The sequence below is a fragment of the Streptomyces sp. NPDC045967 genome, from assembly GCF_056430495.1.
In genome coordinates this window covers 226,240-283,910 of sequence record NZ_JBWKLE010000002.1, presented here as the reverse complement: position 1 = coordinate 283,910, position 57,671 = coordinate 226,240, and the positions used below count along the sequence as shown (strand labels likewise).

The window sequence follows — 57,671 nt, the reverse complement described above, 5'->3', positions numbered from 1 at the left end:
TGCCGGCCGCCCCGGAGGAGGTACGGGAGATCGCCGCGCGGGCCGGCTGCGTGGTGGCCAACCACAACGCGCCCCGGCAGTGCGTGGTCTCGGGCCCGACGGCGGCCGTCTCGGCGGCGGTGACCGCGCTGCGGGAGGCGGGCCTGTCGGCGGAACCCCTGGCCGTCGCCTGCGCGTTCCACAGCGAGGTGGTCGCGGGCGCGTCGGCCGGCCTCGCCGCGGAGCTGGCGCGGACGGCCGTGTCCGCGCCCGGCATCCCCGTCTGGTCGAACGCGACGGCCGCCCCGTACCCGGCCTGCGCCGAGGAGGTACGCGGCCTTGCCGCACGCCAGGTCGCGGAGCCGGTGCGGTTCGTGGAGCAGGTGGAGGCCATGTACGCGGCCGGTGTCCGCACCTTCGTGGAGGCGGGGCCCGGCCGGGTCCTGTCCGGGCTGACGGCACGGATCCTCGGCGCGCGGCCGCACACGGCGGTCGCGCTGGACGTCCCGGGCGAACACGGCCTGGTCCGGCTGGTCACGGCGCTCGCCGAACTGGCAGCGGCCGGCGTGCCGGTGGAGCCGCAGGCGCTGTTCCGCGGCCGGACGGCCGCCCTGCCCGAGCGCGCTCCGCGCCGACCGGGCTGGCTGGTCGACGGCCACCTGGTGCGCACCGCCGACGGCGCGCCCGTGGCCGGGGGCCTGCGGCCCGCCACCCGGGTGAGCGCGCCTGCGGCGGCGGCTCCGGCCGCGGACCGCCGCGAGGAGGCGGTGCTGGAGTACCTGCGCGGTACCCGCGAGCTGGTCGAGGCGCAGCGGGAGGTGCTGCTGGGCTACCTGGGCGCGCCGGGGGGCGCCCCGCGCGCGGGCGGCCGGGAGGACGCGTCGGGGCCCCGGCCCGGGGACCGGGCGGTGCCGGCTCCGGCCGTCACCGGGCCGTGGGACGGGACCGGGGCGTGGGACGGGGCGGGGTCCTGGGCCGCGGCGTCCGGTGACCGGATCGCGGCGCCGGGCGTCGAGGCCCGGGCGGCCCGGTCGCCGGAAGAGGTGATGGAGGCGGTCCTGGAGATCGTCCACGCCCGGACCGGATACCCCAGGGACATGCTCGACCCCGGGCTCGACCTGGAGGCGGACCTGTCCATCGACTCCATCAAGCGGGTCGAGATCATCGGCGCCCTGGCCGACCGGATCGGGCTGCCCCAGGACCCGGGGGGATCCGCCGAGTCAGCGGTGGAGGAGCTGTCCCGGATCAAGACGCTGCGGGGGATCGTGGACTGGGTCACCGTCCACGCGGGCGAGCCGGAACCGGCGCCGGAACCGGCCGGGAAGGCGGAGGCAGGGGCAGGGGCACCCGCCGGAGCGGCAGCGGCTGCCGCAGTCAGCGCCCGGGCGACGGTGGAGGCCGGACCGGCCACCGGAGTGCCCCGCGCGCCTGCGCCGCACGTGCCCGTGCCCGTTCCGGAGCCGGATCCGACGCACGATCCGGCACCCGTTCCGGTGCCGGAGCCGGCGCCGCTCGTCCGGCTCAGGGTGGACACCGTCCCCGTGGCGGTGGCCGCCGGGGACCTGGGGGTCCTGCGCGACCTGCGCATCGGGGTCGTCCAGGACGGACAGGGGCTCGCCCCGGCGCTCTGCGCGGCCCTGCGCGCGTGCGGAGCCGAGGCGCACGCGCTGGACCGGGCCGGACCGGGGTTCGACGGGATCGTCGACCTGACCGCCCTGCGGACCGGCGCCGAGCCCGTCCTGCCGCAGCTCTTCCCCGGGCTGCGGCAGGCCCTGACCGGCGGGACGCCGCGGCTGCTGCTCGTCACCGGGGCCGGCACCCCGGGCGCCGGCCTGCACGGCTTCGCGCGCGGCGCCGCCCTGGAGTTCCCCGCCGCCCTGGTCCGCGCCGTCGACGTCCACCCCAAGGAGGCCGCCGAGCAGATCGCGGCCCAGCTGCTCGCCGAGCTGAGCTGCCCGCCGTCGGCCAAGGCCCCGGCCTCCGTCGGCTACACCGCGGACGGGGCGCGCGTCACGCGCCGCCCCGTGCCCGCACCGCTCGCCCGGGCCGCGAACGCGGCGGCGGGCGGACCGGGGAACGAACCGGCGGACGGCCCGCGGAACGAACCGGCGGACGGCCCGCTGCTCGGCCCCGACTCCGTCGTCCTGCTCACCGGCGGGGCGCGGGGGATCACCGCCCGGACCGCGCTCGCGCTGGCCCGCGCCACCGGCTGCCATGTGGAACTCCTGGGACGCAGCCCCCACCCCCCGGCGGAACCGGACCCGTTCGGGCAGGCCACCGACCGGGTGGCGCTGCGTGCCGCGCTGATCGCCACGGGCCTGCGAACGCCCGCCGAGATCGAAGCGGCGGCCTCGCGGATCCTCGCCGAGCGCGAGGTACGGGCCACGCTGACGGCCCTGGCCGCGGACGCCGCCTCCGTCCGCTACCACCCCGCCGACGTCACGGACGAGGCCGCCGTACGGGCCGTGGTCGCCGACGTACGGGCCCGCCACGGCAGGCTGGACGGCATCGTGCACGGCGCCGGGGTGCTGCGCGACGGGCTGCTGCGCGACAAGCAACCGGCGGACTTCACGGAGGTGTTCACCACCAAGGTGACCGGTGCCCGGCACCTGGCCGCCGCGGCCGCCGAGCACGGGCCGGGGCCCGCGCCCCGGTTCCTGGCGCTGTTCGGGAGCGTCGCCGGGGTGTACGGCAACCGCGGCCAGTGCGACTACGGGGCGGCCAACGACGCCCTCGACGGCCTGGCGCGCACGTGGGCGGAGTCCTTCCCGGGCCGGGTGCTGTCCGTGGACTGGGGCCCCTGGGCGGCGGACGCGGGCGGGATGGTCACCCCCGAGCTGGAGCGCGCGTACGCCCGCCGCGGCATCCCGCTCATCGCGCCCGGGGCGGGTACCGCCGCGTTCCTCGACGAACTGGCGCACGGGACCGACGTACAGGTGGTCCTGATGGCCGAAGGGGGCCACGGGGATGAGTGAGCGCGAGCGGCGCGGCCCGCGGCCCACCGACGCGGCGATCGTCGGAATGGGCGTGGTGTTCCCCGGGGCCGCCGACCTGGCCGCCTACCGGCGCAACCTGCTGGCGGGGACGGACTCCATCGGCGAGGTCCCGCCGGAGCGCTGGGACCCCGAGGTGTACTACGACCCGGCGGGCGCCGCCGGACCGGCGGCGGGAGACCGGTTCTACTGCCGGCGGGGCGGATTCGTCGACGGCCTCGCCGCCTTCGACCCGACCCGGTTCGGGATCATGCCCGGCGCGGTGGAAGGAGCCGAGCCCGACCAGATGCTGGCCCTGCACGCGACGGCCGAGGCCGTCTCGGACGCGGGGGGCGAGGACCGGTTGCCGGCCGACCGTTCGCGGATCGGGGTGGTGCTGGGGCGCGGCGGGTTCATGGGCGTGGCCACGGCCCGGCTGGACCAACGGGTTCGGACCGCTCACCAGGTGGCCCAGACCCTGCGGGAGCTGGCCCCGGAGCTCGGTGAGCGGCGGATCGCCGAGGTGCGCACCGCCTTCCAGGAGGCGCTCGGCCCGGAGCGCCCGGACGCCTCGATCGGCCTGGTCCCGAGCTTCACGGCCGCCCGCACCGCGAACCGCCTGGACTTCCGGGGCCCCGCCTACACCCTGGACGCGGCCTGCGCCTCCTCGCTGCTGGCGGTGGACCAGGCGGTCGGGCTGCTGGCCTCCGGGCGCTGCGACGCGGTGGTCGCGGGGGCCGTGCACCACTGCCACATCGCGACGCTGTGGAGCGTGTTCACGCAGCTGCGGGCGCTGAGCCCGAGCGAGCGGATCCGGCCCTTCGACCGGCGGGCCGACGGCACGCTGCTCTCGGAGGGCACCGGGGTGGTGCTGCTCAAGCGGCTCGCCGACGCGCAGCGGGACGGCGACCGCGTCTACGCGGTGGTCCGCGGGACGGGTGTGGCCGGTGACGGCCGGGCGGCCAGCCTCATGAGCCCCCTGGTCGCCGGTCAGGTACGGGCTCTGGAACGGGCCTGGCGGGAGGCCGGGCTGGATCCGCGGGAGCCGGGCGCGCTGGGCCTGCTGGAGGCGCACGGAACGGGGACGCCCGTCGGGGACGCGGCTGAACTCGACACCCTGGCGCAGGTGTTCGGGCCACCGGTGGCCGGGCACGCCGGAATCGGTTTCGGCTCGGTGAAGTCGATGCTGGGGCACGCCATGCAGGCGTCCGGCATGGCGGGACTCGTCAAGGCCGCCCTCGCCGTGCACGAGGCGGTGCTGCCGCCGACGCTGCACCTGGAGGAGCCGCACCCGGGCCTGGCCGCGACGCGGATGCGGCCGGTGACGGCGGCGGAGCCGTGGGAGCGCGGGCCGCTGCCGCGCCGGGCGGGGGTCAACGCGTTCGGCTTCGGCGGGATCAACGCGCACGTGGTGCTGGAGGAGGCGCCGGGAGCGGCCCGCCCGGCGGCGACGGGCCGGCCGGCCGGCCCTCGGGCGGGCCGCCGGTTCCTGCCCGTGGGGATCCCGGCCGCGCCGGTCGGGGCGCCCGCGCGAGGCGGCGTACTGCTGCTGGCGGGGGACGGTCCCGCCGAGCTGTCGGCCCTGCTGGCGGCGGGCACCCCGGCGTCCGGGGGCGAGGGGCCCTGCCGGCTGGCGGTGTTCGGGCCGACGCCTCAGCGGCTCGCCCTGGCCGCGAAGGTGGTGGGGCGCGGGCGGGCCTGGCGGGGGCGCGGCGACGTGTGGTTCGCGCCGGAGCAGTTGGGCGGCCGGACGGCCTTCCTGTTCCCCGGCCTGGAGCCGGAGTTCGCCCCCGTGGTCGACGATGTCGCCCAGCGGCTGGGATCTCCGCCGCCCCGGCTCGGCCGGGGTGCGTCCCTGGTGGAACGGGCCGTGGACGCGATCGCCGTCGGCCGGTTCTTCGCCCGGGTGCTGCCGGTGCTCGGCATCGAGGCCGAGGTGCTGGCGGGCCACAGCCTGGGCGAGTGGGCCGCGATGGTGGCCGCCGGCATGTACCCGCAGGAGGCGGCCGACACCTTCCTGGACTCCCTGCGCCCGGGTGACGTGCATGTGCCGGATCTCGTGTACGCGGCGCTGGGTTGCGGCGCCCCGCGGGCGGAGGCGGCCCTGCACGGGCTGGACGGCGTGGTGGTCAGCCACGACAACTGCCCCCACCAGTCGGTGGTCTGCGGTGACCCGGGCCGGGTGGCGGCGGTGCTGGACCGGTTGCGGGGCGAGGGGGTGCTCGGACAGGAGCTCCCGTTCCGGTCCGGCTTCCACACGCCGATGTGGGAGCCCTACCTCGGCCAGGTCCGCGCCGCCTTCGCGCGGCTGCCGCTGCGGGCGGGCGCCCTGCCGGTGTGGTCGGCCACCACGTGCGCGCCGTTCCCCACGGACCCCGCCGACGTGCGGGAACTGGTGGTCCGCCACCTGCTGGAGCCGGTTCGCTTCCGCGAGTTGACGCTGCGGTTGTACGAGGAGGAGGGCGTGCGCCGCTTCGTCACGCTGGGCCCGGGCAGTCTGCCCGGGTTCGTCGAGGACACCCTGCGCGGCCGGCCCCACCTGTCGGTGTCGACGTCCTCCCCCCGGCTCGCGGGGCTGGCGGCGCTGCGCCGGACCTGCGCCGCCCTCTGGGCGGAGGGGCACGCACCCCGCTGGGATCTGCTGACGGATGGGGAGGACGGGGCCGAGGCAGGGGCGGAGGCCGGTGCGGGCCCCGCCCACGCCCCGGCCCCCGGCCGCCGCTCCCCGCACGACACCGGGCCGAACACCGCGCCCGGCTCCGGCTCCAGCTCCAGCTCCGGCTCCGGCTCCGGCTCCGGCTCCGGCTCCGGCCGCAGCGTTCCGCTGGACCTCGGGTCTCCGCTCGTACGGCTGGATGAGGCGGCCCGCGCCTCGCTGAGCGGCCTCCTGGCAGCCCCGGTACCGGTGGTGATGGGCACGCCGGCGGACCGGCCCGGTCCCCGCCCCCTGCTGCTGTCCGCCCTGGACGCCGTGCTGGCCGACACCGGCGAGGCCGCCCGGAGCGTCACCGAGGCATGGTCGGCCACCCGGGCGGACCCGGGCGGCGGCGCTCCGGCGGGACCCGACGCCGCGGGGCGCACCGCGGGAACCGTCGAAACCACCGGCACCACCGGCACCACCGGCGCCGCCACGGAGCGCCTGCGGCTCTCCCTGGCCGCGCTGCCCTACGTACGGGACCACTGCGTGTACCTGCAGCCCGACGGCTGGCCCGAGGACTCCGACCGGTTCCCCGTCGTGCCCATGACCACCATGCTCGAGCTGGCCGCCGAGGCCGCCCGGCGCCACGCGCCGCCCGGTCTGCACGTCGTGGGCTACGAGGACGTACGGGCGCTGCGCTGGCTGGCCGTCGAACCGGCCGTCGACGTCGAGGTCACCGTCCGGGGCGACGGGCCCGGTCGGGCGCGCGTCACGCTCGAGGCGTACGCCTCGGTGGTCGTCCTGCTCGGCGACCGGTACGGGCAGCCGCCCCCGCCCGACACCACACCCCTGCGCGATCCGCGCCCCGCCCCGGTCAGCGCCGAGGCCCTCTACCGCGACCGGTGGATGTTCCACGGCCCGCGCTTCGCCGCCGTGCACGCGGTGCGGACCGTCGGCGCGGACGGCATCGAGGGGGTGCTGCGGGCCCTGCCCGACCCCGGGGCGCTCCTCGACGCCGCCGGTCAGCTCTTCGGGCACTGGATGCAACTGCGGCTGCCGGTGGACCGGTTGGTGTTCCCCGCCACCGTGGAGCGCATCCGCTTCTTCGGTCCCCCGCCCGCCCCGCTCGACCTCGTCGCGGCCACGGCCCGGATCCGCGAGGTGCGCGACACCACCGTGCGCGGCGACCTCGAACTGCGCCGCGCGGGCGGCGGGGTGTGGGCCCGGATCGAGGGGTGGACGTACCGCCGCTTCGGCGCCGACGAGCGGGTGTGGCCGATGAAGTTCACCCCGGAGGTCTGCGGCATCGGCGAGCCCCGGCCGGAGGGCTGGTGCCTGGCCCGGCGCCGCTGGACCGATCCCGCCTCCCAGGAGCTGGTGATGCGCCGCTACCTCGGCGCCGCCGAGCGGGCGGCGTACGAGCGGCTGTCGCCGCGTGCCCGGGCGCCCTGGCTGCTGGGCCGGATCGCTGCCAAGGACGCGGTGCGCCGGCTGCTGTGGGACGGCGGGGCGGGCCCGGTGTTCCCGGTGGAGGTGCCCATCGGCAACGACCCTGCGGGCCGGCCGCTCGCCGAGGGCCCGCTGGCGCGGGGTCTGGGGCTGTCGATCGCCCACAAGGACCGGCTCGCGGTGGCGCTCGCGCACCCCGGCCGCGCGGTCGGCATCGACCTGGAGCAGGTGACGGCCGACCCGGACGCGCTGGTCCGCATCGCCCTCGGACCGCAGGAGGTCCGGCTCGCCGAGCGGCTGGCCGCCTGCGAGGGCACCGGCCTGCCCGCCGCGGTGACCGCGGTGTGGTGCGCCAAGGAGGCCGCCGCCAAGGCCGGGGGCAGCGGGCTCGGCGGCCGCCCGCGCGACTGGCGGGTGGCCGAGGACCCGGACTCCGGCGCGCTGCTGGTGCGCTCCCCGGACGGGCAGCCGTACCCGGTCCGCACCACCCTGCTCGCCACCGACCCGCCCGACCACGTCGTCGCCTGGACCGCTCCCGCGGCGGCACCCTCCCCCGTCCCCTTCCACCTCACGGAGACCCGTCATGGCACCTGACATCCTCGCCGAGATCACCGGAATGCTCGTGGAGATCGTCGGCGACGAGTACCTGCTCGCGGAGGAGGTCACGATGGAGACGACGTTCAACGAGGACCTGGCGCTGGAGAGCGTCGAGTTCGTCGCCCTCGCGGAGCTGCTCCACCACCGCTACGGCGCCGAGGTGGACCTCATGGAGTTCCTCGCGGAGAAGGACATGGACGCGATCCTCGCCATGTCCGTCGGTGACCTCGTCACCCACATCGGCCGGATCACCCGGGCTTCCCTCGCCCGCTCGGCGGCCTTCCCGGCCGGCTCCGCGGGCTGAGCCGGCCATGGCCTTCGTCCTCGCCAACTCCTTGCGTTTCCACGTCCAGCGGCTTCCGGTGACCGCGGAAGCCGCCCGCCCCGACCGGCCCGTGGTGGTCTTCCTGCACGGCCTGGCCGTCGACAACCTGTCCTCCTTCTACTGCCCGCTGGCGGTGCCGGCGGCCCGGGCCGGGCACGAGGCCGTCCTGTACGACCTGCGCGGCCACGGCCGTTCGGAGCGGCCGCCCGACGGCTACGACAGCCGCACCGCCGTACGGGACCTGTTCGAGCTGCTCGGCGCGCTCGGCCTGGGCGGCCGGCCGGTGCACCTGGTCGGCAACAGCTACGGGGGCACCCTGGCGCTGCACGCGGCGCTGGCCCGGCCCGGTCCCGTCACGGGGCTGACCCTCTTGGAGCCACCGCTGAGCGGGGCCTGGGTGGAGAACATGGTGGATACGCTGTCGGCCGCCGCGCTCGGCCTGGAGGACAGTCCGGTCCCCGCCTCCTTACGCTCTCTGCGGCTGCGCAAGGCCGCGAACCTCACGGCCATCGCCGACGACCTGCTCAACCGCACGTCCCTGATCGACGACATGGCGGCGGGCCGCACCTTCACCCCGGCCGACTACGCCCGGCTGCGCTGCCCGGCCCTGATCGTGTGCGGTGAGCACTCCGAACTCCTGCCGGGCGCACGGGAACTGGCCCGGCACGCACCCCGCGGCGAGCTGCGCGTCCTGCCGGGGCTGGGGCACGACGTGCTCAAGGAGACCACCGGGGCACTGCGGGAGGCCGTCCTGGCCCATCTCGACGCCTCGGCGGCCGACCCGTCGGCACGCGGCGCACGGAGGTCGCGCGGAACACGGGCGGGAGCGCTGGTCCGATGAGGGTGCTGTTCACCGTTCCGCCGCTGGCGGGGCACGTCAATCCGACGGTGGCCGTGGGGGCCGAACTGGCCGCCCGGGGACACGAGATCGCCTGGGCCGGGCCTTCCGCGGCGCTGTCCCGGCTGCTGCCCGCCCGCGCCCGCGTCCTGCCGTCCGGCGAGGATGCGGACGGTTACACGGCGCTGCACGCACGCTGGCGCGATCTGCGCGGGGTCGCCGCGCTGCGGTTCCTGTGGGAGGAGGCCCTGGTGCCGCTCGCGCGGGCCATGGAGCCGGGCGTGGCCGACGCCGTCCGCTCCTTCGAGCCCGACGTGCTGGTCGCCGACCAGCAGGCCCTGGCCGGGCCGCTGGTCGCCGAACGGCTCGGGATCCCCTGGGCGACCTCCGCCAGCACTTCGGCGGAACTCACGCGGCCGTTCGCGGACTTCCCGAAGGTCGGGGAGTGGGTGGCCCAGCGGATCAGCGGGTTGGTCGCCGAGTACGGACCGGTGCCCGCCGACTGGGACCCGCGGTTCTCCGACCGGCTCGTGCTGGTCTTCTCCACCCCCGAACTCGTCGGCCCCGGTACGAGGTTCCCGGCGCACTTCGCCTTCGTCGGCCCGGCCTTCGGGGCGCGCCCGGCCGCTCCCGGTTTCCCCTGGCAGCGGCTCGATCCGGCGCGCCGGCGCGTGCTGGTGTCCCTGGGCACCCTGAACCAGGAGGCCGGCGGCCGGTTCTACCGGGCGGTGCTCGGGGCCGCCGAACACCTCGCCGAGGACGTCCAGTTGATGCTGGCGGCGCCCGCCGCGCTGGTCGGGCCGGCACCCGATCACCTGCTGGTGCAGGAACGCGTGCCGCAGCTGGAACTGCTGCCCCATCTGGACGCGGTGGTCTGCCACGGCGGCCACAACACCGTCTGCGAGGCCCTCGCGTTCGGGCTTCCGCTGGTGGTCGCGCCGATCCGCGACGACCAGCCGATCGTGGCCCGGCAGGTCGTGGACGCCGGGGCCGGGGTGCGGCTGCGCTTCGGCCGGACCCGGGCCGAGGAACTGCGCGACGCCCTCACTGCCGTGCTGGACGAGCCCGGCCACCGCCGGTCCGCCCGGCGCATCCAGTCCTCATTCGCCGCGGCGGGCGGAGCCGCCGCCGCGGCCGACCGGTTGGAGAAGCTGCGATGACGCCCCTCCCGATCCCCCGGGTCCCCTGGACCTCGGCGGCGCTGCTGGCCGCGCTCGGCGCCGGCACCTTCCGGGCCGGCCGCAGGCTGCGGGCGGTGCCGGTGCTGCCGGCCGCCCCGCTCACGACGACCGGTGTGCCGCGCGCCGCCGGGTGGCGGCTGCTCACCGCCCGGGGGGTCGAGGCGGACGCGGCGACCTTCCTTTCCGCCTGCGCGCACGCCGAGCGGGAGGGCCTGCGGGTCCTGGACCTGCTGCCGGCGGACCTGGCCGCCGAGCGGGCGCTGGGGCTGCTGCGCCTGGTCGATCCCGTCCGCTACCCCCGGGACCGGCTCGGTGAGGGACGCGGCGCCGGGTTCGCCGTATTGGCCGCCGAGGAGGTGCTCGCGCGGGCCGGGGTCGATCCGGACGGGTCGCTCCCCGGGCAGGCCGAACTCCTCGCGCTCACCCGCCGCCTGAAGGAGTACGCCGCCGGGGCCACGGGCCTGGCCGTCGCCCCCGCGCTGAGCTGCGGGCCGCGGGCCGGGGCGGCGGGACCCGAGCGCGCCGCCGAACTGCGGGCGCAGGGGCTGCCGCCCGGGGCACTGGCCGCGGCACAGGTCGCCGGGCTGGCCCTGCTGGCCGGCGCCGCCGTACGCCAGGGCCGGTGGGGGGCCGCCGCGGCCGGACTGTACTGGCTCCAGCCGTACCTGGTGCTCGGCGGTCCGCGCTCCCCGCTGCGCCCCGCCGATCTGGCCCGGGCCACCGCCGCCCGGCCGGTGCGGTCCTTCGGTGCGGCCCTGCGTACGGCCGCGGCGGCCCGCCGGGGCCGGGGCGGGGAGCCCGCCGGCGGCCGGGCCGCCGCCTACCGGGCCGACCTGGCCGGGGGGACCGGCCGCTTCTTCGAGCCGCGCCGCGCGGACTGCCCCTGGTGCGGGAGCGGGCGGCTCACCGTCCGGGTCCGGATGCCCGACCTGCTCCAGGGCAAGCCCGGCCGGTTCACGCTGGAGCGCTGCGCGGACTGCCGGCACGTCTTCCAGAACCCGCGGCTGAGCCCCGAGGGCCTGGAGTTCTACTACCGGGACTTCTACGACGGGCAGGGAGGCGAGGGTGCGGGCACGGTCTTCGGGCGGCTCGGCCCCGCCTACCGGGCGCGCGCCGAGATGCTCCGTGCGCACGTGGGCGGCGCCGGACCGGATTCCTGGCTCGACGTGGGGACCGGGCACGGGCACTTCTGCAACGCCGCGCGCGAGGTCTGGCCGCAGACCCGGTTCGACGGCCTGGACATGGGCGACGGGGTCGTCGAAGCCGAGCGGCGCGGCTGGGTGGAGTGCGGGTACCAGGGCCAGTTCCCGGACTTCGCCGCGAAGCTGGCGGGCCGGTACGAGGTGGTCAGCATGTACCACTACCTGGAGCACACCCGGGACCCGCTGGCCGAGTTGGACACGGCGGCCGCCGTCCTCGCCCCCGGCGGATACCTGACCGTCGAGGTGCCCGACCCCGAGTCGCGCATGGCCGACCTCCTGGGCCGGGCGTGGCTGCCGTGGTTCCAGCCGCAGCACCAGCACCTGGTCCCGGCCGGGAACCTGCGCGAGGCGCTGGCCGAGCGGGGATTCTCCGTGCTGGTCGAGGAGCACGGGGCCGCCCACCAGGGCAACGACTTCTTCGGCGCGGTGGCCCTGACCGCAGCGGGCCTCGCCCCGGACCCGGACCGGCCGTGGGGTCCCCCGGCCACGCCCCGCGCCCGGGCGTTCGCGGGCGTCGTACGGGCGGCGGCCCTGCCGTGCTTCGCGGGCGCGGCCGTCCTGGACGCCGTGCGGTCGGCGGCCGCCCGCATCACGGACGGCGGCAACGCCTACCGCATCCTGGCCCGCAAGGACACCCCGTGACCGGCCGTGACCTCCGCCCCGTTCCCCTCCCTGACGCGGGCGCGGACGCGGGCAGGGGCACGGCCAGGGAGGCGGACCGGGACCCGGACCGGGACCGGGACCGGGAGCGGGACCAAGACCGGGACCGGGACCCGGACCGGGACCGGAACCAGGACCAGGACCGAGACCCGGACACGAACGCCGACCCCGCCCGTCCCGGTACGTCCCGCACCCTCCCCGCCGTCCCCGCCGGAGGCGACCTGGCCCGGCGGGCCACCGCCGACCCGCTCTTCCGGCTCGTCGCCTACGCACTCCAGATCGCACACGGCCGGCCGCCCACCGCCGTCTGGAGCGCCCCGTACGCCTTCCACCTCGTGTCGCCCGGACTGGTCGCGGCGGCCGGCTGGCCGACGGCCGCCGCCGCGGCCCCCCGCACCGACGGCCTGGTACGGCTCAGTTCGCTGGGGCATCCGGCGGACAGCTGCGACCTGCCGCTGACCCTGTCCGGGCCGCCGCCCGCCGCCCCCGCCTGGGCGGTCCGGCCGTACGCGGTGCTACGGGCGCTGGCCCGGGCCGGTTACGGCCGCGGCGGGACGGACCTGCACGTGCAGGGCTCCCTCACCGCGGCGGCCGGGCTGGCCACGGCGGAGCCCGCCGACTGCGCGGTGGCCCTGGCGGTGGCCGACGCCCACACCGGGGCGGGCGAACCGCCGGACCGCGCGCTCCTGGCCCGGCTGCTGTCCGACGCGCTGCCGGACGGGGACGGCTCGCTGCGCCGGGCGGTGCTCTTCGCCCGGCCGGGCCGGGCCCTGCTGCCGGGGGAAGGGCACCGGCGGCGGCTTCGGTACGCGCCCTTCGACCCGGCGGCCTCCGGGGCGCGGCTGGTGCTGGTCGCCGTGCGCGGCGAGGCCGCGGACCGGCCGGCGGAGCTGGCGCGGGCCGTGTCCTGTGCGCGCCGGGCCGGGGCCCTGAGCGCGTGGCCGCCCGGACCCGAGCCGGGGCGCAGCGCGCTGGTGCTGCTGCCGCAGGCGCGGCTGGCGGCGGTGCGGGCGGCCGTCGCGGAGGACTTCCGGGCCCGGCAGCGGCCCGTGCCGCGCTTCCTGAACATCGCCGTGGCCGGCGCGGCCCGGCGTGAGGAATGACGGCCGGCCGGCCGCCCTGACCGCCCCCCACCCCACCGCCACCCCCCGCCGACACCAAGGAGGATCCCCATGCCCATCCCCTCACCCCGAGCCGACGCGAGACGCCGGGCCCGGTGGTCCGCGCTCGTGGCCGGGCTCGGCACGCTCGGCCTGCTGGGCGCCTTCACCATCGCCAACTCCCAGGCCGCCGAAACCCGTTCCGCACCCGCGGCGTCGACCGCGACCGCACTGCCCTCCTACGACCACGTGGTGGTCGTGGTGTACGAGAACAAGCAGTACGGGGAGATCATCGGCAGCGCGAACGCCCCGTACATCAACCAGTTGGCGAACGGCGGCGCCAGCCTGACCGGCATGAAGGCACTGACCCACCCGAGCCAGCCCAACTACTTCAACCTCTTCTCCGGTGCCACCCAGGGCATCACCGGCGACGGCTGCTACACGCCGCAGTCGATGACCGCGCCGAACCTCGGCCAGGAGCTGATCGCGGCCGGCAAGACCTTCGCGACCTACAACGAGGACCTGCCGAGCGAGGGGTCGACGGTCTGCACGAACGGGCAGTACGCGCAGAAGCACAACCCCTGGTTCGCCTTCAAGAACGTACCGCTGAGCACCGGCAAGACCTGGGCGCAGTTCCCGCAGAACAACTTCGCGGCGCTGCCGCACCTGTCGTTCGTCGTGCCGAACCAGTGCAACGACATGCACTCCTGCTCGGTGGGCACGGGCGACACCTGGACGAAGAACAACATCGACGCGTACGCGCAGTGGGCGAAGGCCAACAACAGCCTGCTGGTGCTGACCTGGGACGAGGACAACTACCTGGGGTCGAACCAGATCGCCACCGTGTTCCACGGCGCGCACGTGAAGACGGGCAGGTACGCGACCGCCGTCAACCACCACCACCTGCTGCGGACCTTCGAGGACCTGTTCGGTACGACGCACGCGGGCAACGCGGCCAACGTCCAGCCGATCACCGAGGTCTTCGACGGCTCGACACCCACCCCGACGCCCACCCCGACCTCGCCCACTCCGACGCCCACGCCCACCCCCACACCCACGCCGACCTCCGGTGACCTGAAGCTCACTCCTCCGGGGCCGCAGACCTGCAAGTTCAACCAGTCCTGCACGATCCAGCTCAGCGCCACCGGCGGCAGGCCCCCGGTGCGTTACGGGGCCACCGGCCTGCCCTGGGGGCTGAGCGTCGACCCCGGCACCGGCCGGATCAGCGGCAAGCCGTGGGCGGCCGGCACCCTCCAGATCACCGCCACGGCCACCGACTCCGCGGGGACGACCGTCACCGCCGGGTTCCCGCTCACCGTCAACTGGTTCTAGTCGCCGTCAGGGAGGCACCCGTGTACCTGTCGACCAGCCGGGCGGCGGACATGGCCGGGGACACCCCGGCCCGGAGCGGCCCCCTCGGGGCCGTCCCCGGCACGGTGTTCGCGCTCGGTCTGGTCAGTCTGATCACGGACGTCTCCGCCGAGATGGTCACGGCCGTCCTGCCGCTGTACCTGGTGGCCGGGCTCGGCATGTCACCGCTCGCCTTCGGCGCCCTGGACGGGCTCCACCAGGGCGCCACGGCGCTGCTGCGCCTGGCGGGCGGCCGGATCTCGGACCGCACCCACCGGCGCAAACTCGTGGCGGGCTTCGGCTACGCCCTGTCCGCCGGGTGCAAGGCTGCCCTGCTCGCGGTCACCACCCCCTGGTCGGTGGCCGCGGTGCTCGCCGCCGACCGGACCGGCAAGGGCCTGCGCACCGCTCCCCGCGACGCGCTGATCTCGCTGTCCTGCCCGCCGCAGGACCAGGGCCGGGCGTTCGGGGTGCACCGCGCCCTGGACACGGCGGGCGCGCTGCTGGGACCGCTGGCGGCCTTCGGAGTGCTGTGGGTGGTGGCGGACGGGTACGCGGCCGTGTTCACGGTGAGCTGCTGCATCGCGGTACTGGGGGTGGTGGTGCTGGTCCTGTTCGTACGGGAGGCGCCCGCGCCCGCCGCCCGGGCGCCGCTGCCGGCGCTGCGCACGCTCGTACGCGTCCCGGGGCTGCCGCGGCTGTGCTCGACCGCCGCCGTACTCGGCCTGTTCACGGTCGGCGACGCCTTCCTCTACCTGCTGCTCCAGCGCCGCCTCGATCTGCCGGCCGTTTACTTCCCGCTGCTGCCGGTGGGTACGGCGGCGGTGTTCCTGCTGGCGGCGCTGCCCGTCGGCCGGGCCGCCGACCGGCTGGGCCGGCGCCGGGTCTTCCTCGGCGGGCACGTGGCTCTGCTCGGCGCCTGCCTGCTGCTGCTTGCCCCGCTGCCGGCGGGGCCGCCGCTGGTCCTCGGGGTGCTCGGGCTGCTCGGCCTGTTCTACGCGGCCACGGACGGGGTGCTGATGGCGGCGGCCGGTCCGCTGCTCCCGGCGGGCGTGCGCACCACCGGCCTCGCGGTGCTCCAGACGGCCCAGGCCCTGGCCCGGTTCGCCGGATCCCTGCTGTTCGGCGCGGTCTGGACGCTGTGGGGGCCCGGCCCGGCGCTCGCTGCGGCGGCCGGCGGGCTGCTGCTGGCCCTGGCGGCGGTCGCCGTGTTCGGCGGGCGGGAGCGGGGCGGGCCGTCGTAGGGTCGGGCGCATGGCTGAAGCACAGCGCACACTCGAAGGCAGGGTCGCCCTGGTGGCCGGGGGGACGCGGGGCGCCGGCCGGGGCATCGCGGTGCAACTGGGCGCGCGGGGCGCGACCGTGTACGTGTCGGGCCGCAGCTCCCGCGGCGGACGTTCGGAGTACGACCGGCCGGAGACGGTCGAGGAGACGGCCGAGCTGGTGACGGCGGCGGGCGGCGGCGGCATCGCGGTGGTCGCCGACCACCTGGTGCGGGATGAGGTCCGCGCCCTGGTGGGGCGGATCGACGACGAGCAGGGACGCCTCGACGTCCTGGTCAACGACATCTGGGGCGGGGAGACGCTCTTCGAGTGGGACAGCACGGTCTGGGAGCACGACCTGGACAAGGGCCTGCGCCTGCTGCGCCTCGCGGTGGAGACCCATGCCGTCACCAGCCACTTCGCGCTGCCGCTGCTGCTGCGCCGGCCGGGCGGGCTGGTGGTGGAGATGACGGACGGCACCGCCGAGTACAACGCGTCCCGCTACCGGGTGTCGTTCTTCTACGACCTCGCCAAGTCCTCCGTGCTGCGCATGGCGTTCGCGCTGGGGCACGAGCTCGGGCCGCGCGGGGCCACGGCGGTGGCGCTGACCCCGGGGTGGATGCGCTCGGAGATGATGCTGGAGCACTTCGGGGTGACGGAGGGGAACTGGCGGGACGCGCTGGACAAGGTCCCGCACTTCGCCATCTCGGAGACGCCCTCGTACGTGGGCCGGGCGGTCGCGGCGCTCGCAGCGGACCCGGAGCGGGCGCGCTGGAACGGGCAGTCGCTGTCCAGCGGGCAGCTCGCCGGGGTCTACGGCTTCACCGACCTCGACGGCAGCCGCCCGGACTGCTGGCGGTACATGGTCGAAGTCCAGGACCCGGGCCGCCCCGCGAACACCTCGGGCTACCGCTAGGCCCTGTCGTCGAAGTCCCGCCTGGCCCGCGCCACTTCGACGACAGGACCTAGTGCTGTGAGGGCCTGGATTCGATCAGTCGGGCCAGGCCGTCCAGGACGCAGCGCAGGCCGAAGGCCCAGACCGCGTCCGGGTCGTAGCCGCCGACCGCGCTGCCGACCCGGGCGGCGAGCGGGTAGCGCGCCGGGTCCATGGCCTGCCGCAGCAGCGGGGCGCTGACGGCCCACCACGCGTCGTCGCTCTGCCGGCCGCCGCGTTCGGCGGCCTCGGCGGCGGCGGGCGCCCCGGCGTGCACGAAGCCGAGGAGATGGGTCAGGGCGGCGTCCATCTCGGGGTCGGTGAGGCCGATCCCGTCGAAGGCGGCGAGTTCGTACTCGTACTTGGCGATCACCCCGGGGCCCAGCGGCGGCCGGGTGCCGGACAGGTCGGCGATCCACGGGTGGCGGGCGAGCAGGGCCCGGTTGTCCTCGGCGACGCGGGTCACGCGCACCTGCCAGGGCTCCGGCCCTTCCCCGGCGTCCGCCGCGTCCGCCGCGGGCCGGGCGCGGTCCATGGTCCGGTAGGCGTCGTCCAGCATCAGGTCGAGGAGCTCGGCCTTGCCGGGCACGTACGTGTAGAGGGTCATCGGTGTCACCCCGAGGCGCTGGGCGAGCGCCCGCATGGTGAGGGCGGCCAGCCCCTGCTCGTCGGCGAGGGTGATCGCGGCGCGGACCACGGTGTCCACGCTGAGCCCCTGCCGCGGGCCTCGCCGGCCCGCGGCGGCCTCCCGGCCCGGCCCGCGCCACAGCAGCTCGAGCGTCCGGGCGGGGTCCCCCGCGCCGCTGCGGTCCCTCGCCAGGTCAACCCTCCCCGCTTCCGCAGAAACGCTCTACGCCGTATTCCGTACACGGTACAAAATATGCCGGGCCGCCCCCGTGCCTCGCGGTAAATCTCACCCCGGCGGGCGGGCCGGCCCGCCGCGGCGGGTCACAGCTCGAGGTCCCCGCCCGCGAGCGGTGCGAAGTGCCGCTCCACGTCCGCGCCGGTCACGTCCGCCAGCGCTGGCGGCGACCAGCGCGGGCGGCGGTCCTTGTCGATGACCTGGGCGCGGATGCCCTCCACCAGGTCGGGCGAGGACAGGGCGTTGCACGAGACCCGGAACTCCTGGACCAGCGCCTCCTCCAGCGAGCCGAGGGCGGCGGCCCGGCGCACGGCCGCGAGGGTGACCTTCAGCGCGGTCGGGGACTTGGCGAGGACGGTCTCGGCGGCCTCCTTGGCGGCCGGCTCCCCCTGGGCGAGCAGCCGCTCGACGATTTCCTCGACGCCGTCCGCCGCGTGGCAGTGGTCGATCCAGGCCCGGTGGGCGGCGAGTTCACCGGGCGGGGGCGCGGCCGCGTAGCGCGGCAGCACCTCGTGGACGGGAGCCTGGGCGAGGGCCGCGGTCAGCTCCGGCAGCCGCGCGGCGGGGACGAAGTGGTCGGCGAGTCCGCACAGCAGGGCGTCCGCCGCGCCGACGGCCGCGCCGGTGAGGGCGAGATGGGTGCCGAGCCGGCCGGGCGCGCGGCCGAGCAGCCAGGTCCCGCCGACGTCGGGCACGAAGCCGATGCCGGTCTCGGGCATGGCGACGCGGGAGCGCTCGGTGACGATGCGGACGCCGCCGTGGGCCGAGACGCCGACCCCGCCGCCCATGACGATGCCGTCCATGAGGGCGACGTAGGGCTTGGGGTAGCGGGCGATGCGGGCGTTGAGGCGGTACTCGTCGCGCCAGAACTCCGCGGAGGCGGCCGTGCCGGCCTTGGCGTCGTCGTGGATGGCCCGGATGTCGCCGCCCGCGCACAGGCCGCGCTCACCGGCGCCGCGGATGAGGACCTGCTGGACGGCCGGGTCCCGCTCCCAGTCCGCCAGGGCCTCGGCCATGCGCACCACCATGGGGTGGGTGAGCGCGTTGAGGGCCTTGGGGCGGTTGAGGGTGATCACGGCGGTCCGGCCCTCGACGGCGAACAGGACGGTGTCGTCTTCGGTCTTCACACCGGCCAGTATGTCCGGTCACCCCTTCGGCCCGGACAGCCGGACCCGGTGGCCCGGCCGCGCCCGGACGGCGTGGGAGCAACGGCTGCGCCCTGGTGTTGTGGAGGACGCCACCACGGAGATCATCGCGGCTCCGGACGGCTGATGCCGGCGGGTGCGGCCACCTCCAGCCATACGCACTTGCCGTCGGGCCGGGGCCGTGAACCCCAGCTGCGGGCCAGCCGGTTCATGATCACCAGCCCGTGCCCGCCGGGCTGTCCCGGCCTGCCCCCCGGCCGGGGCCGCACGGGAACCGGCGGCGCGGGGTTGCCGTCGGTCACCTCGATGCGCAGCCGCTCCTCGTCGCAGTCCAGCAGCAGCGCGTTCGGCCCGCCGCCGTGCAGACAGGCGTTGGCCACCACCTCGGACACCAGCAGCAGGACGTCGTCGGCCGCGTCGCGCGCCTCCTGGGTCGCGGCCGGGAGCCAGCGCCATGCGGCCAGGGCCCGGCGCGCGAAGTCGCGGCTGCGCGTCACGACGTCGGTGGCCCCGTCCAGTACCAGGTACCAGGTCCGGTCGGGTGACCCCCGCAGTTCCATGACGCTCCGACTCCCTAGTGTCGACGTTCCGTAGCCGTGCCGTGTGCAGTGCCGTGCCCGGCCACCGGTCGTGCGGTGGTGCTAGGCCGGCGGACCCTCCGTCCCGCTCAGCGCGTGCGCCACATCGGCGTGGACGGGGAAGATCCCGTCGGCGCCCGTGATCCGGAACATCCGGGCGACGGAGCCCTGCAGCCCGGCCAGCTCCACGCTGCCGCCGGCCTCCAGGGCCGTGAGTCTGCCGTGCAGCAGCACGTTCAGGCCCGTGGAGTCGCAGAACCCCAGGTCCGCCACATTCACGAGCAGCCGTCCGCCGCGGGCGGCCGCCGTGTCGAGGGCGTCACGCAGGGGCTGGGCCGTGTCATGGTCCAGCTCCCCCGCCAGCTCGATGACGACGGCTCCGTTCACGTGCTGGACCGCGACCGTGAAGCGCGCGTCGTCCGCTTCCGGAACCATCCCTCATCACCCTTCCGTTCCGTTCATGCGCCTTCCCAGAAGCCGCGCGGATACGCCTCCGGCCCGGCCGCTGCCGTACCGGGCCGGCCGCCGGCCGCGTTCCATCCCGCGCCCTCCGGGTGCGGGATGCCCCGCCGGGGTGTATGCCAGCGGCGTACGCCGGCCCCGGCGGACACGGCGGCGCGGGACCCCGCCCCCGGTGGCCCGGCCACCCGGGGCCGCCCGCGCCCTGCCCGAACTCGGGCGGCGCGGCCATCAGTTCCCGGAGCTTCTTCACCACCCCTGGATACCCGCACGCGGAAGGGCGCGAACCGGCATGCCCCGGGCAGGACCGCGCACCGGCCCCCGAAAACGGTTCGAGGCCGTATCGGATCACTCCGATACGGCCTCTGACCTGCATACTCGCAAGTCGGGACGACAGGATTTGAACCTGCGACCCCTTGACCCCCAGTCAAGTGCGCTACCAAGCTGCGCCACGTCCCGTTGTGCCTGCGACCTGGGGTTTCCCCCTCCTCGGCGGCACATGCAGAACATTACCCCACGGGGAGGGGTGTTCATGCACCGGTAATCGGCGGGGGTGAGGATGAGGGGGTGAACGCACGGGATCGGGAACCGGAACGAATTCGGGACAGGGACGACGAGGGGCGGGCGCGCAGTGCGCGGCCCCGGGACGGGCTGGGACGGCCGCTGCCGTACGGGGCGGCCGGGGTGGAGCGGCAGCCCGAGGGCGTGGTGCGCTCGCCGGGGGAGACGGTCGCGGAGGCGCAGCGGCTGCTGGACGCCGGGATGCCCTTCCACGCGCACGAGGTGTTCGAGGACGCCTGGAAGTCCGGGCCGGAGGCGGCGGCTCCCCTGTGGCGCGGGCTCGCGCAGCTCGCGGTGGGGCTCACCCACGCCGCGCGCGGGAACGCGGTGGGCGGGGCGCGGCTGCTGCTGCGCGGAGCCGGTGCCCTCGCCGGGCAGGAGGCCGCCTACGGGATCGACGTGGCGGGTCTGGTCGGATGGGCCAGGGCGCTGGCCGGCCGGGTGGCGGCCGGGGAGCCCGTCGACGCGGTGGCCGAGGCCCCCGCGCTCGCGGGCCGTCCGGGCGCCCCGAAGCGGACGGGCGCCCCGAACCGGCCGGGCCCCGCCTGACCGACGCGCCGGCCGGCCGGTGGCCGCCCGACCGATGGGCGGGCCAGGCGGGAGACTTCGACGGCAGGGCCTAGGCGGGCTGCAGCAGGTCCCAGCGGTTTCCGTACAGGTCCTCGAAGACGGCGACGGAGCCGTACGCCTCGTGGCGCGGCTCCTCGAGGAAGCGGACGCCCTCGGCGGTCATCCGGGCGTGGTCGCGGGCGAAGTCGTCGGTGTACAGGAAGAACCCGACGCGGCCGCCGGTCTGGTCCCCGACCCGGGAGCGCTGCGCCTCGCCCTCGGCGCGGGCCAGCAGCAGGGCGGCCCCCTGCGCGCCGGGCGGGCGGACCACGACCCAGCGCGCGCCCCCGGGGAGGGCGGTGTCCTCGGCGAGGTCGAAGCCGAGCGCGCGGGTGTAGAACTCGATGGCCGCGTCGTAGTCGTGGACCAGGAGGGCGGTGAGGGCGATGTGGGAGGGCATGCGCTCATTGTGCGCCGAGGAGGACCACGTCCAGGATGCGGGGGCCGTGCACACCCTCCACCCGGTCCAGTTCGATGTCGCTGGTGGCGGAGGGGCCGGAGATCCAGGTCAGGGGGCGCAGCGGATCGAGGCGTTCCAGCGCCTGCGGTACGGAGTCCACCACCTGGTCCGGCACGCGGACCACGCAGATGTGGTGGTCGGGGATCAGGGTGATGCGCCGCCGGCCCTGGTCGGGGCCGCCGTCGAGGACGATCGTGCCGGTCTCGGCGACGGCCAGGGCGCAGCCGGTCACGACGCTGTCCACGCGGTCCAGGTCGGCCGGGGTGGACGCGGCCAGGTCGGGGACACGGGTCGCGTCCGCCGCCGCGAGCCAGTGCACGGGCAGGGCGGACGGGACCAGGACGGTGCGGGATCCGCGCGCGGCGAGCAGCCGCGTCAGCAGCGGCGGGAGTCCGTCCTCGTCCGTGCGGTGGACCCCGGCCCGGTACTCGGCGAGGTGGGCGGCGAGCAGGTCGGCGCGCTCGGCGGGCGTGCGGGCGCCGTGGACGCGCAGGTAGTCGCGCGGGACCGGCGGCTCCGGCCCCCGGTCCCCCACCGCCCGCCGGACGCGGGCCAGGATGCGGTCCCTGCTGCTCATCGGGAAGCCTCCCGTTCCCGGGCCCACCAGTCGCGGAAGGGCTCCGCGGGCAGGGCGGGCAGTTCGCGGCTGTCGGTCCAGGCGCGCCCCGGTCCGGGCAGCCGCCGCGGGCGCAGCCGGCGGGCCCGGGCCAGCAGGCGTTCGCCCGCGCGGAGCGCGCCCGGGTGGTCCAGCAGGATCCGGGCGGCCCGCATCGCGGCGCGTTCCGCGGTGTGGCCGTGCGCCGGACGGATCGTGACGCGGACGCCGTCGCGGGTGACGGGGCCGCCCTGCGCCACCCGTTCGCGCAGGTGGAGCAGGACCTCGGGGATGTCGATGGCGACGGGGCAGACCTCGTAGCAGGCGCCGCACAGGGTGGAGGCGAACGGCAGCGAGGCGTCGATCCCGCTGCCGGTGCCGCGCAGTTGGGGGCTGAGGATGGCGCCGATGGGGCCCGGGTAGACGGAGCCGTAGGCGTGGCCGCCGGCGCGTTCGTAGACGGGGCACACGTTGAGGCAGGCGGAGCAGCGGATGCAGCGCAGGGCCTGGCGGCCCACTTCGTCGGCGAGGGTGTCGGTGCGGCCGTTGTCGAGGAGGACGAGGTGGAAGGCGGCGGGTCCGTCGCCGTCCGTGGTGCCGGTCCACATGGTGGTGTACGGGTTCATCCGCTCGGCCGTCGAGGAGCGGGGCAGTGTCTGGAGGAAGATCTCCAGGTCCCGGAAGGTCGGGACGACCTTCTCCACGCCGACGACCGAGATGAGGGTCTCGGGCAGGGTCAGGCACATCCGGCCGTTGCCCTCGGATTCCAGGACGACCATGGTGCCGGTCTCGGCGACCATGAAGTTGGCCCCCGACACGGCGACTTCGGCCCGCAGGAACTTCTCCCGCAGGTGCAGGCGGGCGGCCTCGGCGAGTTCGCGCGGGTCGTCACCGAGCCCGTCGGGCGCGGGCCGTCCCCAACGGCCCATCTGCGTGCGGAATACCTCGCGGATCTCGGCCCGGTTGCGGTGGATCGCCGGGACCAGGATGTGCGAGGGCCGGTCGCGCCCGAGCTGCACGATGAGCTCGGCGAGGTCGGTCTCGTACGCGGCGATCCCCGCGGCTTCGAGCGCCTCGTTGAGGCCGATCTCCTGAGTGGCCATGGACTTGACCTTGACGACCTCCCGCGCGCCGGTGGCGAGCACCAGGTCGGTGACGATCCGGTTGGCCTCCGCGGCGTCGGCCGCCCAGTGCACGGTGCCCCCGGCGGCGGTCACGGCGGCCTCCAGCTGGAGGAGGTAGCGGTCGAGGTGGCGCAGCGTGTGGTCCTTGACCGCCTTGCCCGCGGCGCGCAGCCGGTCCCAGTCCGCCAGCTCGGTGACGGCGCGGGCCCGCCGGTCGCGGATGGTGTGGGTGGCGCGGCGGAGGTTGGCGCGCAGCACGTCGTCCCGCACGGCCTCGCGGGCCGCTTGGGGAAACGCGGGGAAGCCGAGGAAGGTGCCGCTCATGGCAGGGGTTCCTCCTCGGTGGCGGCCAGGATCTCGGCGAGGTGCAGGGTGCGCAGCGGCGCTGCGGCGCGGCGCAGCAGCCCGTCGAGGTGGGCCAGGCAGGAGTTGTCGGCGCCGCACAGCACCCGCGCGCCGGTGGCGGCGGCGCTCTCGCACTTGTCGGCGCCCATCGCGGCGGACACGTCCGGGTTCTTGACCGCGAAGGTCCCGCCGAAGCCGCAGCACTCCTCGGCTCCGGGCAGTTCGACCAGTTCCAGGCCCCTGACGGCCGTCAGCAGCCTGCGCGGACGGTCCCCCAGCCCGAGTGCGCGCAGGCCGTGGCAGGAGGGGTGGTAGGTGACGGTGTGGGGGAAGTACGCGCCGACGTCGGTCACGCCGAGCACGTCGACGAGGAACTCGGTCAGCTCGTGGACGCGCGGCGCCAGGTCCGCCGCGAGCGCGGCCAGCTCGCCGCCGCGTCCCTCCGCCGCCGCCCGCCGGCCGATCCGCGGGTAGTGCTCGCGGATCATCGCGGCGCAGGAACCGGAGGGGGTGACCACGTACCGGTGCCCGGCGAAGGCTTCGGCGGTGCGCCGCAGCAGCGGTTCGGCCTCGCGGCGGTAGCCCGTGTTGTACTGCGGCTGCCCGCAGCAGGTCTGGGTCGCGGGGAAGTCCACGGTGACGCCGAGCCGCTCCAGGAGCCGTACGACGGCGATGCCCGTGCGCGGGTACAGCGCGTCGTTGACGCAGGTGACGAACAGGGCGGCGCGCATGACGGGCAGAATAGCGGCGTGAAGAAGTTCTCAGTGATCGGCATAGGCGCGGGCGACCCGGACCATCTGACCCTCCAGGCGGTCAGGGCGATCGGCGCGGCGGACGCATTCCTCATCCTGGAGAAGGGCGAGGAGAAGGCGGACCTGACCGGGCTGCGGCGCGCGATGCTCGAGGAGCACGCGCGTCCCGGGCACCGGCTGGTGGAGGGGCGCGACCCGGACCGGGACCGGACGCCCGCGGACTACGCCCCGACGGTGGACGGCTGGCGCAGCGCGCGGGCCGAGATCTTCGAGCGGTTCATCGCGGAGGATCTGGCGGAGGGTGAGACCGGGGCGTTCCTGGTGTGGGGCGACCCCTCGCTCTACGACTCCACGCTCGCGATCCTCGACGAGGTGCTGGAGCGGGGCCGGGTGGCCTTCGAGCACGAGGTGGTCCCGGGCATCAGCAGTGTCTCGGCGCTGCTGGCGCGGCACCGGACCAACCTGAACCGGGTGGGGCGGCCGGTCCAGATCACCACCGGCCGCCGGCTGGCCGAGGGCTGGCCCGAGGACGTGGACGACGTGGTGGTGATGCTGGACGCGCGGCACGCCTTCACCGCCCATCTGGACCAGGAGCTGTTCATCTACTGGGGGGCCTACGTCGGCACCCCGGACGAGATCCTGGTCGCGGGGAAGCTCTCGGAGGTCGCCGGGCGGATCGAGGAGCTGCGCACGGAGGCGCGGGCCCGCAAGGGCTGGATCATGGACACCTACCTGCTCCGGCGCGGCTGAGCCGCCTCACCCCGCGAGGAAGGCGGGCAGGGCGGCGGCGAGGCGTTCGTACTCTTCGGGGCGGTTGTAGACCTGCCCGCACACGCGCAGGCCGCCGCCGCCCGGCCGGGGCCAGACCAGGACCCGGATACGGAGCTTCGCCGCGAGTTCCTCGCGCAGCGCGGCGGCGGCCTCCGGGGTCTCGGCGAGGCCGGCCGGCAGCAGGACGGAGCGCAGCGGAAGGCCCGGGGTGTGCGGGAGGGCGGTGAACCCGGGGAGCCGGGCGAGCAGCTCCGCTCCGTAGCCGGCGAGCGCGCTGTTGTGGGCCCGCACCCGTTCGGCGTCCAGGCGTTCGAGCAGGTCGAGGCCCTCGGGGGCGGCCAGCCAGCCCGTGTAGTCGGTGGTGGCCCGGAACTCGACCGAGCGGGGGAAGCCGCGGTGGTCCTCCCAGGAGGGCACCAGGGCCCTGATCCGGGCGCGGTGGGCCGGGGCCACGGCGAGCAGGGCGCTGCCGGAGGGGGCGTAACCCCACTTGTGCAGGTTCCCGAACCAGAAGTCGGCGCCGTCGGCGATCGGCCGGGCCAGGGTGCCGGGCGTGTGGGCGCCGTCGACGACGGTGGTGATCCCGCGTGCGGCGAGGTCCGCGAGGAGCCGCGGGCCCGCGATGACGCGGGCGGTGGGCGAGCTGACGTGGTCGAGCAGGGCCACTTTGGTGCGAGGGGTGAGCGCCGCGAGGACGGCCTCGCGCACGGCGTCCTCGTCGGGCAGGTGCGGGTCGAGGGCCACGGTGGTGACGGGCGCGCGCCGGGCGGCCGCCGCGGTCACCGTGCCGTAGCCGTGGTCGGTGACCAGGATCTCGTCGCCGTCGGAGAGCTCGATGGCGGCGAGCGCGAGGTTGGCGCCCTCGGTGGCGTTGGAGATGAAGGCGATCCCCTCGGGGTCGGCGCCCAGGCGGGCCGCGATCCGGCCGCGGGCCCCGTCGAGCCGCTCGGCGACCCCGCTGAAGAAGGCGTCGGGGTCGGCGTGTGCCTCGGCGCGCAACGCCTCCTGGGCTTCGCGGACCGGGGTGGGGACCGCGCCGTACGAGCCGTGGTTGAGGTGGGAGACCGCCGGGTCCAGGCGGAAGAGGGAGCTGCCGCCGGGGAAGGGGGTCGGGGTGCTGGGCTCGGACACGGTGCCTCCGGAGGGCGGGTGACGGTGCGGGGGGCTGGTCCGGATGGTGCAGGGCGCGGCCCCCGGTCGGACAAGGCCAATCCCGACAGGGTGGCCTGCCCGGCGACGCCGTCAGGCCGCGGGCCGCCTTCGCCGCGCCGTCCTACCGCCCGCTGGTGGCCCCGTAGTACTGGAGGTCCTGGACCTCCACCGTACGGTCCACCGCGTACGGCAGCCGCACCTCCGCGCCGGGCCGGCCGCCGCGGACCACCGCCGCGGAGGCCGCGCCCGGTTTCAGCGGCAGCAGTTCGGCGTGCACCCCGGCGGGCGCTTCGTGGGTGCTCTGCGCGGATCCGACCGTCGTACGGACCGATCCGGGTCCGGCGAGGAAGCTGAGCACCTCGACTGTGTCCCGGGGCGGGGCGGTGCCCTTGCGCGGGGCCATCAGCAGCGACTGACCGCCCGTCGGGTCGGCGGACGCGAACTGGGTGCGGGCGGTGAGGTACAGGGTGTCGCGGACGATCTCCGGCCAGCTGCCGGTCTTGAACCGGGTGAGGTAGTAGGAGGACAGGTCCAGGTAGGTGTGGCCGTTGTGGAGGGAGGGCGCGAACTGGGTGCCCTCCGAGTAGTCGTTCCAAGTGGTGAGCTGGACCCAGTCGGCCCCGTCCTCGATGGCGTGCGTCCAGGTGGAGCGCAGGGTCGCGGTGTTGCCGGCCTCGTCGTAGACGCCCTGGTTGGGGCGCGCGTCCTGGACCGAGACGGGCTGCATCCAGATCTTGCCCAGGGCGTGGGCCTTGCGCACGTCGCGGGTGTTGCCCTCCTGGCCGACGTAGCTGCGGCTGCCCCATTCGGAGAAGCCGTGGCTGAGGGGGGCGAACGCTTCGTGGTGGGCGGCGAAGTCGAGGAAGAGCGGGACGAACGCGGTCCGGACGCCGTGCTCGGAGCGCAGGACCTCCAGGACCCGGCTCCACCACGCGGCGCTCTTCTCCTCCGCCTTGAAGGGGGAGACGACGAGCCGGCCGTCGGGGAGGCGGTGGGCGGCGGGCGCGTCGCCGAGGGTGGCGATGGCTCCGGCGAGTACGCGCGGATCGTCGGTCTTCAGCGAGGTCATGTCGGGCATCAGCATGATCTTGAAGGCCGGGTCGACCGAACGGGCCGCCGCCATCAGCAGGTTGCAGCGGTCCCAGTTGCGGCCGGAGAAGGAGAGCATGTCGAGGGTGAATCCATCGATGCCGGCCGCGCGGGCCGTGCGCACCTCCTGCTGGAGGTTGGCGTACTCCCAGTCGCCCTGGCGGGGGGCGGCGGGCAGCGGCCGGTCGCGCAGCAACCCGCCGTACCTGCCGTGCTTGCCGCTCTCGCCGTCCGGGTTCAGGTAGTGGCGGGTGTAGTAGTCGCCGTCCGCCGGCGCGTTGTCCAAGGAGAGCGGGTACGGGGTGAAGTAGTGGGCGAAGACCAGCTTGCGGCCCGCCGCGCCGGAGCGCAGCGCGGCGGGTGCGGGCATGTCGAACGGCAGGGCGCCGGCCGGGCGGCCCGCCGCGGTGTCCGAGGCGCCTGCGGTGCCGTCCTCCGCGGCCGCGCCCGTGGGTGCGGGGCTCGCCCCGGGCGTCGCGGCGGCCGGTGCGGACTCGCCGGGCGTCGCGGTGGCGCCCTCGCCGGCCGGCCACGGAACGCCGATCTGCGGGGCCGAACCGCCGTGCGCCGAGGGGGCGTCGAAGGGGTCCCAGGCGATGCCGGTGGCCGCGCACACCCCGAGGAGGAGGAAGCCGGACAGCAGCAGGGCCAGCAGCGGCCTGCGGCCGCGGAACCCCCTCCGGCGCCGGTGCGACACCGGCCGGTCCGTCCGCTCCGGCCGCCGCCCTGCCCGCCGGTCCGTGTCCATCCTGGCCCCTCCCGCGCACCCGCCCCGCGTTCGGGGGCTGCACAGCAGTAGAGCCCATGTGCGCCGTCCGGACAACCGTTCCGTACGGCGGGCGGCCCCACCTGCGGGGCGGCAGGCGCCTGTCGGAGGCATCCGGCGCACCCCCGGCCCGCACGGCGTGCCGGACACCGGTCCGCCCGGGCCGGACACGGGTCCGCCCCGGCCGGGCACGGAGCCGGCCGGGGCGGAGCACGTCACGCGGGGACCACCGCCGTCAGGCGAGCAGCGCCAGCGCCTTGTTGAGGGTCTCGGACGGGCGCATGACCGCCGATGCCTTGGCGGCGTCCGGCTGGTAGTAGCCGCCGATGTCCGCCGGGGAGCCCTGCACCGCGATGAGCTCGGAGACGATGGTCCGCTCCTGCTCGGCGAGGGTCTTGGCGAGCGGCTCGAAGGCCGCCGCCAGCTTCGGGTCGTCGATCTGCCGGGACAGCTCCTGCGCCCAGTACAGGGCGAGGTAGAAGTGGCTGCCGCGGTTGTCGATGCCGCCCAGCTTGCGGCTCGGCGACTTGTCCTCGTTGAGGAAGGTGCCGGTCGCGCGGTCCAGGGTGTCGGCCAGCACCTGGGCACGGGCGTTGCCGGTGGTGGTGGCGAGGTGCTCGAAGGAGACGGCCAGCGCGAGGAACTCGCCGAGCGAGTCCCAGCGCAGGTAGTTCTCCTTGACCAGCTGCTGCACGTGCTTGGGGGCCGAGCCGCCGGCGCCCGTCTCGAAGAGGCCGCCGCCGTTCATCAGCGGGACCACCGACAGCATCTTGGCGCTGGTGCCCAGCTCCAGGATCGGGAAGAGGTCGGTCAGGTAGTCGCGCAGCACGTTGCCGGTGACCGAGATGGTGTCCTCGCCGCGGCGGATGCGCTCCAGGGAGAAGGCGGTGGCCTCCACCGGGGACAGGATCTTGATCTCCAGGCCCTCGGTGTCGTGGTCGGCCAGGTACGTCTTCACCTTGGCGATGAGCTGCGCGTCGTGCGCGCGGTCCTCGTCCAGCCAGAAGACGGCCGGGACGCCGGTGGCGCGGGCGCGGGTGACGGCGAGCTTGACCCAGTCCTGGATCGGCGCGTCCTTGGTCTGGCAGGCGCGGAAGATGTCGCCGGCGGCGACCTCCTGCTCCAGGACCGCGGTGCCCTCGGCGTCGACGACGCGGACGGTGCCCGCGGTGGCGATCTCGAAGGTCTTGTCGTGGCTGCCGTACTCCTCGGCCTTCTGGGCCATGAGGCCGACGTTCGGCACCGAGCCCATGGTGGAGGGGTCGAAGGCGCCGTTGGCGCGGCAGTCGTCGAGGACGACCTGGTAGACGCCGGCGTAGCTGCTGTCCGGCAGGACCGCGAGGGTGTCGGCCTCGTTGCCGTCCGGGCCCCACATGTGGCCGGAGGTGCGGATCATGGCCGGCATCGAGGCGTCGACGATGACGTCGGACGGGACGTGCAGGTTGGTGATGCCCTTGTCCGAGTCCACCATCGCGAGGGCCGGGCCCTCGGCGATCTCGGCGTCGATCGACGCCTTGATCGCGTCGCCGTCGGGCAGGGCGCCCAGGCCGTTCAGGATGGCGCCGAGGCCGTCGTTGGGCGACAGGCCGGCGGCGGCGAGGGCGGCGCCGTAGCGGGCGAAGGTCTTGGGCAGGAAGGCGCGGACCACGTGGCCGAAGATGATCGGGTCGGAGACCTTCATCATCGTGGCCTTGAGGTGCACGGAGAACAGGACGCCCTCGGCCTTGGCGCGCTCGATCTGGTCGTTGAGGAAGGTGCGCAGCGCGTCGACGTGCAGGACGGAGGCGTCCACGACCTCGCCGGCCAGGACCGGTACGGACTCCCGCAGGACGGTGGTGGCGCCGTCGGCGTCGACGTGCTCGATGCGCAGGGTGCCGGCCTCGGCGATCACCGCGGACTTCTCCGTGGAGCGGAAGTCGCTGCGCCCCATGGTGGCGACGTTGGTCTTGGAGTCGGAGCTCCAGGCACCCATGCGGTGGGGGTGGGCCTTGGCGTAGTTCTTGACCGAGGCGGGGGCGCGGCGGTCGGAGTTGCCCTCGCGCAGGACCGGGTTGACGGCGCTGCCCTTGACCTTGTCGTAGCGGGCGCGGATCTCCCGCTCCTCGTCGGTCTTGGGGTCGTCCGGGTAGTCCGGGAGGGCGTAGCCCTGACCCTGGAGCTCGGCGACCGCGGCCTTGAGCTGCGGGATCGAAGCCGAGATGTTGGGAAGCTTGATGATGTTGGCTTCGGGGGTCTTCGCCAGCTCGCCGAGCTCGGCGAGGGCGTCGGCGATCCGCTGGCTCTCCTCGAGGTGCTCGGGGAAGCTGGCGATGATCCGACCGGCCAGGGAGATGTCACGGGTCTCGACATTCACACCGGCCGTCGACGCGTACGCCTGGATCACAGGCAGGAACGAATACGTCGCGAGGGCCGGGGCCTCGTCAGTGTGCGTGTAGATGATGGTCGAGTCAGTCACCGGATGCTCCGCTCCACAGTCTGCGTCTCTCGTCTGCAACATTGCTCGACATCAAGATATCTCCTGATCGGCCCGACGAGCACAGCCCCCTGCCACGAGCCGGGGGAGACACGGGTCACGCCGGCTCCGCGTCACGCGAAAAGCGCCGCCCACGGCTGTTCCCAGCCGGGGGCGGCGCTCAGGCGTGACGGCCCGAGAGCCGGATCAGGCCGCGAGGACCTTCGGGTTCGCGCCGTACTGGTTCGGCTGGTCGTTGCCCGCGGTGGCCAGCAGGACGATCATCCAGATGAAGCCGACGAGGGGCACCGCGCCGATGAAGACCCACCAGCCGGACTTGCCGATGTCGTGCAGGCGGCGCACGGTCACGGCCAGGTTGGGAAGGAAGGTGCCCAGGGCGTAGAGCGCGTACAGCCACGGAGAGGTGCCCAGTACGGCGTCCAGGATCGCGACGATGGCCAGGGCGGCGATCTGGAACAGGAAGAACATCCAGTACTCCTGGCGGCGGGCGCGGCCGGAGAAGTCGGCGTACTTCTTCAGAACGTTGACGTAGTGGTTCATGAGTCCCCCCAGAGGACGGTGGTTCGGGCCCGTCCTGCTGGAGCAAGCCGGGGCAGAACTTATGCCCCCCTTACATCGAGGTCAAGCCACTTTGCCGGGGGGCCAATTCGGCCACAGGGCCCGATATCCGGCGTCCGCCGTGCGCTGGGCGCGGCACGGAGGGGCGCCGTGTCCGGGGACGTCCGAAACGTCCGCTGCCGGGCCCCGCTCCGCACCGCGAAACCCGCGGTGATCAGTGTCCACATCGTTACCGCCCGGCCAGCCCGGCCCGCCCGGTCAGCCGATGGGGCAAGGGTCCCCGCAGACGTACCGAGCCGGTCAGAGCCAGCCGTTGCGCCGGAAGCCGCGGTGGATGACGAAGCAGGCGACCGCCATGACGCCGAGGACCAGCGGGTACCCGTACGTCCAGTGCAGCTCGGGCATGTGCTCGAAGTTCATGCCGTACACCCCGCAGACCATGGTCGGCACGGCGACGATGGCCGCCCACGCGGTGATCTTGCGCATGTCCTCGTTCTGCGCCACCGTCACCTGCGCCAGGTGGGCCTGGAGGATGGAGTCCAGCAGGTTGTCGTAGGCGCCGATCTGCTCGGTCGTCCGGGTCACGTGGTCCGCCACGTCCCGGAAGTACGCGCGGAAGTCGGCCGGGACCACCGGTATCGGCTGGGTCGCCAGCTGCTCCAGCGGGCGGCTGAGCGGGGCCATCGCCCGTCGCAGCTCGAGCAGTTCCCGCTTGAGCTGGTAGATCCGGCCGGCGTCTGCGCGCCCGCCCGTTTCGCTGAACACCGCGGTCTCGACGGCGTCCAGGTCGTACTGCACCGCGTCCGTGACGGCCACGTAGTCGTCGACCACGTGGTCGACCATGGCGTGCAGCACGGCCGCCGGCCCCTTGGCCAGCTGCTCCGGGGACGCCTCCAGTTCCTCGCGGACCGGGCCGAGCGTGCCGCGGCCGCCGTGCCGGATGGTGATGACGAAGTCCTCGCCGGTGAAGGCCATCAGCTCGCCGGTCTCCACCACCTCGCTGCTCGCGGTGAGTTCCTCGTGCTCGACGTAGCGCACGGTCTTGAACACGGAGAACAGCGTGTCGTCGTACCGCTCCACCTTGGGCCGCTGGTGCGCGTGCACGGCGTCCTCGACGGCGAGCGGGTGCAGGCCGAACAGCGCGGCGAGCCCGGCGAGCTCCGGCTCCGTCGGTTCGTGCAGGCCGATCCAGACGAAACCGCAGCCCGCCTTGCGGACCCGGCGCAGTGCCTCCTCGGCCTCGGCGCAGCCGTCCTGGCGCACCCCGTCCCGGTAGACCACGCAGTTGACCACGGCGCTGCCCAGCGGGGATCGGGCCGGGTGGCTGAGGTCGACGGCGCGCCGGTAGCCGCGGCGCACGACGCGGCGGAAGGTGCTGAACATGGACAACGACGTGCTCCTCTTTCGGCGGATCACCGGCCAGTGTGCCATCGCGTCCGGCCCGGCCGGCCTCACGCGGGCGCCGTCCCGGGCCCCCGCAGGGCCTGCCCCGCCGCCTCCGCGACCAGGCGCGCCACCAGCGAGAGCGCCGGCGAGTCCAGCTTCCACTGCTGCCAGTACAGCGGGATGTCCATGGGCCGCCGCGGCGCGAGCAGCACCAGCCCGCCCGTGCGCAGCAACGGCCCGGCCTGCTGCTCGGGCACCATCCCCCAGCCGAGCCCGGCAACCACCGCGTCCCGGAACCCCTCCGAGGTGGGGACGAGGTGCCGTACCGGTCCGGCGTCGACGGCCCGCACCCCTGTCCCCGATCCCGCGCGGGACCCCGCCCGGGAGCCCGCGCCCGACCCCGCCAGCGAGCGGACAAAGGCGTCCTGGAGCTCGTCCTTGCGGTCGAAGACGATGGTGGGTGCCCGCCGGAGGTCCGCCTCCAGCGCCCCGGTGAGGTGCCGGGCGGCGAACCCGGGGCTCGCCACCGGCAGGTAACGCGCCCGGCCGAGCATCCGTACGCTGCATCCGGCCACCGGGTCGGGTGAGGAGGTCACCGCCGCCATCACCTGGCCCTCCCGCAGCAACGCGGTCGTGTGCGACTCGTCCTCGCGGTGCAGTTCGACGCAGACCGGCGGGTCCTGCGGCACCCGGCCCAGCACCGGCATGAACCAGGTCGCGAGCGAGTCCGCGTTCACCGCGATCGGCAGCCGCACCGGGCCCGTCCCCTCGGCCATCCCCAGCTCGGCCCGCGCGTCGCGCTCGAGGCGGGCCAGCTGCCGGGCGAAGCGGACCACCACCTCCCCGGAGTCCGTCGCCCGCACCGGTTTGGTCCGCATCAGCAGCACCCGCCCGGTGCGCTGCTCCAGGGCCTTGACGCGCTGGCTGACGGCGGACGGGGTCACGTGCAGGGCGGCCGCCGCCGCGTCGAAGGTGCCCTCGTCCACCACGGCCAGCAGCGTCCGTACCTGGTCCAGGGGAAGCTCGTCCATCACGAGCGCTAATGGTACGTAAAAATCCTTAGCTGTACTGAAGCAGCCGCGGTGCCTACGGTCGAGGCATGACACACGGCATCATCACGGCGGCCCTCGCCGGCTTCGGCACCGGCCTCTCCCTCATCGTCGCCATCGGCGCGCAGAACGCCTTCGTCCTGCGCCAGGGCGCACGCCGCCAGGCGGTGCTCGCCGTCGTCGCCATCTGCGCCGTGTCCGACGCCCTCCTGATCGCCCTCGGCGTCGCCGGCGTCGGGGCCTTCGTCACCGCCTGGCCCGCCGCGCTGACGGTGGTGGGGCTGGCCGGCGGCGCCTTCCTGATCGCCTACGGGGTGCTCGCCGCCCGACGGGTGCTGCGGCCCGTACCGGGCGCCGCGCTCAGCGCGGACGGGGCCTCGGCCGGATCGGGCCGCCGGGCCGTCCTGACCTGCCTGGCCATGACCTGGCTCAACCCGCACGTCTACCTGGACACCGTCCTGCTGCTCGGTTCCCTCGCGGCCGACCGGGGCGACCTGCGGTGGGCCTTCGGCATCGGAGCCGGTCTGGCCAGCCTGACCTGGTTCGGAACGCTGGGCTACGGCGCCCGGCTGCTCAGCGGACTGCTGGCCCGGCCCTCCGCGTGGCGGGTGCTGGACGGGCTCGTCGCGGCGACCATGGTGACCATGGGCGGTCTGCTTCTGGCCCGCGCCTGACCGACCTGCAGCCCGACCGAGGAGTGGAGCCCGCCGTGCCCGCCGTACCCGACCGCCCCTCCCCCGACGCGGTGCGGGCGTACTACGCCGCCCAGTCCGCCCCGCTCCTGGCCGCCACCGGGATCGTGCTGGACACGAGCGGGCGGGTCCTGGTCCTGACCACCTCCTACAAGACGGACCTGGAGCTGCCCGGCGGCACGGTCGAGGGCACCGAGACCCCGGAGGAGGGGCTGGCCCGCGAGCTGAAGGAGGAACTGGACCTGAGCCTGCCGGTGGGCCGGCTGCTCGCGGTGGACTCCCGGCCGCCCGGTGAGCTCGGCCGCTCCCTCGTGGTGCACGTCCACCTGATCGGCCCGCTGCGGCCCGAGGAGGCCGCCTCGATCTCCTTCCCGGACGGCGAGATCACCCGGGCGCGCTGGCTGCGGCCCGAGGAGGCGTACGCGGTGCTGCCCGCCCGGATCGCACCCCGGCTGCGCGCCGCACTGTCCGCCCTGCACACCGGCTCCCTGGCGCACCTGGTCGACGGCGTGCCCCAGCCCGGCTCCCCGGCGGGCCTGGCCCCCGCCGCCCGGGGCGCACTGGAGCACGCGGGCGCCTTCGACGCCGCCGGGCACCGGGCCAGCCGGCCGAAGGCGACGACCGCGGCGAGCGTGCTGCTGACCGACACCGGCGGCCGGATCCTGCTGGTGCGGCCCGCGTACGGGAACACCCGGCGCTGGCAGCTGCCCGGCGGCGGCGTCGACAGCGACCTGGGCGAGATCCCGCGCGCCGCCGCCCGGCGGGAGGTCCGGGAGGAGATCGGCCTCGACCTCGCCCCCGGACGGCTCCTCGCCGTCGACTGGTCCCACAAGCCGGGACGGCTGGCCCGCGTCCGCTTCCTCTACGACGGCGGCGTCCTCGACGCGCCGGCCCTCGCCCGCGTCCGCCTCGACCCCGTAGAGCTCCTCGCCTGGCGCACGGCCGGAGCCGGGGAACTGCGCGATCTCGTCAAGCCCTCCCTGCGACGCCTGGTCAAGGCGGCCCTCACCGCCCGCGCCACGGGAGCCGGCCCCCTGGAACTCCACGCGGGCCGCCCGGCCCGGGGGTAGCGCGCGCGGCCCGTCACGGGCCGGCCGGGGGTGGCGCCCGCGGCGGGTCAGTGCGGGTCGGCCGTGGCGGGGGTGTCGTCGAGGAAGCCGCCCGACTGGTGCTGCCACAGCTTCGCGTAGGTGCCGTCCGCCGCGAGCAGTTCCCGGTGGGAGCCCTGCTCGACGATCCGGCCGCGGTCGAGGACGACGAGCCGGTCCATGGAGGCGACCGTGCTCAGCCGGTGCGCCACCACGAGCGCGGTCCGCCCCTCCATCAGCCGCCACAGCGCGTCCTGGACGAGGATCTCGCTCTCGGAGTCCAGGGCACTGGTGGCCTCGTCGAGCAGCAGGACCGGCGCGTCGCGCAGGATCGCCCGGGCGAGGGCGACGCGCTGGCGCTGTCCGCCGGAGAGTTTCACCCCGCGCTCGCCCACCATGGTGTCAAAGCCGTCGGCGAGCGCGTCCGCGAACTCGGTGACGTGGGCCGCCTCGGCGGCGCGCCGGATCTCGGCTTCGGTGGCGTCGGGCCGCGCGAACGCGATGTTCTCCCGCAGGGTGCGGTGGAACATGGCGGGGTCCTGGGGGACGTAGGCGATGCGGCGCCGCAGATCGGCCTGGGACAGGTGGCGGATGTCCTGACCGCCGATCAGGATGCGGCCGGCGTCGACGTCCGTCATCCGCAGCAGCAGCCGGGTGAGCGTGGTCTTGCCGCCGCCGGACCGGCCGACGAGGCCGATCTTCGTCCCCCCGGCCACGGCCAGGTCGAGTCCCTCGAAGAGCGGCTTCCCGCCCGCGTGGGCGAAGGCCACCCGCTCGAAGCGGACGTCGGCGGCCCCGGCGGCCGGCGGCTCGGGGACGGCCGGGTCGAGCACGGTCGGCGGCTCCAGCAGGAGTTCGGTGAACTGCGCGGCCTCCGTCATCGAGCTCTCCAGGCGCCGGTAGATCTGGTTGAACTCGAACATGATCCGCGTGGCCGCGGCGTAGTAGGTGAAGACGACGATGACGCCTTCGACCCCGTGCTCCCCCACGCCCAGGGCGACGGCGAGCAGCAGGCCCAGCACGTTGGTGAGCACGGACATCGGCGCGACCAGCGTGTCGATGCGCAGGTTGCCGTAGTCCCAGGAGCGCAGCATGAGCCGCCGGGACTCCGCGACCCGGGACCGGTGCTCGGCGGCCTCGCTCGCCTCGGCGGCGAAGGCCCGGACCGTGTCCATGTTCATCAGGCTGTCGGCGACGTGCCCCGACACGCGGGCGATCGCCCGTTCCCGCTCGGCGACGAGCACCTGGCGGCGCCGGATCAGCGGGGCGGCGCACAGGCCGGTGAAGGCGATCAGCGTCAGCAGCCCGGCGACGAGGAGCGGGTCGTACTGCCACAGGACCACCGAGGCGAACACGAGCGGGAGGAAGTTGCCCACGACGGAGAACGTCAGGGTGTCGACGAACTCCTCGAAGCGGGAGGCGAAGCTGAGGACCCGCTTGGTGAGCGAGCCGGCGAAGTTGTCGTGGAAGAAGGCGGCGTCCTTGGCGTAGAGCTCCTCCATCCCGATCACGTACAGGTGCTCGATGCCGCGGGCGTCGAGGCGGTTCAGGCAGTGGTAGCCGACCCGCCACAGCGCCTCCCCGAGGAGCAGGCAGCCGGCGAAGGCCAGGACGTAGGGCAGTGTCGCGCCGATGCCGCCGCCGGTGTCGTCGTCCGCGATGCGGCCGACGAGCTTGGCGACGACCAGCGGCGCGAGGTAGGTGAGGCCGATGTTGCCGAGCGCCGGGAGCAGCATCGCGGGGACGGCCACCGTGCGCAGCCGGGCGAGTTCCCGTCCGTAGAAGCGCAGGGCGAGCAGCACCGGCCCCTGGCCCGGCGAACTTCCGTGCGATCGGGGTGATTCCATCACAACCCTGCCGTGTCGGATCAGTGGGGACAAGGTCCGCAGTGTCCCGCGCCCGCGCCCGGGCCGTCCACGTGTTTTCGGCGGACCCGGGCCTCCTGCCGCGTCAGCAGAGGCTGTCCCAGTGGTGGAGGGCCTGAAGGGCTGCGGTGCGCCGGGTGGGGGTGGGCGGGGCCGGGGCGAGGAGGTAGTCGGCGACGGGGGTGAGGAGCAGAGGGGTGTCGGAGGAGGGGATGAGGAAGCGGGCCTCGTCCCAGGCGTGGCGGATGACGGTGCGCCGCAGCAGGGTGCCGCGGCGCGTGGGCAGGCCCCGGGGGGAGGCGGCTTCGGCGCGGCGGCGGTGCTCGGGGGCGAGTTCGCGGGTGAGTTCGGCGCGGACGGCGGCGAGGGGGCCGAGCGGGAGGTGGCCGGCGGCGTGGTCGAGGAGGGTGGCGGCCTCCGGGGCCAGGCGGTAGGCGGCGAGCACGGCGGCGGTCTCGGCGGGCTCGGAGAAGGACCGGCCGGCGAGGACGGCGACGTCGAGCAGGGTGACGGGACCGGGCGGCAGCGCCGGCCGGCGCAGACAGGACTCGGCGAGGGCGATGAGGCATTCGTCGTCCTCGTCGGCGACCAGGTAGGGCCGGACGGGCACGGCCGAGCCGTCACCGGGCAGGGCCGCGGTGGTCAGATGCACCCGGTACCAGGGGTCGGCCAGCGGGTCCTCGGCGGGCCAGTGGAGGGTGACGGCGGTGTGGTGGGGGCGGTCGCCGAGCAGGGAGACGTCGATGTGCTCCACCGGGTGGTCGGTGACCAGGCGGACGACGGCCTGCCACAGGGCCGCCTCGTCGGGGGCGACGAGGTCGAGGGTGTCCATCGGCCGGAGCAGGTCGGCCGGGTAGTAACCGGTGAGCGGCAGGCCCCGGATGGCGCGGACGCCGGTGGAGTGCGCGAGGCCGGCGGCCAGCCGGGCGTACTGGGCGACGCGGTCGCGGGCGCGGCGCAGTTCGGCGCGGGCGGGCTCGCCCATCCGGACGCCGTCGCGGACCAGGGCGGAGAGCACCAGGTGCGGCACGTGGCGGTCGGCGCGGGCGCGGTGGAGCAGTTCGGCCGGCCCGGCGGCCGGGTCGGCGTCGAGCAGCCGGTACAGCAGTGCGGTGTTCACGGACGTCCGCCTCCGAATGTATGGTCAGGCCCGGCGCCACCGGCGGCCAGGGGGGCGGGCGGGGGGTACCGGACCGTCTCCGGCGTGCCCGCGGCACGGCGATTCTGTACGGCAGGGTTCAACACCTGATCACCACAGGCTCAACAGACTCTCGACACGGCGTGCGACGCTGTGGTTAAAAAGGTGACACAAAATTTGACATGGGCGCCGAGCGGGGGCGGGCACCGTGTTCTGGGGGCTGGGGGCAGAACTTGGGTGATCTCCGTTTCTCGTTACTCGGTCTGATGCGGGCTCACCGGGGCGCTGCCGCGCTCCGGATGGGAAGTCCGCAGCAGCAGGCGATGCTGGCCGTTCTCCTGCTCAGGCCGGGGCATTCGGCGAGCGCCACCGATCTCATCACCGCCCTGTGGGGTGAGGAGCCGCCGAGCGCCGCGATGACCACGGTGCGTACGTACGCGTGGCGCTGGCGCAAGGTGCTCGACGCGGGCGGCAAAGGCGGCAAGGGCGAAGAGGGGGACGGGGCGGAGGGCGAGCGGCCCGCGCCGAGCGTGCTGGTGTCGATCGGCGACGGCTACCGGCTGGTCCTGCCGAAACTCGCCGTGGACGCCGCGGAGGCGGAGGCGCTGGCCGGTGAGGCGGAACGCACCGCCCGCGCCGATCCGCTGCGCGCCCGTGACCTGCTCAACCAGGCGTTGGAGCTCTGGCAGGGCGAACCCCTGGCCGGTGTCCCCGGACCGTTCGCCGAGCGGCACCGCCAGCGGCTGGAGGAACTGCGGCTGACGCTGCTCGAGGAGCGGATCGGGCTGGACCTGACGCTCGGCCGGCACTCGCGGTGCATCCCCGAACTGACCTCGCTCACCACCGAGCACCCGCTGCACGAGCGGGCGTACGGGCTGCTGATGCGGGCGCTGTACCAGGCCGGACGGCAGGCGGACGCGCTGGCGGTGTACCGCGGCGTCAGACAGCTGTTCCTCGCCGAGCTGGGCGTCGCGCCGGGGGCGGAGCTGGAGCGGCTGCACCGCAGGATCCTGGAGGGCGATCAGGCGCTGGCCGCGCCCGATCCCGGCACGGCGACCGCGAGGGCAGGCGGCACGGGTCCGGCGGCCGGCGGCGGCGCGGGCGGCGCGGCGGGATTCGGGGGCCACGGCGGCCCCGGCCCGAGCGGCGGTGACGAGCGGAGCGGCGACGACGGCGACGGCGGTGGTCTTCCCCCGGCGGCCGAACCGGGACTCGGGCAGGAGCAGGACGGGCGGGAGGCCGCCGCCCGGCCGGCCGCCGGACCGCCGCGTCCAGCCCAACTGCCGCCGGACGCAGCCGACTTCACCGGCCGAACGGCGCCGGTCCGGGTGCTGGACGAGGCGCTCGCCACGCCCTCGCCCCAGGCTCTGGTGATCGCCACCGTGGTCGGCATGGGCGGGGTCGGCAAGACGGCGCTGGCCCTGCATGTGGCTCACCGCGTCCGGGAGTCCTATCCGGACGGCCAGCTCTACGTGGACCTGCGCGGCTCCGACGCCGTGCCGGCCGATCCGGAGGCGGTACTCAGCGGCTTCCTGGTGGCGCTCGGCGTGTCCGGTGACGCGGTGCCGGACGGACTGGAGGCGCGCTCGGCGCTGTTCCGGTCCGTCGTGGACGGGCGGCGGCTGCTGCTGGTGCTGGACAACGCGAAAGACGCGGCGCAGATCCGGCCGCTGCTTCCGGGTGCGGTCGGCTGCGCCGTGCTGACCACCGGTCGCACCCGCCCGGCCGGGCTGCCGGCCGCGGTCCGGGTCGATCTGGACGTGTTCCAGCCCTCCGAGGCGCTGGACCTGCTCGGCCGCACCATCGGCGCGGAGCGCCTGGACGCCGAACGGGAAGCGGCGCTGGAACTGGTGGTGGCCTGCGGCTACCTGCCGCTGGCGGTCCGGATCGTCGCCGCCCGCCTCGCGGCCCGGCCGGGCTGGACGGTGGGGACGCTCAGCCGCCGGCTCCAGGTGGAGCGGCGGCGGATCGACGAGCTGCGGATCGGCGACCTCGCGGTGGCGGCGGCGTTCGAACTGAGCTACCGCCAGCTGACGGCCGACCAGGCCCGCGCGTTCCGGCTGGTCGCCTCGGTCGACGGGCCGGACATCGGGCTGCCGGCCGCCGCGGCGCTGCTCGACCTCGACGAGTACGACGCCGAGGACCTGCTGGAGGCGCTGGTGGACGTGGCGATGGTGGAGTCGCCGTTCCCGGGGCGGTACCGCTACCACGACCTGCTCCGCGCGTTCGCCCGGCGCAGACCGGCGCAGACCGCCGACTCCGCTGCGGCGGGAGGCGGTACGGCCGGGAGCGGGGAGGCTCTGGCGGCCCGGGACCGGCTGCTGGACCACCTGCTGGCCACGGCCTGCTCCGCCTTCCAGCACGCGGTGCCGGGCGATCCGGCGTCGGGTGCGCTGGGACCGGCCCGCTCCCCCGGTGTGGCCCTGGCCGGATGGGACGCGGCCCGGGCGTGGACGGAGGCGGAGCGGACGGGCGCGGTGGCGCTGGCGGCCCAGGTCGCCGCGGACGCGGGAGCGGGCGGAGCCGACGGCACGGCGGCGGACGGGGTACCGGGGAGCGGGGTACCGCAGGACAGGAGACCGCAGGCCGGGAGACCGGCGGACGGGAGACCGGCGGACGGGAGACCGGCGGACGGGGTGGCGGGCGACGGCGTGCACGGGGCTGCGCTGCGGGCCGCGATCGACCTGCTGATCGCCCTCACCCCCTTCGTGCTCACCCCGCCGAGCCGCGGGCTCGCCGCCACCGCGGACGCCCTGGCCGAGGCCGCGGCGCGGCACGGCGACGTACGGGCGGCCGGGCGTGCGCACTTCCTGCGCGGGAACGTCGCCCTCGCGGCGACCCGGCTGGACGCGGCGGAGGAGGCGTCCCGCCGGGCGGTGGACGCGGCGCGGGCCGCCGGGGACACGGTGATCCTCCGCCAGGCCCTCAACGACCTCGGGTTGATCTGCCAGTTCCTCAGCCGGTTCGACGAGGCGGTGGACCACTACGACGAGGCGCTGCTGCTGGCCAACGAACTGGGGCACCGCTCCGGCGCCCTGGTGACGACCGTGAACGCCGCGCTGGCCCGGGTGCGCAGCGGGCGGGCCGACGAGGCCGTGGAGATCTGCCACGAGGTGCTCTCCGAGTTGCGGACCCGGCAGGACGATCCGGGCCGGGCCTACGCCCTGTACGTACTGGGGCTGGCCCTGCACGGGCTCGGACGGCACGAGGAGGCGGTGACCTGGTTCCGGGAGTGCCTGACGGTGGCGACGCAAGCCGGTCTGCGGGACCGGGCGGCGCACGCGCGCTACCGGATGGCGGACAGTCTGCGCTCGCTCGGCCGGGCGGACGAGGCCCTGGACCACGCCGGGCTGGCGCTGGTGCTCTGCGAGGAGCTGGGCGCGGAGCGGGACCAGGCCCAGGCCCTGGTCGTCCTGGGCCGCTCGCTCGCGGATCTGGGACGCGGGGCCGAAGCGGGGGTGCGGTTGCGGCAGGCGCAGGAGATCTTCTGCCGCCTGGGGCTGCCGGAGGCCGCCGATGTGGCGGTCCTGCTGGAGGAGCCGGCTCTGGCGCTGGTCGATCCCTGAGGGGCGGGGCACGGGTGCGACGGCGGTAGTGAAACGGTTCTCCTGGCCGTGCGGCCCGCCGGTACGGCTCAGGAGCCGGTGCTGTTCCAGTCCTTGTCGTCGGTCGGAGTGGGGGTGGGGGCGGGCACCGTGGCCTGGGTGGTGCTCGCGGTCCCGCCCTGCCCGGCGCCCCCGGCCCCGTCGGCCATCGCCGCACCGGCCGTGCCGAGGGCGATCAGCGCGCCGAGGGCGAGGCCCGAGGCGGCCAGGCGGATCCGAGTGGCACCGAGGGTGTTCGAACGCTTCGCCATGGCTGCTCCCTGAGACGTCTTCCCTGGTGGGAAGGGGGTTTGGGGTCTTCCCGGAGTCGTTTCCGGGTTGATGGGAGGAGCATGGCAAGGCACGTTCAACAGCCGATCGACGTAGGAGCACCGTGCGTCGACCGGCCCGTTGACCGGGGGGTGGCGGCCCGGTCGGCTCAGGCGGCCCCGCGGATCTCCAGCGTGCAGCACTTCACGCTGCCGCCGCCCTTGAGCAGCTCGGAGAGGTCCGTTCCGACCGGCCGGTAGCCGTGTGCGCGCAACGCGGCGGCGACGCCGGTCGCGGCCTCGGGCAGCACCACGTTCAGGCCGTCGCTCATCAGGTTGAGTCCGAACACCTCCGCGTCCGCCTCCCGGACCGGCACCGCGTCCGGGAAGAGCCGGCGCAGCACAGCCCGGCTGCCCGCCGAGAACGCGCCGGGGTAGTAGATCACCTGGTCGGTGTCGAGCACGCCGAGCGCGGTGTCGAGGTGGTAGAAGCGCGGGTCGACCAGGTCCAGGCCGACGACCGGCCGCCCCAGGAACTCCTGCGCCTCCGCGTGTCCGGCGCTTTCGCTGCGGAAGCCGCGTCCGGCGAGCAGGAAGCCGCCCGTCAGCAGCAGGTCGCCCTCGCCCTCGTTGACGTGGACCGGATCGTGGGTGGTGAAGCCGCGGTCCCGGAACCACCGCAGGTAGGCGGGTCCTTCGGCGGCGCGCTCGGCGTTGCGGAACCGGGCGCCGAGCACGCGGCCGTCGACGACGGTCGCGCCGTTCGCCGCGTAGACCATGTCGGGCAGGCCGGGCAGCGGGTCGATCAGGTCCACGCGGTGTCCGAGGTCGACGTACAGCTCGTACAGCCGCTGCCACTGGGTGACCGCGAGGTCGGTGTCCACGGGCTTGGCCGGGTCCATCCAGGGGTTGATGGCGTAGGAGACCTCGAAGTGCGTGGGACGGCACATCAGGAAGTGGCGCGGGCGGGCGGTGCGGGTCATGACGGTCTCCGGAAGGCGAAAGGGCTGAGGGGGTTGGATGGGCGCGGCCGACGGCAGCGGCCGGGTCAGGACGCCGCGGGGCGCTCGGGAAAGCTGCGCAGGCCGCGCAGCGGGCTGGCCAGCAGGACCGCGCCGGCCGAGAGCAGGACGCTCGCCATGATCCACAGGGTGGTCCGGGCACCCAGGACCTCGCCGAGCCAGCCGCCGAGCAGCGCGCCCACCGGGATGGCGCTGAAGTTGACGGTCGAGGCGCTGGCCCGGATCCTGCCGATCATCGCGGGCGGGCAGTACGCCTGGTAGAAGCTGCCGGCGATGACGTTCCCGGCGATCACTCCACAGACGGCGACCGACCAGGCCACCGCGCTCACCGCCAGCGGCAGCCGCTCCCCCGCCATCGGCAGCAGCAGGATGAACGGAGCCCCCACCAGCTCGCAGAGCAGCAGCCCGCGGGCCGTCCCGAACCGGCGGGCGATCCGCCCGGCCAGTGCGGCCCCGGCCAGGCCGCCGATCGAGACCACCGCGAAGACCGCGCCGACGCCGCTGGGCGTCACGCCCACGCTGCGCACCAGGAAGATCGTCTGCACCGCCTGGATGCCGTTGAGCCCGAGGTTGCCGACGGCCGCGAAGCTCGCCAGCGTGCGCAGGTAGGGGTCGCCCAGCAGGAACCGGACGCCCTCCTTGATCTCGCCCAGGATGCCGCGCCGTTCGGAGACCGGCGGCGGCTTCTCCTCGACCTTGATGCCTCCCACGCAGACCGCCGCCACCAGGTAGGTGAGCGCGTCGGCGAGCAGACCGCTGACCGCGCCGAACGCCTGGGAGATCAGACCGGCCAGGCCGGGGCCGGCGATCTCCGCCGCCGCGTCCCCGGACCGCAGCTTGACGTTGGCCTCCAGCAGGTCGTCCTTGGCGACCAGCGAGGGGAGCACCGCGCCGTTGGCGGTCGAGAGGAACACCTTGACCGCGCCGGCCAGCAGCGCGACCACCACGAGCTGGGTCATCGTCAGCCGCTCCAGCCAGCCGGCCACCGGCACGCTGCCGAACAGCACCAGCAGCAGGAGGTCGCAGACCAGCATCACCTTCAGCCGGGGCCAGCGGTCCACCCACGCCCCGGCCACGAGACCGAGGAAGAGCCAGGGCACCCAGGCGGAGGCGGTCAGCAGGCCGACCATGAACGGCGAGGCGTCCAGGGTGACGACGGCCACCAGGGCGAGGGCGACGTTGCCCACGGCGGTGCCGAGGCCGCTGGTCGTCTCACCGATCCAGAGCCTGCGGAAGTCGGTCTGCGCCCACAGGCCCCAGCGGCTCCTTCGCGGCGCGTCCCCCGCCGGGGGTGACGGCGGGTGGGGCGGTTTGACGGAGGCTGTGGTCATGGCGGGTCACGCTCCAAGCTTCTCGGTGAGCACGGCGGCGATCCGTGCGAGGGGCTCCGGCCGCGTCATGGCGCCGTGCGTGCAGGTGATGCCGTGCTCCTCGATGCGGCCGTCGACGTACGGGCGCCAGGCGGCCGCGAAAGGCCAGTCGGCGGGCTTGTCGAGGGTGGCGCCGAAGAAGACGGCGTCGCCCCGGTAGCGGTCCGGTACGTGTTCGGCCATCAGCTTGCGGTGCTGTTCGAACACGTCGGGCAGCACCGCGGCGGCCTCGCCGAGGAGTGCGGTGAGGTCGGCCTGTCCGCGTCCGTCTGCCGGGTCGTAGCCGAGTGAGGCGAGCAGCTCGGCGAGGGTGTCGACCGGTTCGTCGGAGGGCGGGGGGCCGTCGGCGCCGTACCGGCCGGGGTCGGCGGGGAGGGCGTCGAGGAGGGCGAGCAGGGCGACCTCCTCCCCCGCCGCCTGCAGCGCGACGGCCATCGCCTGGGCGACGACTCCGCCGAAGGACCAGCCGAGCAGGTGGTAGGGGCCCTCGGGTTGGACGTGGCGGATCTGCCGTACGAAGTCCTCGGCGATCTCGGTGACGGAGGACGGTGAGCCTCCGCGCAAGCCCCGCGCCTGGAGGCCGTGCACCGGACGGTCGGGGTCGAGGTGGCGCAGCAGCCCGGAGTAGACCCAGCTGATGCCCGCGGCGGGGTGGACGCAGAACAGCGGGGCGCCGGTGCCCGTGGCGCGCAGCGGGAGGAGGACGTCCAGGGCGCCGTTCTCGGCGTCGTCGGCGGGCACGCCCGGTCCGTGGTCCGGGGCGAGGCGGCGGCTGAGGGCGGCCACGGTGGGCGCTTCGAAGAGCGCCCGCATGCCGAGGTCGGCTCCGAACGCGCCGCGGATCCGGCCGAGCAGCTTCATCGCGAGGAGGGAGTGGCCGCCGAGGTCGAAGAAGCCGTCGTCGACGCAGACCGGGCCCGGCAGGCCGAGCACCTCGGCGAAGAAGCCGCAGAGCAGCTCCTCCTGGGGTGTCCGGGGGGCGCGGCCCGTGGGCGAGGAGTGGAAGTCGGGGGCGGGCAGGGCGCGCCGGTCGACCTTGCCGCTGGCGGTCAGGGGCAGCGCGTCGAGCGGGACGACGGCCGCCGGGAGCATGTATCCGGGCAGCGACCGGGCGGCGAAGGCGCGCAGTTCGGCCGGGTCGAGGGGGCCGTCCGCCACGACGTGGGCGACCAGGCGGGGGCCGGCGGCGCCGTCGTCGTGGACCGTCACGGTGGCGGCGTGGACCTGCGGGTGCCCGGTGAGCACGTGCTCGATCTCGCCGGGTTCGATCCGGAAGCCGCGGATCTTGACCTGGTGGTCGGTGCGGCCCAGGTAGTCGATCCGTCCTGCGCGGGTGCGGCGGACCAGGTCACCGGTGCGGTACATCCGCTCCCCCGGCGTGAACGGGTCGGCGACGAAGCGCTCCGCGGTCAGCGACGGGCGGCCCAGGTAGCCGCGGGCGAGACCGGCGCCGCCCAGGTACAGCTCGCCGGGGACACCCGCCGGGACGGGGTTCAGGTGCTCGTCCAGGACGAGGGCCCGGGTGCCGAGCACCGTGCGGCCGAGGGCCGGGCGCTCGGTGGCGGCGAAGGGCTGGGTGAGCGCGTCGACGGTGGACTCGGTGGGTCCGTACAGGTTGTGGGCCGTGGTCGCCGGGGCCGCGCGCAAACGGGACCACAGGCTCTGGCCGACCGCTTCGCCGCCCAGCAGCACCACGCGCGGGGCCGGTGCGTCCAGCAGCCCCTCGTCGAGCAGTTGTTCGGCGTAGGAGGGGGTGACCTCCAGGACGCCGATGGACTCGGTCCGCAGGTGCCGTACGAGCGCGGCGGCGTCGCGGCGGACCTCGTCACCGGCCAGGTGCAGTTCGTGGCCGGCGACGAGCCAGAGCAGGCCGTCCCAGGAGGCGTCGAAGCACAGCGAGGCGGTGAGCGCGACGCGTTGGCGGCCGTGAGCGCGGTCGGTGGCGCCGATCGGGCCGGTGGCGCAGCGGTGCGAGGCGAGCAGCGCGGCGAGGGAGCGGTGGCTGACGACCACGCCCTTGGGGCGGCCGGTGGAGCCGGAGGTGTAGATCACGTAGGCGGCGCCGGAGGCGGTGGCGCGGGGCGGGGGGTTGCCGTCGGCGGGAACACCGGTCTCCTCGGCCGGGGCCGCCGGCAGGACGGGCAGACCGGCGAGCAGTCCGGGCAGCGGCCAGCCGTCTGCGGTCACGGCCAGTGCGGGCGCGGCGTCGGCCAGCATCGCGGCGGTCCGGTCGGCCGGGTACTCGGCGTCCAGCGGGAGCGAGACGGCTCCGGCCTTCAGCACGGCGAGCAGGGCGATCACCGTCTCCGCGGAGCGCGGCAGGGCCAGGGCGACCACCGACTCCGGGCCGGCGCCCGCGGCTGTCAGCCGGTGCGCGAGCCGGTTGGCCCGGGTGTTGAGCTCCGCGAAGCTCAGCCGGGTGTCCCCGTGGACCAGGGCTGTCGCGTCCGGGGTGCGGGCGGCCTGGGCCTCGAAGGCGGCGGGCAGCAGCGGCACGGACGGCGGCAGCGCACGCTCCCCGCCCAGGAGCCGCGTGCGCTCCTCCGGGGCGAGCAGGTCGAGCCGGCCGATGCGCCGGTCGGGGTGGGCGGCGGCCTGCGTCAGCAGCCGGCCCAGCCGGACCGCCAGGGACTCCACGGTCTCCCGGTCGAAGAGGTCGGTGGCGAAGTCGATCGCGCACTCCAGACCGGCGGGCGCGCCGTCCGCGTCGAAGGACTCGCCCATCGCGACGCAGAGGTCGAACTTGGCCTCGCTGCCGCCGACCGGTTCGACGGCGGCCGCCAGACCGGCCGGCTCGAACGGTGTTCCGCCGGGACCGCCCGGCGCGCCGCTCCCGGCGCCCTGGAGCAGCAGCATCACCTGGAAGAGGGGGTGGCGGGCCAGTGAGCGGGCCGGGTTGAGCTCCTCGACGAGCCGCTCGAAGGGCACGTCCTGGTGGGCGTGGGCGTCGAGCTGGGTCTCGCGCACCCGGCGCAGCAGTTCGGCGAAGGCCGGGTCGCCGGAGGTGTCGGTGCGCAGCACCAGGGTGTTGACGAAGAAGCCGACCAGGTCGTCCAGCGCCTCGTCGGAGCGCCCGGCGACGACCGAGCCGATCGGTACGTCGGTGCCGGCCCCGAGCCGGGTCAGCAGCGCAGCCAGCGCGGCCTGCAGGGTCATGAACATCGTGACCCGGTGCTCGCGCGCGGTTTCGGTCAGCGCGCGGTGCAGTTCGGCGCCGAGCTGGAGGACGACGCGGTCGCCGCGGTGGCCGCTGTCCGCCCGCCGGGGGCGATCCACCGGCAGGGACAGTTCCTCGGGGAGGCCCGCGAGGGCGTCGCGCCAGTAGCCGAGCTGGCCGGCGGCCAGGCTGTCGCGGTCGTCCTCGTCACCGAGCAGCTCGCGCTGCCAGAGCGCGTAGTCCGCGTACTGCACCGGCAGCGGCTGCCAGTCGGGCGCCCGGCCGTCGCGGCGGGCGGCGTAGGCGGCTGCCAGGTCGCGCAGCAGCGGGTCCATGGACCAGCCGTCGCCGGCGATGTGGTGCAGGACGAGGACGAACAGGTGCTCATCGGCGGCGAGCGGGAAGAGGTGGGCGCGCATCGGGAGTTCGGTGGCCAGGTCGAAGGGCGTGGCGGTGCACTCGGCCAGGGCGGCCGCCGGATCCGCCGGCGGGGCGGTGCGGCGGTCGAAGGCGACCCGGGCCTCGGCGGCCGGGACGATCCGCTGCCGGGGTTCACCGGCCTGCTCGGTGATCAGGGTGCGCAGGATCTCGTGCCGGGCGACCAGGTCGCCGACGGCGCGTTCGAGTGCGTCCGGGTCGAGCGGACCGGTGAGGCGCAGGGCGAGCGGGAGGTTGTAGAGGGCGCTGGGGCCCTCCATGCGGTCGATGAGCCAGAGCCGCTGCTGGGCGAAGGAGAGCGGAAGCCGTTCGGGGCGCTCGGCGGCGGTCAGCGCGAGTCGGGCCGCGGCGCCGTCCAGGCGCTGGACCAGGCCGGCGACCGTCGGTGCCTCGAACACGTCCCGGACGTCGATCTCGGCGGCGAAGACCGCTCGGACGCGGCTGACCAGCCGCATGGCGAGCAGCGAGTGGCCGCCGAGGGCGAAGAAGTCGTCGTCGAGGGAGAGGGGTCCGGGGACGGCGAGGACCTCGGCGAAGAGCCCGCCGAGCAGTTCCTCGCGTGCCGTGCGGGGGGCGCGTCCGCCGGTGAAGAGGTGGAAGTCGGGGGCGGGCAGGGCGCGCCGGTCGACTTTGCCGCTGCCGGTCAGCGGCAGTGCGTCGAGCGGGACGACGGCTGCGGGGACCATGTAGCCGGGCAGTGTCTGGGCCGCGAACCGGCGCAGTTCGAGAGCCAGTTCGGGGCTGGGCGCGGTGACGGCGCAGTGGGCGACGAGGCGGCGGTCGCCGTCGGCGCTCTCGTGCGGGGTGACCACGGCCTGCCGGACGGCGGGGTGGCGGGCCAGCACCTGCTCGATCTCGCCGGGTTCGATCCGGAAGCCGCGGATCTTGACCTGGTGGTCGGTGCGGCCCAGGTAGTCGATCCGTCCTGCGCGGGTGCGGCGGACCAGGTCACCGGTGCGGTACATCCGCTCCCCCGGCGTGAACGGGTCGGCGACAAAGCGCTCCGCGGTCAGCGCCGGGCGGCCCAGGTAGCCGCGGGCGAGACCGGCGCCGCCCAGGTACAGCTCGCCGGGGACACCCGCCGGGACGGGGTTCAGGTGCTCGTCCAGGACGAGGGCCCGGGTGCCGAGCACCGTGCGGCCCAGGGTGGGGTGCTCGGAGTCGGCGTACGCCTGGAGCAGGGTGTCGACGGTGCACTCGGTGGGGCCGTAGAGGTTGTGGCCGGTGGTGTCCGGGGCCTCGCGCAGACGGGTCCACAGCGCCTGGCCGACCGGTTCGCCGCCGAGCAGCACCACGCGGGGCGCGGGAGCGTCCAGCAGACCCTCGGCGATGAGCTGTTCGGCGTAGGTCGGGGTGAACTGGACGGCATCGATGCCCGCGGTGCGCACATGCCGGACCAGGGCGGCCGGGTCGCGGCGCAGGTCCTCGCCGATCAGGTGCAGCTCATGGCCGGCGACCATCCACAGCAGGCTGTTCCAGGAGGCGTCGAAGCAGAGCGAGGCGGTCAGCGCGGCGCGCAGCCGGCCGCGCGCCCGCGCGGGCCCGGCGAAGGTCTCGGCCTCGTGGGCGGCCAGCAGAGCGGCGATGGAGCCGTGGCTCACCACCACGCCCTTGGGGCGGCCGGTGGAACCGGAGGTGTAGATCACGTAGGCGGCGTTCGAGGGGTGGACGCGCACCGGCGGCGCGTCGGCGGGCCGGTCGGCCCAGGTCCCCTCCCCGGCGTCCAGGACCGCGGCGCCGTCCAGGCCGTAAATGACCTCGGGCAGCGGCCAGCCGGCGTGCGTGAGGACGGCCGCGGGCCGGGCGTCGGCCAGCATGTGCGCGGTGCGCTCCTGCGGGTAGTCGGCGTCCAGCGGGAGGAAGGCCGCACCCGCCTTCAGCACGGCGAGCTGGGAGACCACCGTCTCGACGGAGCGGCGCAGGGCGAGCGCCACCACGTCCTCGGGGCCGATGCCGGCGGACCGCAGTCCGTGGGCCAGCCGGTTGGCGCGGGCGTCCAGCTCGGCGTAGGTCAGCCGGGTCTCCTCGAACACCAGGGCGGTGGCGTCCGGTGTGGCCGCCGCCTGCGCCGCGAAGGCGTCCGGGACGAGAGGCAGTTGCTCGGGCAGCGGCCGGTGGCCGCCGAGGAGTCCGGCGCGCTCGTCCTCGGCCAGCAGGTCGGCGCGGCCGATCCGCTGCCCGGGGCGGGCGGTCATCTCCGTGAGCAGTCGGCCGAAGCGGAAGGCGATCGACTCGACGGTCTCCCGGTCGAACAGGTCGGTGGCGAAGTCGATCGCGCAGTCCAGGCCGGCGGGTTCCGTGTCGGGGCCGAAGAACTCCTCCAGCGTCACGTTGAGGTCGAACTTGGCCACGCCGGTGTCGGTCGGCAGGGCGTCGGCGCGCAGACCGGTGAGCCCGGGACCGGCGCCGTCGTCGGACTGGAGGACCATCGCCACCTGGAAGAGGGGGTGGCGGGCCAGTGAGCGGGCCGGGTTGAGCTCCTCGACGAGCCGCTCGAAGGGCACGTCCTGGTGGGCGTAGGCACCGAGGCCGGTCTCCCTGACGCGCCCCAGGAGTTCGGCGAAGGTCGGGTCGCCGGAGGTGTCGGTGCGCAGCACCAGGGTGTTGACGAAGAAGCCGACCAGGTCGTCCAGCGCCTCGTCGGAGCGCCCGGCGACGACCGAGCCGATCGGTACGTCGGTGCCGGCCCCGAGCCGGGTCAGCAGCGCAGCCAGCGCGGCCTGCAGGGTCATGAACATCGTGACCCGGTGCTCGCGCGCCGTCTTCGTCAGCGCCCGGTGCAGTTCGGCGCCGATCGGCAGGACGACGCGGTCGCCCCGGTGGTCGGCCCGGGCGCCGCGCGGCCGGTCGACGGGGAGTGTGAGCTCTTCGGGGAGGCCGGCGAGCGTCTGCCGCCAGTAGGCGAGTTGGCGCGCGGCGAGGCTGTCGGGGTCGCTCTCCGCACCGAGCAGCCGGCGCTGCCACAGCGCGTAGTCCGCGTACTGGACGGGCAGCTCGGCCCCTGCGGGCGCCCGGCCGTCGAGGCGGGCGGTGTAGGCGGCGGTGAGGTCGCGCAGCAGCGGACCCATCGACCAGCCGTCACCGGCGATGTGGTGCAGCGCGACGATCAGCACGTGCTCCTCGGCGGCGACCCGCAGCAGGGTGACCCGTACGGGCGGCTCCGCGGCCAGGTCGAAAGGCCGGCGCGCGGCCCGCTCGACCGCCGCGTCCACCGAATCCCGGGGGCAGTCGACCCGTTCGACGGGGAGCGCGGCGGCGGAAGGGGCGAGGACCACCTGGTGCGGCTCGCCGTCCTGCTCGGCGATGACGGTGCGCAGGACCTCGTGCCGCGCGGTCAGGTCGCCGAGGGCCAGCTCCAGGGCGGCCGGGTCGAGCGGGCCGGTGAGGCGCAGGGCGAGCGGCATGTTGTAGAGCGCGCTCGGCCCCTCCATCCGGTCGATCAGCCAGAGCCGCTGCTGGGCGAAGGAGAGCGGCAGGCGCGCGGGGCGTTCGCCCGCCGTCAGCGCGGGCCGGGCTTGCGCGCCGTCGAGGCGCTGGACCAGACCGGCCACCGTGGGGGCCTCGAAGACGTCCCGGATGCCGAGTTCGGCGCCGAGAACCGCACGCACCCGGCTGAGCAGCCGGGTGGCGAGCAGCGAGTGGCCGCCGAGGGCGAAGAAGTCGTCGTCGACGCCGACCGGTCCCGTGACGCCGAGCACCTCGCCGAACAAGCCGCAGAGGATCTCCTCGCGGGCCGTCCGGGCCGTCCGGCCGCCGGCGGCCGCCGCGAAGTCCGGGGCGGGCAGCGCGGGCCGGTCGAGCTTGCCGTTGACGTTGAGGGGCAGCGCGTCGAGGGTCACGAAGGCCGCCGGGACCATGTAGTCCGGCAGGGCTGCGGCCGCGTGGGCGCGCAGTTCGGCGGGGTCGAGCGGGGTACGGGTGACGACGTAGGCGGCGAGCCGGGTGCCGGCCGCGCTGTCGTGGTGCGGCAGGACGGCGGCCTGCAGGACCTCCGGGTGGGCGGCCAGGACCGTCTCGATCTCGCCGGGCTCGATCCGGAAGCCGCGCACCTTGACCTGGTGGTCGGTGCGGCCGAGGTACTCGACCCGGCCGTCGGGGCGGCGGCGGGCGAGGTCGCCCGTGCGGTACATCCGCTCCCCCGGCGCGAACGGGTCGGCGACGAAGCGCTCCGCGGTCAGCGACGGGCGGCCCAGGTAGCCGCGGGCGAGGCCGGCGCCGGCCAGGTACAGCTCACCGGGGACGCCGGGCGGGACGGGCCGCAGACCGCAGTCCAGGACGTGCGCGCGGAGGTTGGGCAGCGGGCGTCCGATCAGCGGGCGCGGGTCGGCGGTGAGCCGGTGGTGCAGCGCGTCGACGGTGCACTCGGTCGGGCCGTACATGTTGAGGACGACCGTGTCGGGGGCGGCCGCGAGGGCGGCCCAGAGGGTCTGGCCGAGGGCCTCGCCGCCGACCATCAGCAGCGCCGGCGGGCAGCGGTCGAGCAGGCCCTCCTCGACCAGCCGCTCGGCCTGCCCGGGGGTCACGTCGTGGACGTCGGCGCCGGTGCGCTCGGCGTAGCGGACGATCGCGGCGGCGTCACGGCGGGTGTCGTCGTCGAGCATGTGCAGTTCGTGGCCGGCGACCATCCACAGCACGGCCTCCAGGCCCGTGTCGAAGGACAGCGAGGCGCTCTGGGCGAAGCGGAACCGGTGTCCCGGGCGGGGCCGCGGGGCGGCGGCGATGGTCTCGTCGCGGTGGAAGGCCAGCAGGTTGGCGAGCCCGCCGTGGCGGACCACCACGCCCTTGGGGCGGCCGGTCGAGCCGGAGGTGTAGATCACGTAGGCGGCGTTCGAGGGGTGGACGCGCACCGGCGGCGCGTCGGCGGGCCGGTCGGCCCAGGTCCCCTCCCCGGCGTCCAGGACCGCGGTGCCGTCCAGGCCGCGCAGGACCTCGGGCAGCGGCCAGCCGGCGTGCGTGAGGACGGCCGCGGGCCGGGCGTCGGCCAGCATGTGCGCGGTGCGCTCCTGCGGGTGGTCGGCGTCCAGCGGGAGGAAGGCCGCACCCGCCTTCAGTACGGCGAGGAGGGCGACGATCGACTCGGCGGAGCGCGGCAGGGCGAGCGCGACCACGTCCTCGGGGCCCGCGCCGGCTGCGGCAAGGCCGTGGGCGAGCCGGTTGGCGCGGGCGTCCAGCTCGGCGTAGGTCAGCCGGGTCTCCCCGAAGACCAGGGCGGTGGCGTCCGGTGTGGCCGCCGCCTGCGCGGCGAACACGTCCGGGACGAGGGCGTCCGTGCCGGGCCGGCCGGTGTCGTGCCACGCGGCCAGCGCCGCCCGCCCCTCGCGGCCGAGGACGTCCAGTTCGGCGACGGGGCGGTGCGGGTCCGCGGCGACCTGGTCCAGCAGGCGCGGCAGCGCTTCGGCGAGCCGTTCGGCGGTGGCCCGGTCGAACAGGTCGGTGGCGAACTCCAGGCCCCCTTCCAGGCCGGCCGGGCCGCCGTCCGGGTGGTGGCGCTCGGAGAGGTTGAGGGTGAGGTCGAAGGGGGTGGTGGGCAGGCCGAGCGGCTCGTAGGCGGTACGGGTGCCCGGGAACTCGGGGCTCCCGCCGCCGGTGTTGTCGAAGGCGATCATCACCTGGAAGAGCGGGTGCCGGGCCAGCGTGCGGGCCGGGTTGAGCTCCTCCACCAGCCGCTCGAAGGGCACTTCCTGGTGGGCGTAGGCGGCCAGGTCTGCCTCCCGGACCCGGTTCAGCAGCTCCGCGAAGGTGGGGCGGCCGGTGAGGTCGGTGCGCAGGACCAGGGTGCTGGCGAAGAAGCCGACGAGGTCGTCGAGGGCCGGGTCGAGGCGGCCGGCGAGCGGGGTGCCGATCGGCAGGTCGTCGCCGGCGCCGAAGCGGTGCAGCAGGGTGGCGTAGGCGGCCTGGAGCACCATGAACAGCGTGGCTCCGTGCGCGGCGGCCAGCTCGGCGAGGCGGGCGTGCAGGTCCGCGCCCAGCTCCAGCGCGACGACGTCGCCGCGGTGTCCGGCGACCGCCGGGCGGGGGCGGTCCAGCGGGAGCGGCAGCTCGTCCGGCAGGCCGGCCAGGGCCTGGCGCCAGTAATCCAGTTGTTCCGTGAGCCGGGACTGCGGGTCGGTGTCCGACCCGAGCGTCCGGTACTGCCACAGCGTGTAGTCGGCGTACTGGACCGGCAGCGGCTCCCACACCGGCACCGTACCGCCGAGGCGGGCGGTGTAGGCGTCGGCGAGGTCGCGGAAGAGCGGCCGCAGCGACCAGCCGTCGCTGGCGATGTGGTGCATCACCAGGAGCAGGACGTGCTCCTCGGGCGACTCGGGGCGCAGGTAGGCGTGCAGGGGGACGTCGACGGCGAGGTCGAAGGTGTGGCCGACCAGTTCCTGCACGGGGCGGTCGGTCACGGTGAGCAGCGGGGCCGGGGGCTCGGGCAGGATCCGCTGGTGGGGGACGCCGTCGTGGGCGGTGAACACCGTGCGGAGCGTCTCGTGGCGGGCGACGACGTCGCCCAGCGCGCTGTCCAGGGCGGCCGCGTCCAAGGGTCCGGTGAGCCGGAGGGCGAGGGTGACGTTGTAGGTGGCGGCGGGCCCCTCGGCCTGGCCGAGGAACCACAGCCGGCGCTGTGCGAAGGAGACGGGGAGGTGCTCGGGCCGGGGTTCGGGGCGCAGGGCCGGCCGGGCCGTGTCCGCGGCGAGCCTGGCCGCGAGGTCGGCAACGGTCGGGGCCTGGAAGAGGTCTCCGATGGCGAGTTCGGCGCCCAGCTCCGTGCGGGCCCGGCCGATGAGGCGGGTGGCGAGCAGCGAGTGCCCGCCGAGTTCGAAGAAGTCGTCGTCGATGGTGATGTCGTCGATGCCGAGGATCTCGCCGAAGAGCGTGCACAGGGCGTGTTCGCGTGCGTCGCGCGGGGCGCGGCCGTCGGTGTCCGCGCTCAGCTCGGGGGCGGGCAGGGCGCGCCGGTCGACCTTGCCGTTGGCGTTGAGCGGCAGGGCCGGCAGCGCGACCACGGCCGAGGGCACCATGTATCCGGGCAGGGTCTCGGCTGCGAACTCCCTCAGTTCGGTGCCGAGTTCGGGCCGATCCCGGAGCAGCGGTCCGGGCACCGCGCAGTAGCCGACGAGGCGGATGTCACCGGGGCGGTCCTCGCGGGGCACCACGATGACCTGGCGGACGTCGGGGTGGCGGGAGAGCACGGCTTCGATCTCGCCCGGCTCGATCCGGAAGCCGCGCAGCTTGACCTGGCCGTCGATCCTGCCGAGGAACTCGATCGCCCCGTCGGCCCGGCGGCGGACCAGGTCGCCGGTGCGGTACATCCGCTGTCCCCGGGCGAACGGGTCGGCGACGAAGCGCTCCGCGGTCAGCGCCGGGCGGCCCAGGTAGCCGCGGGCCAGTCCGGCCCCCGCCACGTACAGCTCGCCGGGGACGCCGGGGGGGACGGGCCGCAGCCGGGCGTCGAGGACGTGGGCGCGCATGTTGTCGAGCGGGGCGCCGATCGGTGGCCGGGGCCCGGAAAGATCGGCGGGAGTGAGCTCGTGGTGGGTGGCGAAGGTGGTCGCCTCGGTGGGCCCGTAGACGTGTGCGAGCAGCAGGTCGGGGCAGTGGTCGAGGACGCGCCGCATCAGGGCGGCCGAGGCGGCCTCACCGCCGGTGCAGACCGTCCGCAGGGCCCGGAAGGTCTCCGGTGCCTGTTCGGCGACCAGGTCGAACAGGGCCTTGGTGAGGAAGACGGCGGTGACGGCGTGCCGGGTGGCCACCTCCCGCAGCGCGGCGGCGTCCAGACTCCCGGGCGGCGCGAGCACCACGGTGGCGCCGTGGAGCAGCGGTGTCCACAGCTCGTAGGTGGCGGCGTCGAAGGCGTGCGGGGAGTGCAGCAGGATCCGCTCGTGCCGGCCGTCGCGCCAACGGCGGTCGGCGGCCAGGTCCACGACGTCGCGGTGGCGGACCGCGACGCCCTTGGGGGTGCCGGTGGAGCCGGAGGTCAACATCACGTAGGCGAGCCGGTCGGGGTGGACGGGAAGGCCGGGGTCGTGCGCCGGCCCGGCCGGCTCCTCTCCGGGCCGGACCACGACGGCGGTGTGCGCGAAGCCCGGGTCGGCGCGGTCGGTCAGCAGGACGGGGGCGGAGGTGTCGGCGAGCAGCGCGGCCATGCGCTCCGGCGGCAGGCTCGTGTGGAGGGGTACGTAGCATCCGCCGGCCTTGAGCACGGCCAGGGTGGCGACGACCAGGTCGACCGAGCGCTCCATGAGCAGGGCGACCGGGGACTCCGGTCCGACTCCGCGGGCGATCAGGTGGTGGGCCAGCCGGTTGGCGCGGGCGTTCAGCTCGGCATAGGTGACGGTCCCGCCGTCGTGGGCGAGGGCGACCGCGTCCGGGGTGCCGGCCGCCCGGGCCTCGAACAGCTCGGGCAGCGAGCCGTACGGGACGGGCGCGGCGGTGGCGTTCCACTCCTCGCGCAGGCGGTCGTGCTCCTCCGGGGCGAGGATGTCGAGCGAGCCGATCGGCGCCTCGGGGTCGGCGGCCGCGGCGGCCAGCAGCAAGCCCAGGCGCTCGAGCAGGGTGGTGACGGTGGCGCGGTCGTAGAGGTCGGCCGCGTACTCGACCGATCCGGTGAGCCCGGCGGGAGCACCGTCGGGGGTGCGGAGCTCGGTGATGCCGATGTTGAGGTCGAACTTGGCGACCCGCAGACCGAGCGGCTCGGGCGCCGACACCAGCCCCGGCAGGCCGAGTTCGCCCTCCTCGTGGTTCTGCAGGACGAGCAGGGTCTGGAACAGCGGGTGGCGGCCGAGGGCGCGGACCGGGTTGATCTCCTCGACGAGCCGCTCGAACGGCACCTCCTGGTGGGCGAACGCGTCGAGCTGCGACTCCCGGACCCGGCCGAGGAGTTCGGCGAAGGACGGGTCGCCCGAGGTGTCGGTGCGCAGGACCAGGGTGTTGACGAAGAAGCCGACCAGGTCGTTCAGCGCCTCGTCCGAACGGCCCGCCACGCCCGTGCCGAGCGGGATGTCGCTCCCGGCGCCGAGCCGGGTGAACAGGGCGGCGAGGCCGGCCTGCAGGACGGAGAACAGGGTGGCGCGGTGACGGCGGGCCAGAGCGGTCAGCGCGGCGTGCAGCTCGGGTCCGTAGCCGAACGGCACGGCGTCGGCGGCGCCGGTCGGAGCGGGCGGACGGGGGCGGTCGACCGGCAGGTCCAGCTCCTCCGGCAGCCCGGCCAGCACGCCCCGCCAGTAGTCGAGCTGGCGGCTCATCAGGCTGCCCGGGTCCGATTCCTCGCCGAGCAGGTCGCGCTGCCAGAGCGCGTAGTCCGCGTACTGGACCGGCAGCGGCTCCCAGTCCGGGGCGGAGCCGTCGAGACGGGCGGTGTAGGCCGTCGCGAGGTCGCGCAGCAGCGGGCCGAGCGACCAGCCGTCCGCCGCGATGTGGTGGAGTACGAGGAGCAGCACGTGCTCGGTGGAGTGCCGGTCGGGGTGCTCGGTGGGCGGTTCGGCCGAGGGAACGGCAGGGAGCTCGGCAGGAGCGAGCGAGAAGACCGTGACCCGCACGGGCAGTTCGGAGCTCAGGTCGAAGGCGTGGGAGGCGGCCTCATCCCGCAGGGCGGGATAGTCGGCCGGTGCGCACCGCACCGTCTCGAAGGCGATCCGCGCCTGGGCGGACGGCACGATCCGCTGCACGGGAACCCCCGCGGCCACCGGAAACACCGTGCGCAGGGCCTCGTGCCGGGCGACCACGTCCGCCGTCGCGGCGCGCAGCGCCCCGGTGTCGAGCACACCGCGCAGACGCACCGCGAACGGCAGGTTGTAGAGCGCGCTCGGTCCTTCGATCTGGTCGATCAGCCAGAGACGCTGTTG

35 protein-coding genes and 1 tRNA gene (2 of these 36 only partly in view) are annotated in these 57,671 nt (G+C 75.3%); 15 read left to right on the top strand and 21 right to left on the bottom strand.

The window, feature by feature from the left end; all coding sequences use genetic code 11:
• The 10 genes from AC07FY_RS05045 to AC07FY_RS05000 all read left to right on the top strand — a co-directional run.
• A protein-coding gene (locus AC07FY_RS05045) for an SDR family NAD(P)-dependent oxidoreductase (RefSeq protein WP_479000533.1) crosses the window boundary here: on the top strand, positions 1–2,954 show its 3' end. Its footprint begins 4,165 nt before the window's first position; 2,954 of the gene's 7,119 nt are visible here — the last part of the coding sequence; the start codon falls outside the window, past its left edge; the stop codon is at positions 2,952–2,954.
• Complete coding sequence (locus AC07FY_RS05040; RefSeq protein ID WP_479000530.1) at positions 2,947–7,632, top strand: beta-ketoacyl synthase N-terminal-like domain-containing protein; 4,686 nt, start codon at positions 2,947–2,949, stop codon at positions 7,630–7,632. The genes AC07FY_RS05045 and AC07FY_RS05040 overlap by 8 nt, the downstream gene beginning before the upstream one ends.
• Positions 7,622–7,939 (top strand): acyl carrier protein, encoded by a 318-nt coding sequence (locus AC07FY_RS05035; RefSeq protein ID WP_479000527.1) that lies wholly within the window; start codon positions 7,622–7,624, stop codon positions 7,937–7,939. The genes AC07FY_RS05040 and AC07FY_RS05035 overlap by 11 nt, the downstream gene beginning before the upstream one ends.
• A gap of 7 nt (positions 7,940–7,946) precedes the next feature.
• On the top strand, positions 7,947–8,801 hold the full coding sequence (locus tag AC07FY_RS05030) for an alpha/beta fold hydrolase (protein ID WP_479000524.1): 855 nt from the start codon (positions 7,947–7,949) through the stop codon (positions 8,799–8,801).
• Positions 8,798–9,958, top strand: a complete 1,161-nt coding sequence (locus tag AC07FY_RS05025; RefSeq protein ID WP_479000521.1) for a glycosyltransferase — start codon at positions 8,798–8,800, stop codon at positions 9,956–9,958. The genes AC07FY_RS05030 and AC07FY_RS05025 overlap by 4 nt, the downstream gene beginning before the upstream one ends.
• The gene (locus tag AC07FY_RS05020) at positions 9,955–11,823 is read left to right on the top strand and encodes a methyltransferase domain-containing protein (RefSeq protein ID WP_479000518.1); all 1,869 of its coding nucleotides are present in this window, start codon (positions 9,955–9,957) and stop codon (positions 11,821–11,823) included. The genes AC07FY_RS05025 and AC07FY_RS05020 overlap by 4 nt, the downstream gene beginning before the upstream one ends.
• On the top strand, positions 11,820–12,944 hold the full coding sequence (locus AC07FY_RS05015) for a galactokinase (protein ID WP_479000515.1): 1,125 nt from the start codon (positions 11,820–11,822) through the stop codon (positions 12,942–12,944). The genes AC07FY_RS05020 and AC07FY_RS05015 overlap by 4 nt, the downstream gene beginning before the upstream one ends.
• Positions 12,945–13,013: 69 nt before the next feature.
• Positions 13,014–14,273, top strand: coding sequence for an alkaline phosphatase family protein (locus AC07FY_RS05010; protein WP_479000513.1), 1,260 nt, complete (start codon positions 13,014–13,016; stop codon positions 14,271–14,273).
• A 20-nt stretch (positions 14,274–14,293) separates the two neighbouring features.
• Positions 14,294–15,535, top strand: a complete 1,242-nt coding sequence (locus AC07FY_RS05005; RefSeq protein WP_479000510.1) for an MFS transporter — start codon at positions 14,294–14,296, stop codon at positions 15,533–15,535.
• A 10-nt stretch (positions 15,536–15,545) separates the two neighbouring features.
• Positions 15,546–16,469 (top strand): SDR family oxidoreductase, encoded by a 924-nt coding sequence (locus AC07FY_RS05000; RefSeq protein ID WP_479000507.1) that lies wholly within the window; start codon positions 15,546–15,548, stop codon positions 16,467–16,469.
• Between the two features lie 49 nt (positions 16,470–16,518).
• Here AC07FY_RS05000 and AC07FY_RS04995 read toward each other — a convergent pair whose 3' ends face one another.
• The 5 genes from AC07FY_RS04995 to AC07FY_RS04975 all read right to left on the bottom strand — a co-directional run bounded on the left by AC07FY_RS04995 (position 16,519) and on the right by AC07FY_RS04975 (position 19,990).
• Positions 16,519–17,307, bottom strand: a complete 789-nt coding sequence (locus AC07FY_RS04995) for a TetR/AcrR family transcriptional regulator (RefSeq protein ID WP_479001563.1) — start codon at positions 17,305–17,307, stop codon at positions 16,519–16,521.
• Between the two features lie 128 nt (positions 17,308–17,435).
• On the bottom strand, positions 17,436–18,476 hold the full coding sequence (locus tag AC07FY_RS04990) for an enoyl-CoA hydratase/isomerase family protein (RefSeq protein ID WP_479000504.1): 1,041 nt from the start codon (positions 18,474–18,476) through the stop codon (positions 17,436–17,438).
• Positions 18,477–18,598: 122 nt separating this feature from the next.
• Positions 18,599–19,054, bottom strand: coding sequence for an ATP-binding protein (locus AC07FY_RS04985; RefSeq protein ID WP_479000501.1), 456 nt, complete (start codon positions 19,052–19,054; stop codon positions 18,599–18,601).
• Between the two features lie 81 nt (positions 19,055–19,135).
• Positions 19,136–19,507 (bottom strand): STAS domain-containing protein, encoded by a 372-nt coding sequence (locus tag AC07FY_RS04980; protein WP_479000498.1) that lies wholly within the window; start codon positions 19,505–19,507, stop codon positions 19,136–19,138.
• A gap of 409 nt (positions 19,508–19,916) precedes the next feature.
• Positions 19,917–19,990 (bottom strand) — tRNA-Pro (locus tag AC07FY_RS04975).
• Between the two features lie 108 nt (positions 19,991–20,098).
• On the opposite strand from AC07FY_RS04975, the gene AC07FY_RS04970 reads away from it, so the two are divergent.
• Positions 20,099–20,641: a DUF309 domain-containing protein gene (locus AC07FY_RS04970; RefSeq protein WP_479000496.1), complete on the top strand. Its 543-nt coding sequence runs from the start codon at positions 20,099–20,101 to the stop codon at positions 20,639–20,641.
• A 70-nt stretch (positions 20,642–20,711) separates the two neighbouring features.
• On the opposite strand, the gene AC07FY_RS04965 is transcribed toward AC07FY_RS04970, so the two are convergent.
• Genes AC07FY_RS04965 through AC07FY_RS04950 form a run of 4 tightly spaced genes read right to left on the bottom strand, consistent with a single transcriptional unit; the run spans position 20,712 to position 23,956 of the window.
• Complete coding sequence (locus AC07FY_RS04965) at positions 20,712–21,101, bottom strand: VOC family protein (protein ID WP_479000493.1); 390 nt, start codon at positions 21,099–21,101, stop codon at positions 20,712–20,714.
• A 4-nt stretch (positions 21,102–21,105) separates the two neighbouring features.
• The gene (locus AC07FY_RS04960) at positions 21,106–21,738 is read right to left on the bottom strand and encodes a LutC/YkgG family protein (protein ID WP_479000491.1); all 633 of its coding nucleotides are present in this window, start codon (positions 21,736–21,738) and stop codon (positions 21,106–21,108) included.
• Entirely contained in the window at positions 21,735–23,204 is a 1,470-nt protein-coding gene (locus tag AC07FY_RS04955; protein WP_479000488.1) for a lactate utilization protein B, read from the bottom strand. The genes AC07FY_RS04960 and AC07FY_RS04955 overlap by 4 nt, the downstream gene beginning before the upstream one ends.
• Positions 23,201–23,956, bottom strand: a complete 756-nt coding sequence (locus tag AC07FY_RS04950) for a (Fe-S)-binding protein (RefSeq protein WP_479000485.1) — start codon at positions 23,954–23,956, stop codon at positions 23,201–23,203. The genes AC07FY_RS04955 and AC07FY_RS04950 overlap by 4 nt, the downstream gene beginning before the upstream one ends.
• Positions 23,957–23,974: 18 nt before the next feature.
• On the opposite strand from AC07FY_RS04950, the gene cobF reads away from it, so the two are divergent.
• Positions 23,975–24,727, top strand: coding sequence for a precorrin-6A synthase (deacetylating) (gene cobF / locus AC07FY_RS04945; protein ID WP_479000482.1), 753 nt, complete (start codon positions 23,975–23,977; stop codon positions 24,725–24,727).
• A 6-nt stretch (positions 24,728–24,733) separates the two neighbouring features.
• Here the strand turns inward: cobF and AC07FY_RS04940 are convergent, their stop codons facing one another.
• The 6 genes from AC07FY_RS04940 to AC07FY_RS04915 all read right to left on the bottom strand — a co-directional run bounded on the left by AC07FY_RS04940 (position 24,734) and on the right by AC07FY_RS04915 (position 33,203).
• Positions 24,734–25,879 (bottom strand): aminotransferase class V-fold PLP-dependent enzyme, encoded by a 1,146-nt coding sequence (locus tag AC07FY_RS04940; protein ID WP_479000480.1) that lies wholly within the window; start codon positions 25,877–25,879, stop codon positions 24,734–24,736.
• A gap of 142 nt (positions 25,880–26,021) precedes the next feature.
• Positions 26,022–27,737 carry a glycoside hydrolase family 71 protein gene (locus AC07FY_RS04935; RefSeq protein WP_479000477.1) on the bottom strand — a complete coding sequence of 572 codons (1,716 nt, stop codon included), beginning with the start codon at positions 27,735–27,737 and terminating at the stop codon, positions 26,022–26,024.
• Between the two features lie 253 nt (positions 27,738–27,990).
• Positions 27,991–30,210, bottom strand: coding sequence for an NADP-dependent isocitrate dehydrogenase (locus tag AC07FY_RS04930; protein WP_479000475.1), 2,220 nt, complete (start codon positions 30,208–30,210; stop codon positions 27,991–27,993).
• A 204-nt stretch (positions 30,211–30,414) separates the two neighbouring features.
• Positions 30,415–30,768 carry a DUF805 domain-containing protein gene (locus AC07FY_RS04925; RefSeq protein ID WP_479000474.1) on the bottom strand — a complete coding sequence of 118 codons (354 nt, stop codon included), beginning with the start codon at positions 30,766–30,768 and terminating at the stop codon, positions 30,415–30,417.
• 318 nt (positions 30,769–31,086) lie between these two features.
• Positions 31,087–32,169 (bottom strand): magnesium/cobalt transporter CorA, encoded by a 1,083-nt coding sequence (corA, locus tag AC07FY_RS04920; RefSeq protein WP_479000471.1) that lies wholly within the window; start codon positions 32,167–32,169, stop codon positions 31,087–31,089.
• A gap of 68 nt (positions 32,170–32,237) precedes the next feature.
• Positions 32,238–33,203, bottom strand: a complete 966-nt coding sequence (locus AC07FY_RS04915; protein WP_479000468.1) for a LysR family transcriptional regulator ArgP — start codon at positions 33,201–33,203, stop codon at positions 32,238–32,240.
• 68 nt (positions 33,204–33,271) lie between these two features.
• Here AC07FY_RS04915 and AC07FY_RS04910 point away from each other — a divergent pair, with 68 nt between their 5' ends.
• Positions 33,272–33,895: a LysE/ArgO family amino acid transporter gene (locus tag AC07FY_RS04910; RefSeq protein WP_479000465.1), complete on the top strand. Its 624-nt coding sequence runs from the start codon at positions 33,272–33,274 to the stop codon at positions 33,893–33,895.
• A gap of 35 nt (positions 33,896–33,930) precedes the next feature.
• Positions 33,931–34,983, top strand: coding sequence for an NUDIX domain-containing protein (locus tag AC07FY_RS04905; RefSeq protein ID WP_479000462.1), 1,053 nt, complete (start codon positions 33,931–33,933; stop codon positions 34,981–34,983).
• Positions 34,984–35,030: 47 nt separating this feature from the next.
• On the opposite strand, the gene AC07FY_RS04900 is transcribed toward AC07FY_RS04905, so the two are convergent.
• Together AC07FY_RS04900 and AC07FY_RS04895 are read right to left on the bottom strand one after the other, a co-directional pair.
• Positions 35,031–36,848 carry an ABC transporter ATP-binding protein gene (locus AC07FY_RS04900; protein ID WP_479000459.1) on the bottom strand — a complete coding sequence of 606 codons (1,818 nt, stop codon included), beginning with the start codon at positions 36,846–36,848 and terminating at the stop codon, positions 35,031–35,033.
• A 103-nt stretch (positions 36,849–36,951) separates the two neighbouring features.
• A complete protein-coding gene (locus tag AC07FY_RS04895; protein WP_479000456.1) occupies positions 36,952–37,986 on the bottom strand; it encodes a hypothetical protein in 1,035 nt (344 codons plus the stop codon).
• Between the two features lie 341 nt (positions 37,987–38,327).
• On the opposite strand from AC07FY_RS04895, the gene AC07FY_RS04890 reads away from it, so the two are divergent.
• Positions 38,328–41,570 carry an AfsR/SARP family transcriptional regulator gene (locus AC07FY_RS04890; RefSeq protein ID WP_479001560.1) on the top strand — a complete coding sequence of 1,081 codons (3,243 nt, stop codon included), beginning with the start codon at positions 38,328–38,330 and terminating at the stop codon, positions 41,568–41,570.
• A 68-nt stretch (positions 41,571–41,638) separates the two neighbouring features.
• Here the strand turns inward: AC07FY_RS04890 and AC07FY_RS04885 are convergent, their stop codons facing one another.
• The 4 genes from AC07FY_RS04885 to AC07FY_RS04870 form a co-directional block, all read right to left on the bottom strand.
• Positions 41,639–41,860 (bottom strand): hypothetical protein, encoded by a 222-nt coding sequence (locus tag AC07FY_RS04885; RefSeq protein WP_479000453.1) that lies wholly within the window; start codon positions 41,858–41,860, stop codon positions 41,639–41,641.
• A gap of 167 nt (positions 41,861–42,027) precedes the next feature.
• Positions 42,028–42,840 carry a dimethylargininase gene (gene ddaH, locus AC07FY_RS04880; protein WP_479000450.1) on the bottom strand — a complete coding sequence of 271 codons (813 nt, stop codon included), beginning with the start codon at positions 42,838–42,840 and terminating at the stop codon, positions 42,028–42,030.
• Positions 42,841–42,905: 65 nt separating this feature from the next.
• Positions 42,906–44,210, bottom strand: coding sequence for an MFS transporter (locus AC07FY_RS04875; protein ID WP_479000447.1), 1,305 nt, complete (start codon positions 44,208–44,210; stop codon positions 42,906–42,908).
• Positions 44,211–44,216: 6 nt separating this feature from the next.
• Positions 44,217–57,671: the 3' portion of a non-ribosomal peptide synthetase gene (locus AC07FY_RS04870; protein ID WP_479000444.1), read on the bottom strand. Its footprint extends 39 nt past the window's final position; 13,455 of the gene's 13,494 nt are visible here — the last part of the coding sequence; the start codon falls outside the window, past its right edge — the gene reads right to left on this strand; the stop codon is at positions 44,217–44,219.

What these genes read in the sequence shown, in the direction of transcription:
- AC07FY_RS04910 (WP_479000465.1), top strand. Translation starts at nt 33,272, where the DNA reads ATGACACACGGCATCATCACGGCGGCCCTCGCCGGCTTCGGCACCGGC.
- AC07FY_RS04985 (WP_479000501.1), bottom strand. Translation starts at nt 19,054, where the DNA reads ATGGAACTGCGGGGGTCACCCGACCGGACCTGGTACCTGGTACTGGAC.
- AC07FY_RS05030 (WP_479000524.1), top strand. Translation starts at nt 7,947, where the DNA reads ATGGCCTTCGTCCTCGCCAACTCCTTGCGTTTCCACGTCCAGCGGCTT.
- AC07FY_RS04925 (WP_479000474.1), bottom strand. Translation starts at nt 30,768, where the DNA reads ATGAACCACTACGTCAACGTTCTGAAGAAGTACGCCGACTTCTCCGGC.
- AC07FY_RS05035 (WP_479000527.1), top strand. Translation starts at nt 7,622, where the DNA reads ATGGCACCTGACATCCTCGCCGAGATCACCGGAATGCTCGTGGAGATC.
- AC07FY_RS04980 (WP_479000498.1), bottom strand. Translation starts at nt 19,507, where the DNA reads ATGGTTCCGGAAGCGGACGACGCGCGCTTCACGGTCGCGGTCCAGCAC.
- AC07FY_RS04965 (WP_479000493.1), bottom strand. Translation starts at nt 21,101, where the DNA reads ATGCCCTCCCACATCGCCCTCACCGCCCTCCTGGTCCACGACTACGAC.
- AC07FY_RS04915 (WP_479000468.1), bottom strand. Translation starts at nt 33,203, where the DNA reads ATGGACGAGCTTCCCCTGGACCAGGTACGGACGCTGCTGGCCGTGGTG.
- AC07FY_RS05040 (WP_479000530.1), top strand. Translation starts at nt 2,947, where the DNA reads ATGAGTGAGCGCGAGCGGCGCGGCCCGCGGCCCACCGACGCGGCGATC.
- AC07FY_RS04890 (WP_479001560.1), top strand. Translation starts at nt 38,328, where the DNA reads ATGCTGGCCGTTCTCCTGCTCAGGCCGGGGCATTCGGCGAGCGCCACC.
- AC07FY_RS05020 (WP_479000518.1), top strand. Translation starts at nt 9,955, where the DNA reads ATGACGCCCCTCCCGATCCCCCGGGTCCCCTGGACCTCGGCGGCGCTG.
- AC07FY_RS04955 (WP_479000488.1), bottom strand. Translation starts at nt 23,204, where the DNA reads ATGAGCGGCACCTTCCTCGGCTTCCCCGCGTTTCCCCAAGCGGCCCGC.
- AC07FY_RS04875 (WP_479000447.1), bottom strand. Translation starts at nt 44,210, where the DNA reads ATGACCACAGCCTCCGTCAAACCGCCCCACCCGCCGTCACCCCCGGCG.
- ddaH (WP_479000450.1), bottom strand. Translation starts at nt 42,840, where the DNA reads ATGACCCGCACCGCCCGCCCGCGCCACTTCCTGATGTGCCGTCCCACG.
- AC07FY_RS04960 (WP_479000491.1), bottom strand. Translation starts at nt 21,738, where the DNA reads ATGAGCAGCAGGGACCGCATCCTGGCCCGCGTCCGGCGGGCGGTGGGG.
- AC07FY_RS05000 (WP_479000507.1), top strand. Translation starts at nt 15,546, where the DNA reads ATGGCTGAAGCACAGCGCACACTCGAAGGCAGGGTCGCCCTGGTGGCC.
- AC07FY_RS04885 (WP_479000453.1), bottom strand. Translation starts at nt 41,860, where the DNA reads ATGGCGAAGCGTTCGAACACCCTCGGTGCCACTCGGATCCGCCTGGCC.
- AC07FY_RS04900 (WP_479000459.1), bottom strand. Translation starts at nt 36,848, where the DNA reads ATGGAATCACCCCGATCGCACGGAAGTTCGCCGGGCCAGGGGCCGGTG.
- AC07FY_RS05010 (WP_479000513.1), top strand. Translation starts at nt 13,014, where the DNA reads ATGCCCATCCCCTCACCCCGAGCCGACGCGAGACGCCGGGCCCGGTGG.
- corA (WP_479000471.1), bottom strand. Translation starts at nt 32,169, where the DNA reads ATGTTCAGCACCTTCCGCCGCGTCGTGCGCCGCGGCTACCGGCGCGCC.
- AC07FY_RS04950 (WP_479000485.1), bottom strand. Translation starts at nt 23,956, where the DNA reads ATGCGCGCCGCCCTGTTCGTCACCTGCGTCAACGACGCGCTGTACCCG.
- AC07FY_RS05025 (WP_479000521.1), top strand. Translation starts at nt 8,798, where the DNA reads ATGAGGGTGCTGTTCACCGTTCCGCCGCTGGCGGGGCACGTCAATCCG.
- AC07FY_RS04935 (WP_479000477.1), bottom strand. Translation starts at nt 27,737, where the DNA reads ATGGACACGGACCGGCGGGCAGGGCGGCGGCCGGAGCGGACGGACCGG.